This is a genomic window from Gammaproteobacteria bacterium (assembly GCA_028819075.1).
GTDB lineage: Bacteria > Gemmatimonadota > Gemmatimonadetes > Longimicrobiales > Gaopeijiaceae > BD2-11.
On sequence record JAPPMM010000065.1, the window covers coordinates 1 to 57,671 of the forward strand.

Annotated in this window: 49 protein-coding genes, 2 tRNA genes and 3 rRNA genes (1 of these 54 running past the window's edge); 47 read left to right on the forward strand and 7 right to left on the reverse strand. The window is 67.7% G+C overall.

What is annotated here, in order from left to right; translation table 11 throughout:
* The 40 genes from OXU32_16800 to OXU32_16995 all read left to right on the forward strand — a co-directional run.
* Positions 1–49: ribosomal RNA gene (locus OXU32_16800) — 16S ribosomal RNA — on the forward strand; the annotation flags it as partial.
* Between the two features lie 270 nt (positions 50–319).
* Positions 320–3,308 (forward strand): 23S ribosomal RNA (locus OXU32_16805).
* A 175-nt stretch (positions 3,309–3,483) separates the two neighbouring features.
* A 5S ribosomal RNA gene (gene rrf, locus OXU32_16810) occupies positions 3,484–3,600 on the forward strand.
* Positions 3,601–3,663: 63 nt separating this feature from the next.
* On the forward strand, positions 3,664–4,581 hold the full coding sequence (era, locus tag OXU32_16815) for a GTPase Era (GenBank protein MDE0075616.1): 918 nt from the start codon (positions 3,664–3,666) through the stop codon (positions 4,579–4,581).
* Positions 4,541–5,596, forward strand: coding sequence for a PorV/PorQ family protein (locus OXU32_16820; GenBank protein MDE0075617.1), 1,056 nt, complete (start codon positions 4,541–4,543; stop codon positions 5,594–5,596). Before era ends, OXU32_16820 begins: the two co-directional genes overlap by 41 nt.
* The gene (locus OXU32_16825) at positions 5,596–6,612 is read left to right on the forward strand and encodes a hypothetical protein (protein MDE0075618.1); all 1,017 of its coding nucleotides are present in this window, start codon (positions 5,596–5,598) and stop codon (positions 6,610–6,612) included. The genes OXU32_16820 and OXU32_16825 overlap by 1 nt, the downstream gene beginning before the upstream one ends.
* A 109-nt stretch (positions 6,613–6,721) precedes the next feature.
* On the forward strand, positions 6,722–7,186 hold the full coding sequence (locus tag OXU32_16830; GenBank protein ID MDE0075619.1) for a zinc-ribbon domain-containing protein: 465 nt from the start codon (positions 6,722–6,724) through the stop codon (positions 7,184–7,186).
* Between the two features lie 44 nt (positions 7,187–7,230).
* A protein-coding gene (prfB, locus tag OXU32_16835) for a peptide chain release factor 2 (GenBank protein MDE0075620.1) occupies positions 7,231–8,341 on the forward strand; the annotation gives its coding sequence in 2 pieces (ribosomal slippage) (positions 7,231–7,299 and positions 7,301–8,341; 1,110 coding nt in all).
* Positions 8,342–8,365: 24 nt separating this feature from the next.
* On the forward strand, positions 8,366–9,934 hold the full coding sequence (lysS, locus tag OXU32_16840; GenBank protein MDE0075621.1) for a lysine--tRNA ligase: 1,569 nt from the start codon (positions 8,366–8,368) through the stop codon (positions 9,932–9,934).
* 16 nt (positions 9,935–9,950) lie between these two features.
* Complete coding sequence (locus tag OXU32_16845; GenBank protein MDE0075622.1) at positions 9,951–11,198, forward strand: ABC transporter permease; 1,248 nt, start codon at positions 9,951–9,953, stop codon at positions 11,196–11,198.
* Complete coding sequence (locus OXU32_16850) at positions 11,191–11,961, forward strand: ABC transporter ATP-binding protein (GenBank protein MDE0075623.1); 771 nt, start codon at positions 11,191–11,193, stop codon at positions 11,959–11,961. The genes OXU32_16845 and OXU32_16850 overlap by 8 nt, the downstream gene beginning before the upstream one ends.
* The gene (locus OXU32_16855; protein MDE0075624.1) at positions 11,958–12,476 is read left to right on the forward strand and encodes a UvrB/UvrC motif-containing protein; all 519 of its coding nucleotides are present in this window, start codon (positions 11,958–11,960) and stop codon (positions 12,474–12,476) included. Before OXU32_16850 ends, OXU32_16855 begins: the two co-directional genes overlap by 4 nt.
* Before the next feature lie 7 nt (positions 12,477–12,483).
* The gene (locus tag OXU32_16860) at positions 12,484–13,620 is read left to right on the forward strand and encodes a protein arginine kinase (protein ID MDE0075625.1); all 1,137 of its coding nucleotides are present in this window, start codon (positions 12,484–12,486) and stop codon (positions 13,618–13,620) included.
* Between the two features lie 23 nt (positions 13,621–13,643).
* A complete protein-coding gene (locus tag OXU32_16865) occupies positions 13,644–16,112 on the forward strand; it encodes an ATP-dependent Clp protease ATP-binding subunit (protein ID MDE0075626.1) in 2,469 nt (822 codons plus the stop codon).
* Entirely contained in the window at positions 16,109–18,535 is a 2,427-nt protein-coding gene (gene bamA / locus OXU32_16870; GenBank protein MDE0075627.1) for an outer membrane protein assembly factor BamA, read from the forward strand. The genes OXU32_16865 and bamA overlap by 4 nt, the downstream gene beginning before the upstream one ends.
* Before the next feature lie 132 nt (positions 18,536–18,667).
* The gene (locus OXU32_16875; protein MDE0075628.1) at positions 18,668–19,201 is read left to right on the forward strand and encodes an OmpH family outer membrane protein; all 534 of its coding nucleotides are present in this window, start codon (positions 18,668–18,670) and stop codon (positions 19,199–19,201) included.
* A 56-nt stretch (positions 19,202–19,257) separates the two neighbouring features.
* Positions 19,258–20,292 carry a UDP-3-O-(3-hydroxymyristoyl)glucosamine N-acyltransferase gene (gene lpxD / locus OXU32_16880; protein MDE0075629.1) on the forward strand — a complete coding sequence of 345 codons (1,035 nt, stop codon included), beginning with the start codon at positions 19,258–19,260 and terminating at the stop codon, positions 20,290–20,292.
* A gap of 22 nt (positions 20,293–20,314) precedes the next feature.
* Positions 20,315–21,598 (forward strand): UDP-3-O-acyl-N-acetylglucosamine deacetylase, encoded by a 1,284-nt coding sequence (gene lpxC / locus OXU32_16885; protein MDE0075630.1) that lies wholly within the window; start codon positions 20,315–20,317, stop codon positions 21,596–21,598.
* Positions 21,599–22,411 carry an acyl-ACP--UDP-N-acetylglucosamine O-acyltransferase gene (gene lpxA / locus OXU32_16890; GenBank protein MDE0075631.1) on the forward strand — a complete coding sequence of 271 codons (813 nt, stop codon included), beginning with the start codon at positions 21,599–21,601 and terminating at the stop codon, positions 22,409–22,411.
* On the forward strand, positions 22,408–23,445 hold the full coding sequence (locus tag OXU32_16895; GenBank protein MDE0075632.1) for a Gfo/Idh/MocA family oxidoreductase: 1,038 nt from the start codon (positions 22,408–22,410) through the stop codon (positions 23,443–23,445). The genes lpxA and OXU32_16895 overlap by 4 nt, the downstream gene beginning before the upstream one ends.
* Complete coding sequence (locus OXU32_16900; GenBank protein MDE0075633.1) at positions 23,420–23,554, forward strand: hypothetical protein; 135 nt, start codon at positions 23,420–23,422, stop codon at positions 23,552–23,554. The genes OXU32_16895 and OXU32_16900 overlap by 26 nt, the downstream gene beginning before the upstream one ends.
* A 3-nt stretch (positions 23,555–23,557) precedes the next feature.
* Positions 23,558–24,700: a lipid-A-disaccharide synthase gene (gene lpxB / locus OXU32_16905; GenBank protein MDE0075634.1), complete on the forward strand. Its 1,143-nt coding sequence runs from the start codon at positions 23,558–23,560 to the stop codon at positions 24,698–24,700.
* A complete protein-coding gene (locus OXU32_16910; protein MDE0075635.1) occupies positions 24,697–25,737 on the forward strand; it encodes a tetraacyldisaccharide 4'-kinase in 1,041 nt (346 codons plus the stop codon). The genes lpxB and OXU32_16910 overlap by 4 nt, the downstream gene beginning before the upstream one ends.
* Positions 25,734–27,377, forward strand: a complete 1,644-nt coding sequence (bshC, locus tag OXU32_16915) for a bacillithiol biosynthesis cysteine-adding enzyme BshC (protein ID MDE0075636.1) — start codon at positions 25,734–25,736, stop codon at positions 27,375–27,377. The genes OXU32_16910 and bshC overlap by 4 nt, the downstream gene beginning before the upstream one ends.
* Positions 27,378–27,425: 48 nt before the next feature.
* On the forward strand, positions 27,426–27,701 hold the full coding sequence (locus OXU32_16920; protein MDE0075637.1) for a hypothetical protein: 276 nt from the start codon (positions 27,426–27,428) through the stop codon (positions 27,699–27,701).
* On the forward strand, positions 27,685–29,253 hold the full coding sequence (murJ, locus tag OXU32_16925) for a murein biosynthesis integral membrane protein MurJ (GenBank protein ID MDE0075638.1): 1,569 nt from the start codon (positions 27,685–27,687) through the stop codon (positions 29,251–29,253). The genes OXU32_16920 and murJ overlap by 17 nt, the downstream gene beginning before the upstream one ends.
* A complete protein-coding gene (gene uvrC, locus OXU32_16930; protein MDE0075639.1) occupies positions 29,250–31,076 on the forward strand; it encodes an excinuclease ABC subunit UvrC in 1,827 nt (608 codons plus the stop codon). Before murJ ends, uvrC begins: the two co-directional genes overlap by 4 nt.
* 32 nt (positions 31,077–31,108) lie before the next feature.
* A complete protein-coding gene (gltX, locus tag OXU32_16935; protein MDE0075640.1) occupies positions 31,109–32,527 on the forward strand; it encodes a glutamate--tRNA ligase in 1,419 nt (472 codons plus the stop codon).
* Between the two features lie 175 nt (positions 32,528–32,702).
* Positions 32,703–34,124 (forward strand): tetratricopeptide repeat protein, encoded by a 1,422-nt coding sequence (locus tag OXU32_16940; protein MDE0075641.1) that lies wholly within the window; start codon positions 32,703–32,705, stop codon positions 34,122–34,124.
* Between the two features lie 78 nt (positions 34,125–34,202).
* A tRNA-Gly gene (locus tag OXU32_16945) sits at positions 34,203–34,275 on the forward strand.
* Positions 34,276–34,354: 79 nt separating this feature from the next.
* Positions 34,355–34,762, forward strand: coding sequence for a hypothetical protein (locus OXU32_16950; protein MDE0075642.1), 408 nt, complete (start codon positions 34,355–34,357; stop codon positions 34,760–34,762).
* A gap of 31 nt (positions 34,763–34,793) precedes the next feature.
* On the forward strand, positions 34,794–36,065 hold the full coding sequence (locus OXU32_16955) for a DUF512 domain-containing protein (GenBank protein MDE0075643.1): 1,272 nt from the start codon (positions 34,794–34,796) through the stop codon (positions 36,063–36,065).
* Positions 36,062–37,399: a ribosome biogenesis GTPase Der gene (der, locus tag OXU32_16960; protein MDE0075644.1), complete on the forward strand. Its 1,338-nt coding sequence runs from the start codon at positions 36,062–36,064 to the stop codon at positions 37,397–37,399. The genes OXU32_16955 and der overlap by 4 nt, the downstream gene beginning before the upstream one ends.
* On the forward strand, positions 37,396–38,031 hold the full coding sequence (gene plsY, locus OXU32_16965; protein MDE0075645.1) for a glycerol-3-phosphate 1-O-acyltransferase PlsY: 636 nt from the start codon (positions 37,396–37,398) through the stop codon (positions 38,029–38,031). Before der ends, plsY begins: the two co-directional genes overlap by 4 nt.
* The gene (locus OXU32_16970) at positions 38,024–39,043 is read left to right on the forward strand and encodes an NAD(P)-dependent glycerol-3-phosphate dehydrogenase (GenBank protein ID MDE0075646.1); all 1,020 of its coding nucleotides are present in this window, start codon (positions 38,024–38,026) and stop codon (positions 39,041–39,043) included. Before plsY ends, OXU32_16970 begins: the two co-directional genes overlap by 8 nt.
* Positions 39,044–39,077: 34 nt before the next feature.
* Positions 39,078–39,449: a MerR family transcriptional regulator gene (locus tag OXU32_16975; GenBank protein MDE0075647.1), complete on the forward strand. Its 372-nt coding sequence runs from the start codon at positions 39,078–39,080 to the stop codon at positions 39,447–39,449.
* A gap of 10 nt (positions 39,450–39,459) precedes the next feature.
* A complete protein-coding gene (gene surE, locus OXU32_16980; protein ID MDE0075648.1) occupies positions 39,460–40,218 on the forward strand; it encodes a 5'/3'-nucleotidase SurE in 759 nt (252 codons plus the stop codon).
* Positions 40,188–40,802 (forward strand): VTT domain-containing protein, encoded by a 615-nt coding sequence (locus OXU32_16985; protein MDE0075649.1) that lies wholly within the window; start codon positions 40,188–40,190, stop codon positions 40,800–40,802. The genes surE and OXU32_16985 overlap by 31 nt, the downstream gene beginning before the upstream one ends.
* Positions 40,803–40,831: 29 nt before the next feature.
* A tRNA-Arg gene (locus OXU32_16990) sits at positions 40,832–40,905 on the forward strand.
* 65 nt (positions 40,906–40,970) lie between these two features.
* Positions 40,971–42,878, forward strand: a complete 1,908-nt coding sequence (locus OXU32_16995) for an Ig-like domain-containing protein (protein ID MDE0075650.1) — start codon at positions 40,971–40,973, stop codon at positions 42,876–42,878.
* Between the two features lie 61 nt (positions 42,879–42,939).
* Here the strand turns inward: OXU32_16995 and OXU32_17000 are convergent, their stop codons facing one another.
* Both OXU32_17000 and ggt read right to left on the reverse strand, forming a co-directional pair.
* Positions 42,940–43,323, reverse strand: coding sequence for a DUF423 domain-containing protein (locus tag OXU32_17000; GenBank protein MDE0075651.1), 384 nt, complete (start codon positions 43,321–43,323; stop codon positions 42,940–42,942).
* A 12-nt stretch (positions 43,324–43,335) separates the two neighbouring features.
* Positions 43,336–45,114, reverse strand: a complete 1,779-nt coding sequence (ggt, locus tag OXU32_17005; protein ID MDE0075652.1) for a gamma-glutamyltransferase — start codon at positions 45,112–45,114, stop codon at positions 43,336–43,338.
* A gap of 250 nt (positions 45,115–45,364) precedes the next feature.
* On the opposite strand from ggt, the gene OXU32_17010 reads away from it, so the two are divergent.
* The 3 genes from OXU32_17010 to OXU32_17020 all read left to right on the forward strand — a co-directional run bounded on the left by OXU32_17010 (position 45,365) and on the right by OXU32_17020 (position 48,135).
* A complete protein-coding gene (locus OXU32_17010) occupies positions 45,365–46,732 on the forward strand; it encodes an amino acid permease (protein MDE0075653.1) in 1,368 nt (455 codons plus the stop codon).
* Between the two features lie 94 nt (positions 46,733–46,826).
* A complete protein-coding gene (locus tag OXU32_17015; GenBank protein ID MDE0075654.1) occupies positions 46,827–47,729 on the forward strand; it encodes an arginine deiminase family protein in 903 nt (300 codons plus the stop codon).
* Between the two features lie 115 nt (positions 47,730–47,844).
* The gene (locus OXU32_17020; GenBank protein ID MDE0075655.1) at positions 47,845–48,135 is read left to right on the forward strand and encodes a hypothetical protein; all 291 of its coding nucleotides are present in this window, start codon (positions 47,845–47,847) and stop codon (positions 48,133–48,135) included.
* A gap of 111 nt (positions 48,136–48,246) precedes the next feature.
* On the opposite strand, the gene ppk2 is transcribed toward OXU32_17020, so the two are convergent.
* Together ppk2 and OXU32_17030 are read right to left on the reverse strand one after the other, a co-directional pair.
* Positions 48,247–49,170 (reverse strand): polyphosphate kinase 2, encoded by a 924-nt coding sequence (ppk2, locus tag OXU32_17025; GenBank protein ID MDE0075656.1) that lies wholly within the window; start codon positions 49,168–49,170, stop codon positions 48,247–48,249.
* A gap of 35 nt (positions 49,171–49,205) precedes the next feature.
* On the reverse strand, positions 49,206–50,780 hold the full coding sequence (locus OXU32_17030) for a hypothetical protein (GenBank protein ID MDE0075657.1): 1,575 nt from the start codon (positions 50,778–50,780) through the stop codon (positions 49,206–49,208).
* Between the two features lie 201 nt (positions 50,781–50,981).
* Here OXU32_17030 and OXU32_17035 point away from each other — a divergent pair, with 201 nt between their 5' ends.
* From OXU32_17035 to OXU32_17050, 4 genes are all read left to right on the forward strand, one after another.
* Positions 50,982–51,500 (forward strand): GNAT family N-acetyltransferase, encoded by a 519-nt coding sequence (locus OXU32_17035; GenBank protein ID MDE0075658.1) that lies wholly within the window; start codon positions 50,982–50,984, stop codon positions 51,498–51,500.
* An 8-nt stretch (positions 51,501–51,508) separates the two neighbouring features.
* Complete coding sequence (locus tag OXU32_17040) at positions 51,509–52,735, forward strand: MFS transporter (protein ID MDE0075659.1); 1,227 nt, start codon at positions 51,509–51,511, stop codon at positions 52,733–52,735.
* Positions 52,736–52,826: 91 nt separating this feature from the next.
* Complete coding sequence (locus OXU32_17045; GenBank protein MDE0075660.1) at positions 52,827–53,762, forward strand: creatininase family protein; 936 nt, start codon at positions 52,827–52,829, stop codon at positions 53,760–53,762.
* 128 nt (positions 53,763–53,890) lie between these two features.
* Positions 53,891–54,601, forward strand: a complete 711-nt coding sequence (locus tag OXU32_17050; protein MDE0075661.1) for a tetratricopeptide repeat protein — start codon at positions 53,891–53,893, stop codon at positions 54,599–54,601.
* Here OXU32_17050 and OXU32_17055 read toward each other — a convergent pair.
* The 3 genes from OXU32_17055 to OXU32_17065 form a co-directional block, all read right to left on the reverse strand.
* Positions 54,546–56,042, reverse strand: a complete 1,497-nt coding sequence (locus tag OXU32_17055; GenBank protein MDE0075662.1) for a M23 family metallopeptidase — start codon at positions 56,040–56,042, stop codon at positions 54,546–54,548. The two genes, OXU32_17050 and OXU32_17055, sit on opposite strands and share 56 nt — an antisense overlap.
* 325 nt (positions 56,043–56,367) lie before the next feature.
* Positions 56,368–57,093 carry a polyprenol monophosphomannose synthase gene (locus tag OXU32_17060; GenBank protein MDE0075663.1) on the reverse strand — a complete coding sequence of 242 codons (726 nt, stop codon included), beginning with the start codon at positions 57,091–57,093 and terminating at the stop codon, positions 56,368–56,370.
* Positions 57,086–57,671: the 3' portion of a glycosyltransferase family 4 protein gene (locus OXU32_17065; protein ID MDE0075664.1), read on the reverse strand. Its footprint extends 539 nt past the window's final position; only the last 586 of its 1,125 coding nucleotides appear in the window; its start codon lies off the right edge, out of view; its stop codon occupies positions 57,086–57,088. Before OXU32_17065 ends, OXU32_17060 begins: the two co-directional genes overlap by 8 nt.

Here is a 57,671-nt window from a genome sequence, read left to right on the forward strand (position 1 = left end):
GTCGTAACAAGGTAGCCGTAGGGGAACCTGCGGCTGGATCACCTCCTTTCTGGAGACGCCGAGTAAGTTGGCCGCACGCGGCCGACCGAAAAGCTCTCGAGAGTCTACCCGCCTGCTTCCTCGAAACCCTGATTGCAATACAGCAAACGCGGCCCGCCTTTCGGTCGGTGCCGCTGCTTCTTGACAACATGGGTTTGTGAGAGAAGGTCTTGGGCACCTCGTATGGCAGCAAATGCACACGAGGAAGTCCGGGGCTTTGGGTGAAACGCGCATCGTTTTTTTGTGCATGTTTCTTGATGCGAGACCAACGATTTGTGCTGGTCAAGTGAAGAAGCGCACACGGGGGATGCCTTGGCACGAGTCGGCGATGAAGGACGTGGCAAGCTGCGATAAGCCTCGGGGAGCTGCAAGCAAGCATCGATCCGGGGATGTCCGAATGGGGAAACCTGGCGGGGGAAACCCCGTCGCTCGTTGAGAGCGCCAACCCGGGGAACTGAAACATCTAAGTACCCGGAGGAAAAGAAATCAAAAGAGATTCCCGGAGTAGCGGCGAGCGAAATGGGAAGAGCCCAAACCGGCGGAGTTTAACTTCTGCCGGGGTTGCGGGGCTCCAGCAATGTGTTGCCGGAAAGCATAGCAGAACGCGCCTGGAACGGCGGACCAGAGAGGGTGACAGTCCTGTACGCGAAATGCGAGTAAGGTGGCCGCTGGAGTACCCAAGTAGGCCGGGACACGAGGAATCCCGGTTGAATCTGGGGGGACCATCCTCCAAGGCTAAATACGAACTCGTGACCGATAGTGAAGAGTACCGTGAGGGAAAGGTGAAAAGAACGCCTGGCGGCGAGTGAAATAGAATCTGAAACCGTGTGCGTACAAGCGGTCGGAGCCCGCATCCCCGTCTTCGGACGAGGGAGGGGGTGACGGCGTGCCTTTTGGATTATGATCCGGCGAGTTGCTCCTCACGTGCGAGGTTAAGGTCTTCTGGACCGAAGCCGAAGCGAAAGCGAGTCTGAAATGGGCGTCAGAGTACGTGGGGGCAGACCCGAAACCGAGCGATCTATCCATGGCCAGGGTGAAGCCGGGGTAATGCCTGGTGGAGGCCCGAACCGTTGTAGGTTGAAAACTGCTCGGATGAGCTGTGGATAGGGGTGAAAGGCCAATCAAGCTCGGAGATAGCTGGTTCTCCCCGAAATATATTTAGGTATAGCCTCAGGGGTTATCTCCAGGGGGTAGAGCACTGCATGGGTAAGGGGCCTTACCAGGCTACCGATCCCAAGTAAACTCCGAATACCTGCGAGAGGGATCCTGGGAGTCAGTGGACGGGCGATAATGTCCGTTCGCGAGAGGGAAAGAGCCCAGATCGTCAGCTAAGGTCCCCAAGTACAAGCTAAGTGAGAAAGGATGTGGGTTTGCAGAGACAACTAGGAGGTTGGCTTAGAAGCAGCCATTCCTTTAAAGAGTGCGTAATAGCTCACTAGTCAAGTGCATCTGCGCCGATAATGGTCGGGACTCAAGCTTGTCACCGAAGCTACGAATGGATCAGATCCTTCGCGAGAAGGATCGAACATGGTAGGGGAGCGTTCCCTGGGCGCTGAAGCCTTCCCGGAAGGGTCAAGGTGGAGCGCAGGGAAGTGAGTATGCCGGAATGAGTACGCGAGAAACAGGGTGAGAATCCCTGTCACCGAAAGCCTAAGGTTTCCGGAGCCAGGTTCATCCGCTCCGGGTTAGTCGGTACCTAAGCCGAGGCCGAAAGGCGTAGGCGATGGACAACAGGTTAATATTCCTGTACCGTGCGTAGAGCGTTTGACCTCAAGGGGGGACGCGGAAGTGAAAGGACCGTCGGGTGGTGGAATTCCGATGCAAGGTGGTAGGCGTTTCCGGGGGAGAAAAGACCCGGATAGCCGAGCGCCGATGCCGAAGGGGACCTCGGTCCCCGCCAAGGGTCCGTAATCATACCGCCAGGAAAAGCCTCGTGAGGGAGTTCTGGGCGCGACCGTACCGTAAACGGACACACGTAGGCGAGGCGAGGAGCCTAAGGTGCGCGAGTGATCCGCGGAGAAGGAACTCGGCAAAATGTCCCCGTAACTTCGGGAGAAGGGGAGCCCGTGGTAGGTGAAGCATGGTTGCGTGCGGAGCCGAAGCGGGCCGCAGAGAATCGGTCCAAGCGACTGTTTAGTAAAAACACAGGTGTCTGCAAAGTCGTATAGACGACGTATAGGCACTGACGCCTGCCCGGTGCCGGAAGGTTAAAGGGATGGGTCAGGGTCCTTCGGGACTCGAAGCTCCTAACTGAAGCCCCGGTAAACGGCGGCCGTAACTATAACGGTCCTAAGGTAGCGAAATTCCTTGTCGGGTAAGTTCCGACCTGCACGAATGGCGTAACGACTTGGGCACTGTCTCCTCCGCGAGCTCGGCGAAATTGGAGTATCGGTGAGGATACCGATTACCCGCGACAGGACAAAAAGACCCCGTGCACCTTTACTACAACCTGCTATTGGGTCTTGGCATTGCATGTGTAGGATAGGTGGGAGGCTGAGAACCATCTTCGCCAGGAGATGGGGAGCCATTGGTGAAATACCACCCTTACACTGTCGAGGCTCTAACCCAGGGGAGTGAATCCTCCTCGGGGACAGTTGCAGGCGGGTAGTTTGACTGGGGCGGTCGCCTCCCAAAAGGTAACGGAGGCGCGCAAAGGTTCCCTCAGCGCGGTCGGCAATCGCGCGAAGAGTGCAAAGGCATAAGGGAGCTTGACTGCGAGACCGACGGGTCGAGCAGGAACGAAAGTTGGCCTTAGTGATCCGGCGGTTCCGAATGGAAGGGCCGTCGCTCAACGGATAAAAGGTACGCCGGGGATAACAGGCTTATCGCCCCCGAGAGTTCACATCGACGGGGCGGTTTGGCACCTCGATGTCGGCTTATCGCATCCTGGGGCCGGAGAAGGTCCCAAGGGTCGGGCTGTTCGCCCGTTAAAGCGGTACATGAGCTGGGTTTAGAACGTCGTGAGACAGTTCGGTCTGTATCCGTCGTGGGCGTTGGAGTGTTGCGAGGATCTGTCCCTAGTACGAGAGGACCGGGATGGACTGACCTCTCGTGTACCGGTTGTCCCGCCAGGGGCATCGCCGGGTAGCGACGTCGGGAAGGGATAACCGCTGAAAGCATCTAAGTGGGAAGCCCACCTCAAGATGAGCACTCCCAGGGCGTGAAGCCCTCGGAAGGGCCGTGCGAGACGAGCACGTTGATAGGCGGCAGGTGGAAGCATGGCGACATGTGCAGCCGAGCCGTACTAAGTGCCCGAGAGGCTTGACCAGCATGACTCGCATCAAACTGAACTCCCGTGATGGGGAGTTCACTGGAAGGATCCGGCACCCGCGTGGCGGGATGTGCCGGAAACGCGTCGAACCATCGAACATTGCGCCTCCCGGTCAGTGGGAGGCCAACCCCGGACGCCCGGGACCTTCTCTCATCAACCCATGGACTCTTGTTGCTGGTGACCAGAGCGCGGGGGAAACACCCGTTCCCATCCCGAACACGGCCGTTAAGCCCCGCTGCGCGGATGGTACTGCCGGGGCGACCTGGTGGGAGAGTACGTCGTCGCCAGCTTCTTTCAGCAACCCCCCGGAGCGTACCTCCGGGGGGTTCTTTTTCACTCCTGGACACTCCCTGATGAACGACACCCGGGCCGGCACCGTGACGCTCGCGGGTCCTCCCAACGTCGGCAAATCGACGCTGCTCAACGCCCTTGTGGGCGAAGAGCTGAGCATCGTCACGCCCAGGCCACAGACTACCTGGCAACAGGTGGCCGGGATCTACTCGGGCTCGGCGCATCAGATCATCTTCATCGACACCCCGGGCCTGTTTGCCGCGCGCGACCTGTTTCACAGGGGCATGGTGGAAACCGCATACCGGGCGATCGAGGACGCGGATGTCGTGCTGGCGGTGCTGGACGCGGTCGCGTTATCCAGGCGCGGCCGGTGGGGCGTGCCGCGCGCTCTGCTGGAGCGGGCGCCGGCCCGGCAGATGGCGACGCTGAACAAGATCGACGCGATTTCGGGAAAGGCGGTCGAAGCGCTGGTGCTGGAAGCGGAGCGGGAACTTCGTGCCCGGGTCTTCCCGATCTCGGCGCTCGACGGCACCGGCGTAAAGGAGCTGCGCGAGGTCCTGCAGGCCGAGCTGCCGCGGTCGCCCTTCCTGTTCCCAACTGATTTCATCGCCTCCGAGCCGGTACGCTTCTTCGTAGCGGAACTGGTTCGCGAGAGTGTGTTCGAGTTGTACCAACAGGAGATACCGTATTCCGTCTCTTGCCGGCTCGAGCAGTTCCGCGAAGACGACGATCCCGTCTATATTCAGGCCATCCTGTACGTGGAGAGGTCGTCTCAGAAGGGGATTCTGATCGGAGACGGCGGGCGCGCGATCCGCAGACTCGGTTCTCGAGCCCGGACCAAAATCGAACGTTTCGTCGACCGGCGGGTGTACCTTGACCTGCGGGTGAAGGTGCTGGCCGGATGGCGGCGCAAGCGTGGACACCTTCGGAGATTGGGCTTTGCCGTTCCCCGCGATCACGAGACGCAGCGGCCTCGCTAGTCCTCGTTCGTTCGTCCTGTGGCTGCTGCTCGCGGGGTTCTGGCCTGCGCCGGCGACCACACAGGACGGGGAGTTGGCGGCGGCGGCCGACGCCTCCGCCATCTTCGCGCGCAGAATGCCATCCACGGAGGGGGCTCTCTTTCTGATCCTTCCGGTGGGCGCCCAGGGCATCGCGATGGGGCGGGCGATGACCGCGCTGCCGTCCCAGGAGAGCGCGTTCTGGAATCCGGCCGGGCTCGCCCACGTCCGCGATCGCCGGTTCTTCCTGTATCGGGGCGATCAGCTCGCGGGCAGAGCGACCGCCTTCTCCTTTCTCATGGGCCGGGAATCGGTGGGCACGCTGGGAATCTCCTACCAGGAGTTGGACGTCGGGGATCAGCAGATGACCGGCATCGGGGGCGAGGTGCTCGGTTCACTGAGCGTACGCGGCTACCAGGCGGTCGTGTCGTTCGCGACCGAGTTGGTCGACCGGGTGAGCGTGGGGACCAACTTCAAGATGGTGCAGTTCCGCATCGGTTGCCGCGGGCAGTGCCTGGACCAGGGTGTGACCGCGACCACCTACGCGGTGGACGCCGGCGTCCAGGCGACCTTCTCGGACGCTGTGCCGCTCCGGCTCGGGCTGATGATCGCGCACCTGGGCCCGGACCTTCAGGTCGTCAACGCCGAACAGGCGGATCCGCTGCCGGCGCGGGCGCGCCTGGCGGCCGCATACGACATTCTGGACCACTTCGACGAGCAGCCGGCGTTCGATCTTCGGTTCACGGCGGAACTGGAGGAGCGGTGGCGCCATCCGGGGTCGCCCTCGGTGCATGTCGGCACCGAAGTCGCCACCACCGGAAGCGAGACCCTGTCCGTCCGCCTGGGCTACGCCTGGCGCGACGGAGAGGGCGAGGCGGCACTCGGGCTGGGTCTTCGCGTCGGCCGTTTCGATCTGGGCGTTGCCCGGTCCCTCACCCGGACGTCGCTCGCAACCGGTTCCGAGCCCGTGCACGTGAGCCTGGGCGTGGTCTTCTGATGACCCCCACGGGGCCGGCGGAGGTCATCCGGTCCGCGCGCCGCCGGGTTGCGTGGCCGGCGCTCGTGTTTCTGGTGGTCGCTCCCTCGGGCCTTGCGGGTCAGAGCCCCATCGAGGTGCAGCGGTCGTCTTCCCCGGTCTGGGACGCGGTGCTGGCAGGCTCGCTACCCGGCTGGCCTCCCGACGGAGCGCAGAGTGCGGCGACACATGCTCTTCCCTGGACGGCCAGCCGCGTCCGCGCCGCCGTCGGCCCCGCAGCATCCCGTCTGCTCGGGGATGACGCCGTCCTGACAGGGCAAGTCGTCCCGGAGACGATCTCCCCGACTCGAGCCCTCCTCTACTCGGGTGTGCTTCCGGGATGGGGACAGCGACGCCTGGACAGGGGCCGCTGGTGGGGGTTTCTGGCCGTGGAAGTCGTCGGATGGGGCCTGCTGTTCGACAGGCAGCGAACGGGGCACGACTTCCGCACCCGCTACCGCGACCTCGCGTGGTTCGTCGCGCGGCGCGGAACGCTGGGGGAACGCATGGACGGAGACTTCGAGTACTACGAGGCGCTCGGCAAGTACCGCGCTTCGGGAGCCTTCGACGCGGACCCCTACATGGGCGGCGTTCAACCGGAAACCGACACCACCACCTTCAACGGCGCCATCTGGTCGCTGGCCAACGAGATCTTTCTGGTGTCCGGAGAGCAGGGGCCGTTCGGCCCGGGTTCGCCGGAGTACGAACACGCCATGGAATACTACGCCAGCCGGAGCATCGGCCCGGAGTTCCATTGGGACTGGAACGGTGACGATGTCAGTCGCGCGGAATACGACAGATTGATCCAGAGAAGCGACGCTGCGCTGCGCCAGGTCACGACCGTCGTCGGCGTCATCCTGGCGAATCACCTGGCCGCCGCCTTCGACGCCTTCATCACGGCTCGGCTGCGCACCGTGGACTCCACGGCCGAGTTCCGCCTGGTCGTGGTACCGGAGGCGCACGGTCGGTGGTGGGTGGGCGGACAACTGCTTCCGTGATGCATCCGAAGCGTGCGGTGCCGCCCATTCGGCGGATGCATGGCGCGCGTGCCGAGCTGAGCCTAGTCTGTTGCGAGATGTCGCCGCTTGAGCCCGGAGGTGGCCTCCCTTGACATCCCATGCCGTATTCACCGTCCAATGCCCCGCCTGTTCGGCACGGTATCCGGTTGATCCGGGCAAGGTGCCGGCGGGAGGCGTCCGGGCCCGCTGTGGCAAGTGCGCGAACATCTTCCCGGTGGACCTGCCCGGTGCGCGCACGCGCGGGAGGACGGCGCCCGCCGTGCCTTCGGGCAAGTCGCGGGACAACGAGGCGCCGAGACCCTTCGCCGTAACCGATGCCGCAGACCGCGCCGCGCGCCTTGCACGGGTGCTCGTCTCCGACATGATCCGGTACCATCGGGATCGGTACGATCGCGCGCTCGAGCGAGGGACGCTCCGGGAGGACTTCGCCGAAGAGGTTCGACGTTCGTGGTCGGAATACGTCCGGCGGGTGGGAGAGGACCTCGCCCACGACAGTCGTTATTTTCAGGACGAACTCAACTCGACTCTGGCCTGCGGAGAGGAACTCTTCTGAGAGCGGGGACGCTCTCCGAGCCGGGCAGTTCAACGATCGGATCCATGCACAACGAAGCCATCGAACGCTTGCGTGACCTCGAAGCCAGGATCTCCGAACTTCGGAGGTATCTTTGACATCGACGCACGGGAACGGAAACTGGATGAACTGGAGCAGGCGCGTTCCAGCGAGAGGTTCTGGGCCAATCCGGAGGAGGCGCGGAGGCTCATCGCCGATGCCAATCGGCTGAAGAACTGGGTGGCGCCGTGGCGTGAGCTTGCAGCCACCGCGGAAGAGCTGAGCGAGTGGGTGGAGGTGCTGGCCGCGGAGGAAGACGAGGAGATCGAGGCCGAGTGGGCGTCCAACGTCGAGTCGCTGGCCGGAGACGTGAGCGGCCTCGAACTCCGGACCATGCTTCAGGGGGAGGACGATCACCGCGGGGCGCTTCTCACAGTCCATCCCGGAGCGGGCGGCCTGGAGTCCCAGGATTGGGCCGAGATGCTCCTGCGCATGTATACCCGCTGGGCTGAGCGGCGCGGATGCAGCCTCAAGGTGCTCGACCTCCAGCCCGCCGAGGAGGCCGGCATCAAGAGCGCCGCGCTCGAAATCGAAGGCGACCATGCCTACGGGTATCTGAAGGCGGAGAACGGCGTACACCGCCTGGTGCGCATTTCACCCTTCGATTCCCAGTCGCGGCGGCACACCTCGTTCGCCAGCGTCTTCGTGTATCCGGTGGTCGACGATGAGATCGAGGTCGACATCGACGAAGCCGACCTGCGCGTGGACACCTTCCGTGCATCCGGGGCAGGGGGTCAGCACGTGAACAAGACGGATTCCGCCATCCGCATCACGCACCTGCCTACCGGCATCGTGGTGTCGTGCCAGCAGGAGCGCTCACAGCACAAGAACCGGGCGACGGCCATGAAGATGTTGCGGGCCGCGCTCCACCGGAGGGCGATGGAGGAGCGCGAGCGGGAACGCGAGGCGCTGGAAGCCACGAAGTCCGACAACGCCTGGGCCAACCAGATCCGCTCGTACGTGTTCCAACCCTATACGATGGTCAACGACCACCGGACGAGCGTAAAGGTCGGGGACGTCCAGAAGGTGATGGACGGAAGGATCGATCCCTTCATCGAAGCCTACCTGAAACAGTTCGGAGCGGCCGGGGTCGGATAACCGGTCTTTCCACCCGGACCCGCAATGACGCAATCCACCAGAGCCAGGCCCGACCGCGCGCACTCCCCGGTCAGCGACCTCGAGCGGAGCATGCGCTCCCGCAGGGAAAAGCTGGAGCGCCTGCGAGAACGCGGGATCGAGGCGTTCGACTACGGCTACGCACGTACCCACAGGGCTCGGGACGCCGCAGCGGCCTTCGAGGCCGCGGAAGCGGCGGGAACGCTGTCGGAGCGGGGGCAGGGGGCGGATGTGCGCGTCGGCGGCCGCATGATCGCCTTTCGGAGTCACGGGAAGAGCGCGTTCGCCGATCTGGAAGACGGATCGGGACGCATTCAGGTGTACTTCCGCAGGAACCAGGTGGGAGAGCAGGCGTTCGAGGATCTCGATCTCCTCGATCTGGGCGACTGGATCGGCGCGCGCGGCCGGCTCTTCCGGACGCGCATGGGCGAAGTGACGGTGCAGGTTGCCGACTGGACGCTGCTGACCAAGGCCCTGAGGCCGCTGCCGCTGGGGAAGACCGAGGTGGACGCCGCGACCGGAAAGCGGGTTACGCACAGCGGCTTCGCCGATACGGAAGCCCGCTACCGCCAGCGCTACGCCGACCTGGCGGTCAACCCCGAGGTTCGCGAGGTCTTCCGCGCGCGGTCTCGCGTCGTGGCCACGGCACGCAGCGTCCTGGACGCCCACGGCTTCCTGGAGGTGGAGACGCCGGTGCTCCAGCCCCTCTACGGCGGGGCCACGGCCCGTCCTTTCGTGACCCACCACCACGCGCTCGACAGCCGCCTCTACCTGCGCATCGCGGACGAACTCTACCTGAAGCGGCTGATCGTGGGGGGCTTCGAACGTGTGTACGAAGTCTCCAAGGACTTTCGCAACGAGGGCCTGAGCCGGTTTCACAATCCCGAGTTCACCATGCTCGAGTTCTACCAGGCCTTCGCGGACTATCACGACATGATGGATCTGGTGGAGGAGCTCGTTTCGAAGATCGCGGCGTCGGTCGCGGGGGCGCGCACCGTCACCTACCAGGGGGAACGCATCTCGCTGGCTCCGCCCTTCAAGCGCATCCGGCTCGTCGAAGCCCTGGGCGAGGCATTGGGCGACGACCCCCTGGAGCTGGAGGACGACAAACTGCGGGCCCGCGCCAGGGCGCTTCGCCTGCCGGACATCGAGAAGGCGGGGCGGGGCAAGCTGATCGACAAGCTCTTCGACGTGCTGGTGCAGAAGGACCTGCGTTCGCCGACCTTCGTCCTGGATCATCCACGGGAACTCTCCCCGCTGGCCAAGGCCAAGCGCGGTGACGCACGTCTCACGGAGCGCTTCGAGCTGTTCGTGCTGGGCACCGAGATCGCCAACGCGTTCTCGGAACTCAACGATCCCCTCGACCAGCGGGCGCGCTTCGATGACCAGGCCCGCCTGGCGGCTGGTGGAGACGAAGAAGCCCACCGGGTCGACGAGGACTATATCCGCGCGCTCGAATACGGGATGCCGCCCACCGGCGGCGTCGGCGTCGGCATCGACCGCCTCACGATGCTGCTGACCGACCAGCCGTCCATTCGGGACGTGATTCTCTTCCCCATCCTGAGGCCCGAATGAGCGGAGGAGAAGAGGGTTGAGGCGTCTGGACTGGTACATCGCGCGGCGATACCTGGCGGCGCGCAAGCGGGGACGCTTCCTGTCTCTCATCACCTGGATCGCGCTCGGCGGCGTGACCCTCGGGGTCATGGCGCTGGTGATCGTGATCTCGGTCATGAACGGGATGCAGGAGGAGCTGCGGGCGAAGATCCTCGGGTCCAACCCCCATGTGCTCGTGCTGCAGACGGGCACCTCGCTGCGCATGGACGGCTGGGAGCAGGTGCTCGAGCGTGTGCGCACCGTCGATGCCGTCGTGGGAGCCGCTCCCTTCGTGGTCACCAGCGTCGGCATCCAGCGCGCCGGGTACGCACAGACGGCCGACCTCTACGGGGTCCTGCCGGAGCCGGAAGGCGTGCCCGTCACCGACTTCGAGCGCGATCTGCAGGACGGCGTCTATTCTCTCGGGCCCACCGGGTCGGGATACCCTCCGGTGCTGGTGGGGAGTCTGCTGGCGCAGCGCATGCAGCTCTTCAAGGGCGACACGCTGGTGCTGGTGTCGCTCGAGAACGTCAACGAGAGTCCCTTCGGCGGCCTGTACCCCACGGTTCGCCAGTTCGAGATGGCGGGGTCGTTCACGACCGGCATGTACGAGTACGACCTGCGCAACATCTACACGACGCTCGCGGCGGCCCAGGACCTGCTCGGCATCGCGGGGGAAAACCAGGTCGGCGGCATCGCCGTGCGGGTGGAGGATCTGTGGGAAGCCGATGCCGCGGGCCGGGAAATCCGCGCCGCGGTCGGGCCGGGCCATTTCATCGAGAGCTGGATGACGACCAACCGGTCGTTCTTCTCCGCCCTCAAGCTCGAGGAACTGGCGATGGGAGTCATCCTCGGCCTGATCATCGTGGTGGCTGCCTTCAACGTCGTGAGCACGCTGGTCATGGTCGTGGTGGACCGGACCCGGGAGATCGGGATCCTCAAGTCCATGGGCATGACCGACCGCGCGATTCTGCGCGTCTTCCGGCTGCAGGGGCTCTGGATCGGCATGATCGGGACTTCGCTGGGAGTGGCACTGGGCCTGGTGATGGCCTGGGCGCTCGACCGCTACCAGTTCATCTCGATTCCGGCCGATCTCTACTACCTGGATCATCTGCCCGTGGCGGTGGACCTGCTGGACGTCGCGACCATCATCGTGGTGAGCATGGGCATCACCTTCCTGGCCACCCTCTATCCGGCGTCCCGCGCGGCCGGTCTCCGGCCCGTGGAGGCGATTCGCCATGAATGAGGAGGGCCGGTCCACAGGCCCGGCGCCCGGCAATGGAGCGGCCCCGGATCCTCACGGGGTCCACGACCCCGTCCTGCTACCCCTCCAGGCCCGTTCGCTGGTGCGCACGTTCGTGGGGGGCAACGGAAGTGAACTCCGTGTTCTGCGGGGGGTAGACCTGCGAGTTCGCGTGGGCGAGGCGGTCTCGGTCACCGGCGCGAGCGGCGCGGGCAAGAGCACGCTGCTCCACCTGCTGGGAGCGCTCGACCGGCCGACATCGGGGGAAGTCCTCGTCGACGGGACGCCGTTGTCCGGGCTGGACGACGAGACCATCTGCAGGATCCGAAACCATCACGTGGGTTTCGTGTTTCAGTTCCACCACCTGCTGCGCGACTTCACCGCACTCGAGAACGTGATGATGCCCCGACTCATTGCCGGCCGGACCCGACCGGACGCCGAGGATCGCGCGCGCCGCCTCCTCGATTCGGTCGGCCTCGGCGAACGTCTCGAGCACAGGCCCCGGCAGCTCTCGGGGGGAGAGCAGCAGCGGGTCGCCGTGGCCCGGGCGCTCGCCAACGACCCGGTGGTGCTTCTGGCGGACGAACCCAGCGGCAACCTCGATCGCCGGACCAGCGACCAGCTGCACGATCTTCTCTTCCGGCTGAAGGACGACCACGACCTTGCCATGGTGCTGGTAACCCACAACGCCGCGCTGGCCGCGCGCGCGGACCGTGTCCTGCAACTGGACAACGGCATACTGGGAGCGGGAGACGGAAACCCGTGAGCGAAGATCCCCGGGTATGCAGCGAGTGCGGCGCGGCGGAGGCCGTGGTTCATCTGACTCAGATCGTGGACGACGTGGCCAGCGTGCTGCACCTGTGCGAGAAGTGCGCCGCTTCCCGCGGGGTCAACCAGCCCTCGCCGCCCGCACACTCTCCGCTTACCGACTTTCTGTCGCAGATGACCGGCCCGGAGGAGGGCGCGGAGGCCGGAGAGGAAGACAGGACCTGTACCTTCTGCAGCCTTTCGTTTGCGGGGTTCCGGGAGAACGGACGCCTGGGGTGTCCACACTGCTACACCACGTTCGACTTCTACCTGAAGAATCTGCTGAGGCGCATTCACGGGGGCGTGCAGCACGTGGGCAAGGTGTATCTGCCTCCGGATCCCACCGTCTCCGAGCGCGAGCAGCGCCTTGAGGGCCTGCGCCGAAAACTCCGCTACGCCATCAGCACGGAGGATTTCGAGCGGGCGGCGCAGTTGAGAGACCAGATTCGTTCCCTCGAGCCCGTGACCCGGTAGGGAACCGATGGATCACCTGTCCACGATCTTCGATCGGGGTCTCGGGTGGCTCGACGCGAGCGGTCCGGACTCGGATATCGTCCTCTCCACCCGCGTCCGCCTCGCCCGCAACCTGCAGGGGTACGCGTTCGGCCCGCAGTCACGGGTCAACGATCGCCGGGCCGTGCTGGCGCGCGTGCGGCGAACGGCGGAGAAGGTCGACCTGCTCGCCGAGGCGAGCGTCCATCCGCTTGCCGAACTGGACGGCGGTACCCGGCGCATTCTTCTGGAACGGCGGCTCATCTCCCAGGACCTGCTTGGCGAGAAGTCGGACTCCGACCTTCCGCGGCGTGCGGCCGCAGTGGTGCTCTCGGCCAGCGATCCGGTGAGCGTGATGGTGAACGAGGAAGACCACCTGCGCCTGCAGGTGCTGGTCTCCGGCCTCGCGCTGGAAGGGGCGTGGGGCATGGTGGACGGGCTGGACGAGGATCTGGGCCGGGAGCTCCCCTACGCCTACGACCACGAGCTCGGGTATCTCACCAGTTGCCCCACGAATGTCGGCACCGGGCTGCGGGCCTCGGTTCTCATCCATCTGCCGGGGCTCGTGCTTACCAAGGAGATCGGACGCGTACTTCAGGGGTTGAGCCAGGTCGGGCTGACGTTTCGCGGACTCTACGGAGAGGGTTCCGAGGTGGTCGGCAACTTCTTCCAGGTTTCGAACCAGACCACGCTGGGCAAGACCGAGGAGGACCTGGTCGACCATCTCGACCGCATCGTGCGCCAGGTCATCGAATACGAGCGGCGGGCACGCCGCGTACTGATTCGTGACGCATATCAAGTCACAGAAGATAAGATATGGCGCGCCTACGGGTTACTGCGCTATGCCCGATCTCTTACTTTCGAGGAAATGATGAACCTCCTGTCGGGGGTTCGCCTCGGCGCGGCGCTGAAACTTCTCCCTGGACTCCGTGTATACTCGCTCAACAAGATCATGATCTTCACGCAGTCCGCCCACCTGGAGGATGCAGCAGGGCGGAAGCTTCCTCCCGGCGAGCGCGACGCGCACCGAGCCACCTATGTGCGCCGCATCTTGGCTACCGAGGGTGTGGTGATTCCGGACACGGAACCTCCGGAGAGCAGTTCGGGCTCCGGCCGCGACTCCTGACGACCCGCGGGCACAAAAGGCAGATGAACTACAATTTCACGGATCGGGTTCGCAAGGTGCTCGCGATGGCCAGGGACGAGGCCATCAGGCTGCAACACGACTATGTGGGCACCGAGCATGTGCTGCTCGGCCTGATCCGTGAGCGGGAGGGGGTGGCCGCCACTGTGCTGATGAACCTGGGCGCGGATCTGAGCCAGGTTCACCAACGGGTGGAAGAGGCCGTTCGCAAGGGCAAGGCGACCATCGCCCTGGGTGAATTGCCCTATACCTCGCGCGCGAAGAAGGTGCTTGAGTTCGCGCTGGCGGAAGCCCGCGAACTCAACCACTCCTACGTCGGCACGGAGCATCTGCTGCTCGGACTCCTGCGGGAGGAGAAGGGCATCGCCGCGCAGGTGCTGAACTCGATGAACGTGCGGCTGGACAGGGCGCGCGCGGAGTGCCTGCGGGTGCTTGGCTCCGAGATGAGTTCGGATGTCGGCGGGGGACAGGCGGTGCCGGCGGGTGGCAAGCCGGACAAGAAGTCCAAGACTCCCGCGCTCGACCATTTCTGCCGCGACCTCACAAACCTGGCCCGTGGCGGCAAGCTCGATCCGACCATCGGCCGCCGCGTCGAGATCGAGCGGATCGTGGAGATTCTCTGCCGGCGCAAGAAGAACAACCCGGTGCTGATCGGCGAACCGGGTGTCGGGAAGACGGCCATCGTCGAAGGACTGGCTCAGATCATCGCGGCGGGGGAGATCACCGAAGCGCTCAAGGACCATCGGCTGCTGGCGCTGGACATGGCCGCGGTCATCGCCGGGACCAAGTATCGGGGCCAGTTCGAGGAGCGCCTGAAAGCGGTCATGAACGAGATCTCCCAGGGCGGCAACGTCATCCTGTTCATCGACGAGCTGCATACCCTGGTGGGCGCCGGGGCAGCCGAGGGCGCCATCGACGCGTCCAACATGTTCAAGCCGGCGCTCGCTCGCGGAGAACTCCAGTGCATCGGCGCTTCGACGCTGAACGAGTATCGCAAGTACATCGAGAAGGACGGTGCCCTGGAGCGCCGTTTCCAGCCCGTGATCGTGGACCAGCCGACCCTTCCCGAAACCGTGGACATCCTCAAGGGCCTGCGCGGCCACTACGAGGACCACCACAGGGTGAACCTGCCGGACGACTCGCTGGCGGCGGCGGCGAAGCTCTCCGACCGCTACATCACCGACCGGTTCCTGCCCGACAAGGCCATCGACGTCATCGACGAAGCCGGGTCTCGGGCGCGCATCGCCAGCCAGGTGCCGTCGCCGGAGGTCGAGGAACTGAAGGAGGAGCTCGCAGGGCTGGCGGGGCAGAAGGAACTGGCGATCCGCAATCAGGATTTCGAGCGGGCGGCGGAGCTGAGGGACGAAGAGCGCGAGCTGCAGCGGCGCATTCGCGAGCGCCAGAAGGAGTGGCAGGAAGCGCGCAGGCATCATCGCCCGGAGGTGACCGCCGACGACGTCGCCTTCATCGTCAGCCGCTGGACGGGGATCCCCGTCACCCGGATGAAGCAGGCCGAGACCCGGCGGCTCATCAACATGGAAGATGAACTGCACAAGCGGGTGGTCGGTCAGGACCCCGCGATTCAGGCGATTTCGCGCGCCATCCGGCGCAGCCGCGCCGGGCTCAAGGATCCGCGGCGGCCGATCGGGTCGTTCATCTTCTCGGGCCCGACCGGGGTGGGGAAGACCGAGCTGGCCCGCGCGCTGGCCGAGTTCATGTTCGCCGACCGGGATGCGCTGATTCGCGTGGACATGAGCGAGTACATGGAGCGGTTCTCGGTTTCGCGTCTTATCGGCGCGCCGCCGGGGTACGTGGGCTACCACGAATCCGGCGCCCTCACCAAGGCGGTACGGCGCCGGCCGTATTCCGTGGTCCTTCTGGACGAAATCGAGAAGGCGCACCCCGACGTCTTCAACATCCTGCTGCAGGTGCTGGATGAAGGACACCTCACGGACAACTACGGCAGGACCATCGATTTCAAGAACACCGTCATCGTGATGACCTGCAATCTCGGGGCGCGGGACATCTCCAAGGGCGGCACCCTGGGGTTCCACGAAGAGGATGCCCGCTCCGGCTACGAACTCATGCGCGGCAAGGTGCAGGCGGCGATCGATCGCACCTTCAACCCGGAGTTCCTCAACCGCGTCGACGACACGATCGTCTTCCACGCGCTGAGCCGGGAGGATATCGGGCAGATCGTGCACATCCTGCTCCAGGAGATCCACGAGCGCCTGGACGAGGAGAGCCTGACCCTCACCCTCAGCGACGCGGCGGTCGGTTTCCTCGCGGAGCAGGGCTACAGCGAGAAATTCGGCGCGCGGCCGCTCCGGCGCGCGATCCAGCGCTACCTGGAGGATCCGCTCTCGGAGATGATCCTCACGGCGGAATTCGGCGCCGGGGACGAGATCCAGGCCGACCTCAACGAGGCGGGGGACGGTCTTTCCCTGGGGGCCACGTCCGCGACCAAGACGTGAACGGACGCGCCGGCGCACCTGCTTCCGTGCGCATCGGAAGGTTTGCGGCGACGCTCGTCGGCGCCTGCCTCCTGCCCGCTTTCCTGACGGCGCAGCAGGCGGATCCGGCGGCGGGCACCTTCGTCGATTCCATCACCGTGGAAGGCAACGTGCGCCTGACCGACGAGGAGATTCTCGCGGTTCTGACCCTGCAGCCGCGCACCACGATTTCCTTCCGCGACATCCAGGAGGCCCTCAAGGCGCTCTGGAATACCGGCCAATACCGGGACTTTACGATCAGCGCCGCGGGAGGCCAGGGCGAACCGGTGCTGCTGGTGCTCGACGTCGAAGAGCAGGACATCATGGACGTCGTCGACATCGTGGGACTGGAGCGGTTGAGCCAGGGATCCGTCAGGGACACCGCCGACCTCCGCACCGGCGAGCCCTATTCGCCACAGAAACTCGCGGTCGCGCGCGACTTCATCCGCAACGAACTCGCCGACGACGGCATCCCCTTCGCGCGCATCGACGAGCGGGTGGATGAGGTCCCCGACAAGCCGGGACACGTGCGCCTGACTCTCGAAGTGACCGAGGGCCAGCGCGTCACCATCGCCGAGGTCGAATTCGAGGGCAACGAAAACCTGGCCTCCGACCAGCTTCGCGGAGCTCTCGACACCAAGCCGGAGGCGTTCTGGTGGTTCCGTCAGGGCTCATACCAGGAAAGCACGCTCGAGGAGGATCTGTTCGCCCACCTGCCCGAGCTGTACCGCTCGCAGGGCTATCTCGACTTCGAGGTTCTGGGGGACACCTTGGTCATCGACCCCGAAACGGGGAAATCGCGGCTCGAGGTTTCGGTCGACGAGGGTCCCCGCTACCGGGTGCGCGACTTCGTGGTGGAGGGGAACAGCCGTTTCCCGACCGATCAGATCGAGCAGTTCTATCAGCCGGAACAGGGAGGACTGCTCAGCAGCTTCGGAATCGGCGGCGATGACGAGCAGGACCCCGTGTTCGACGCCAGCGCCTTCGACGCGGCCGCGACGGCTGTGGGAACGCTCTACCGCAACAACGGATACCTGGGGGCCAGCGTCGAGCCGTTCTACGAGTTCGACGAGACGAACGGCGACGGCGACCCTACCCTCATGGTGGGCTGGCGCATTCAGGAAGGCCCTCCCGCGTATATCCGGCGGGTCGAGGTGGAGGGCAACGACTACACCCACGAGCGCGTCATCCGCGACCAGCTGTTTACGCTGCCCGGAGACATCTACTCCGAAGAGCGGCTGATCCAGAGCTATCAGGCGGTCTCCGCCCTCGGGTACTTCGAGACCCCGATGGAGCTCCCCAGTCTCCAGCCGGCCGACGACGGAAGCGGCAACGTGGACATCGTGTACCGGGTCGCGGAGCGGCAGACCGGCACCGTGAACTTCGGCACCGCGATGGGTGGGGGCTACGGGCTTTCCGGGTTCCTGGGGTACGACCAGCCCAACCTCTTCGGGCAGGCCAAGGCTGGAAGCGTGCGCTGGGACTTCGGGCGTTACATCAACAATTTCACCCTGTCGTACACCGACCCGTCGCTCAGGCGCTCGCGCGTGAGCGGCACGATATCCGCGTTCTACACGCGCGACCGGTTCTTCCAGTTCACCACCGGCCAGCGCCGCCTGCAGGGCGGTTCTCTCCGCTTCGGGCTCCCGATGCCCGGTTCTCTGCGTACCAGACTGTTTCTGGGATACTCGCTGTCGCGCACCAAGTACGAGCTGTTCTCGAGGTCCGACGACCGCTCCCTGTTCGGCAGGGATCCCGGCATTCTGAGTACGCTCTCCGTAAGCCTCCAGCGGCAGACCCTCAACCACAATCTCTTCCCCACCCAGGGATCGAGGCAGGTGGTGTCCGCGGAGATGAACGGGGGCATCCTGGGCGGGGACGGCGACTTCATGAAGTACGGGGTCGAGGGAACCTGGTTCACCCCGGTGGGGCAGATCGGGAGCGGTGCGCGTCCGATCCGGACGACCCTCGGGCTCAGTGTCCGCGCGGGGGCGATCATCGGCAACGCGGACCGCTTTCCCTTCGACCGGTACTGGATGGGTGGGGTTCAGTTCGGTGAAAGGCTGCGCGGGTACGACGAGACCACCATCACCCCGGCCGGTTTCTTCGACCGCGGATCCGGGTCGGGGATCCTGGAAGGCGAGAGGCTCGGGAACGCGTTCCTGTCGATGACCGTGGAGTACGCGATCCGGTTCAACGACAACCTTTCGCTCGGGTTCTTCTACGACGCCGGCAACGTCTGGGTGAGCGCGGCCGAATTCACGCCCACGCGCCTGTTCCGGGGGGCGGGCGTCGGCGCTCAGCTGGTCACGCCCTTCGGGCCGCTGGGCCTCGACTATGCATACGGTTTCGACAAGACCAATCCGGGATGGCAGCTCCATTTCAGGATGGGACCGGGCTTCTGATCCCGGAAGCGATCCGTCGTACCACGGGGGACTTGCGGTTGCGCGGCCATCGCAGACATCCTTTCAGGCTGTTGGTTTTCGGGAAAAACGAGACGATTCCATCATGACCGCGCGTTCGGGGAGGCTCGGAATATGCGTGCAATAGCAGTTGTTCTCGCGGCTGGCTCCTTCTTCATGCCGGCCGATGACGCGGCCGCCCAGGGACCGCTGAGACTGGGCTACATCGATTCGCAGGCGATCCTGGCGCAGGCCCCGGGAGCGACCGAGGCACAGGATCAGTTCGAGCGCGACATGGCCCGCTACCGGGCGGAGCTGGATCAGATCGGGGAAGAACTGCAGACCATGATCCAGCAGTTCGAGCAGCAGCAGCTCACGCTCTCGCCCCAGGCGCGCGACACCCAGACCCAGGCCATCCAGGCGAAGCAGGAGGAGTACAACCAGCGCGCCGCGGAGCTGGAGGGGGAGGCCGGCAGGCGACAGGCGGAACTCGTGCAGCCCATCATGGATCAGGTCACCGAAGCGATCGACCAGATCCGGACCGAGGGCGGATACTCCATCATCTTCGACCTTTCCGGCCAGGCGATCGTCTCCGCGGATCCCGAACTCAACCTGACCCAGCAGGTCATCGACCGGCTGATGCAGAATACGCCGCCCGGCAACCGGTGAGCCCGCCGTCCTCGACGACGGAGCCCGCCACAAGAGCAGCAGGACAGGAGACGACCATGGACCTTGCAGGAGCCGCCGCTCTCACCGGCGCGCGCCTGGAGGGGCAGTCCGGCTGGACCTTCGATCGAGTCGTGCCGGTGGACCAGGCCGGGCGCGGCAGGCTCGGTTTCCTCGGCGACCGGCGCTACCTCAAGCACCTGGACTCGTCCTCGGCCGAGGCCCTGCTGGTGTCGGAGAGCCTCTCCGCCTCCGTTCGCGACCGCGTGCCGAACCTGTTGATCGCCGGTCGGCCGCGCCTCGCCCTGGCCCGGTTGCTGGATCGGCTCCATCCCCCGGAGGAAGCGCTTCCGGGGATCCATCCCACGGCCGTGCTGGGCAGGGGCGCCAGGCTCGGCCGGGACGTGCGCATCGATGCCTGCGCGGTGCTGGAGGAGGATGTCGAGGTCGGTGACCGCGCGCACATCGGCGCCCACGTATCGGTGGGCGCGGGATCGCGCATCGGCGCCGACTCGCGCCTGCACCCGCATGTCGTGCTGTATCCGGGAACCCGGCTGGGTCGGCGCGTCGTCCTGCATGCCGGGACCGTCGTGGGCTCCGACGGCTTCGGCTTCGTGATGAGCGAGGGCGGCCATGAGAAGATCCGCCAGGTAGGCGGCTGCATCATCGGCGACGACGTGGAGATGGGCGCCCATTGCTGCGTCGACCGGGGATCCATCGGGGACACCGTGATCGGCCCGGGCACCAAGACCGACAACCTGGTCCACGTCGCCCACAACGTGAACGTGGGCGACCACTCCCTCCTGATCGCCCAGGTGGGCATCTCCGGTTCCACGACCCTGGGAAAGGGCGTGGTGATGGCGGGGCAGTCGGGCGCGACCGGGCACCTCGAGATCGGCGACGGGGCACGCGTGGCCGTGCAGACCGGAGTGATCAGGGATGTCCCCGCCGGGACCAGCGTGGTCGGATTTCCCGGGCGCCCGCGCGCGGAGTTCTGGAAGTCCATGGCGGCGATGCGCAGGCTCCCGGCGCTGAGGGAGCGGGTGAAGGAGCTGGAGGAACGCCTGTCCGCGCTGGAGGGGAAGGACGAGTGATGACCGGCAGGGAGGAGCGTTCATGAGCGGGAGCCGGCAGCGCACGATCGGCCGGGAGGTGAGCCTCGAGGGCATCGGCATTCACCTGGGAGAGCATGCGGCCGTGTCGTTCCATCCGGCCGAACCCGGCGCCGGCATCGTCTTCCGGCGCATCGATCTGCCCGGCAAGCCCGAGATTCCCGCGACCCTGGATCACGTCGTGGACACCGAGCTGGGAACGAGCATCGGCCGGGGCGAAGCCCGGGTGCGCACCGTGGAGCACCTGATGGCGGCGTTGGGCGCCAGCGGGACTACCAACGTGCGGGTGGACGTTTCCGGACCCGAGATCCCCATCCGGGACGGGAGCTTCCTGGACTTCCTGGATGCCCTGGACGCAGCGGGAGTGGTGGAACAGAAAGCGGCCGCACGGGTGGCCGAACTCGATGAGCCGGTCGTGTTGCGCGCTACCGGCGGCCAATCGTACATCCTCGCGCCCGGCGCGGGACTGCGCATCACCGCGACCATCGACTTCGAACACCCCGCGATCGGCCGCCAGACCGGATCGTTCGACAGCTTCGGCGCCGGTTTTCGGGCCGACATCGCTCCGGCGCGCACCTTCGGCTTCCTCGCCGACGCGGAGGAGCTGCATGCACGCGGCCTCGCGCAGGGGGCATCGCTGGCCAACACCATCGTTCTGGACGACGAGGGCGTGGCCAACGACGGACTGCGGTTCCCCGACGAATTCCTGCGCCACAAGATCGGGGACGTGCTGGGCGATCTGACGCTGCTGGGCAGCCGGCTGCAGGGCCATCTGGTGGTGGAGCGGCCGAGTCACAGCGGTAACATCGAACTCGGCCGGCTGGTCGCGGAGCAGCTCGACCGCGCGCCTGCCGCGCCCGCGTTCGATGTCGAGCGGATTCGCAGCTACCTGCCGCACCGCTATCCGATGCTGCTCGTGGACCGGATCGCGGCTGTGGAAGGCGGTCGCCACATCACGGGCATCAAGAACGTCACCATCAACGAACCCTTCTTTCAGGGACACTTTCCCGGACGGGCCATCATGCCGGGCGTGCTCATCGTGGAGGCGATGGCCCAGATCGGCGGGCTTCTGCTCATCGATTCCGTGGGCAACCCCCGCGACAAGCAGGTCTATCTCATGTCCATACAGAAGGCGCGCTTCCGGCGGCCGGTGGTGCCCGGCGACCAACTGGTGTGCGAGGTGGAGCTGCTGCGCTTCCGGCGCGGGACCTGCAAGATGAGAGGCAAGGGATACGTGGACGGGATGCTGGCCGCGGAGGCCGAATTCATGGCGAGGGTTGTGGACTGAATGGGGGATTCGCTGCTGGACCCTTCGCGAACCGTTCAGCCCGATGTCCACCCGACGGCGATCGTGGACGACGGGGCCGTGCTGGGAGCGGAGGTGGTCGTAGGGCCCTATGCGATCGTTGGCCCGGGCGTGCGCGTCGGCGCGAGAACCCGAATCGGCCCACACGTCCTGATTGAACGGGATACCTCCGTGGGCGAGGGGTGCCGCCTTGGCCAGGGCGCGGTGCTGGGCACCGATCCGCAGGACCTCAAGTACAAGGGCGAGCGTTCCGAGCTGATCGTCGGCGACCGCACCGTCGTCCGCGAATACGCGACCCTCAACCGGGGCTCGGCCGCGTCCGGGCGCACGGTGGTGGGCAGCGACTGTCTACTCATGGCGTATGTCCACGTGGCCCACGACTGCCGCCTGGGGAACCACGTCGTACTGTCCAACTCGGTCAACATGGCCGGCCACGTCACAATCGAGGATTGGGTCATCGTCGGGGGCCTCGTGGGGATCCACCAGTACGTGCGCATCGGTGCCCATGTCTTCGTTGGCGGCGGCGCACGCGTCTCGAAGGACGTTCCGCCCTACTGCCGGGCCGCGGGGGGACGTCCAAGACTGTACGGGCTCAACACGGTCGGGCTGGAGAGGCGCGGGTTTCCGGAGGGTACCCGCCGGCATCTCAGGCAGGCATACCGCATCCTGTTCCAGTCCGGGCTGAACGTGTCCCAGGCCATGACCCGCGTCGAGGCCGACGTCGAGCAGATTCCGGAGGTTCGCCACCTTCTCGACTTCATCCGCAACAGCGCACGCGGATTAACCCTCGGATGAATCCGCCCACCCCGATCCGCATGGGGGTGGCCGGCGTCGGGAGCCTGGGGTTCCATCACGCGCGGATTCTCGGCGATCTGCCGGAAGTCCGGATGGCGGGATTCTTCGATGTGGACGCGCGCCGGGCCGCGTTCGTGTCAAGGGAGCTCGGGCTTGCGCCGGCCCGCAGTCTGCCGGAGCTGCTGTCGGAGGTAGATGCGCTGGTGGTGGCGGTTCCCACCTACTCTCACGAGGAGGTGGCGCTCGCGGCGGCCGGGCGCGGTGTTCACCTTCTCATCGAGAAGCCCATCGCGCCTTCGCTCGAGGCCGCGGATCGCATCCTGGCCGCGGCCCGCCGGGCGGGCATCGTGGTGCAGACCGGGCATGTGGAGCGGTTCAACGGCGCGCTCCGGGCGGCGGCTCCGTACATCGACGCTCCGCTCTTCATCGAGTCGCAGCGCCTGGCGCCCTTTCGCCCCCGGGGCACGGACGTGGCCGTCGTGCTCGATCTGATGATTCACGACGTGGACCTGGTGCGCATGCTCGTGCAGGCGCCGCTGGCGGACATCGCCGCCGCCGGCATCCCGGTGCTGACTCCGTCGGTGGACATCGCCAACGCGCGCCTCACCTTCCGGAACGGGGCCGTGGCGAACCTGACCGCGAGCCGGGTGTCGAGCGAAGGGCAGCGCATGCTGCGGGTGTTCCAGCGGTCGGGATACCTGCGCGTCGATCTGGCGCGCGGGAGGGGAGAGTTCCTGCGGCTCCGGCGGGACCTGCCCGCCTTGCTTGAAGGCGTGCGGGAAGCCAGCGTGGAGGAAGGGAAGGGGGGACCGGACCCGAAGGCGGCTCCGGGGCTGGAGGACATCGTCGAGCGCATTCCCTTCGAGGGTTTCCCTGAGGAACCGCTGCGGGTCGAACTCGAGGGGTTCAGGGATGCGGCGCTCGGGCGTTCGGATCCGGCCGTCTCCGGTGATGAAGGCCGGGCGGCTCTGGAGATCACGCTGTGCATCGAGAAGAGGATTCTGGACCATGTCGCTCATTCGCGTACGTCGTAACCGCAAGAAGGACTGGATCGACGCCAAGCGGGGCAAGCCCCCCACGAAGCTCATCGCCCTGCTGGTGGCGGTGCTGCTCGTCATCTGGTATCTGGGGTTCCGGTTCTGAGCGATGGCGCGCGACCCGGTGATCCTCATGCTCGCCGGGGAGCCCTCCGGTGACCTCCACGGGGCCGCCCTCGCCCGCTCGCTGCTCGACAAGTGGCCGTCCGCCCGGCTGCTGGGGCTGGGAGGCGAACGCATGGCCGCAGAGGGGGTCGAATGCATGGCGGGTCTCGATCGGCTTGCGGTCATGGGCTTCGCGGAAGTCGTGCGCCACCTCGGCTTCTTCCGGCGGCTCATGGGCCGGGTTCGCGCCGCGATGCATCGCCACGGTGTGAACCTCGTCATCCCGATCGACTATCCGGGGTTCAACCTGCGTGTCGCGAAATACGCCCGCGAGGTTGGCATCCGGGTGTTGTATTACATCGCTCCCCAGGTCTGGGCGTGGAGGCCGGCGCGCGCCCGGCGGCTGGCCCGCGACACCGATCACGTCGCCGTGATTCTCCCCTTCGAGGCCGGATTTCTGCAGAGGGCAGGCGCGCGCGCGACCTTCGTGGGGCACCCGTTGCTCGAGCTCGAGCACGAGGTGCCGGCCCGGGCCGACTTCTGCCGCGCCCACGGTCTCGATGCGCGGCGGCCGCTGCTGGCGCTCTTTCCCGGATCCAGGCGCCAGGAACTCGACCGCCACCTGGAAGTGTTCCTGGGCACCGCCCGCCGGCTCGCGCGAGCGCGCCCCCAACTGCAGGCTGTGGTGGCGCGCGCTCCCGGTCTGCCCGCTCGCGCGTACTCAGGGGTGGCCGCCACCGTCGTCGACGATGGCCGGAGCCTGCTCCGTCATGCGCGCGCGGCGGTGCTGAAGTCGGGCACCTCCACCGTGGAGGCCGCGCTCGCGGGCGTACCCTTCGCCACCGCATACCGGACGCACCCGCTCACCTTCGCCCTTGCCCGCCGCCTGGTGCGCGTGGACCACATCGCCATGGCCAACCTCATCGCCGGCCGGCGGGTGGTGCCCGAACTGATTCAGCACGAAGCGACCCCGGCGAGGCTCGAGCGCGAGCTGCTCCCGCTCGTCGACGACACGGAGGAGCGACGCGCCGTGGTCGCGGGGCTGGGCGAAGTCCGCCGAGCGCTCGGTTCGGCGGGCGCGGCCCGCAGGGTGGCCGCGATCGCGGAGTCCCTGCTGTTCCCGTCACAGCGGGCGGCGGCGGGATGAGACAGGCCGTGGAGGCGGGACTGGGCTGGGTGTGGGGGGCGTCCACCCGGCCGGCGGCGGCGGCCGGGCTGGCTCTGCTGCCGCTGGAAATGGCCTTCGCGGCGGGGGTGGCGGTCCGCAACCACCGCTACGACGCCGGACGGTTGCCGATCCGGTCGGCCGAGGTGCCGGTGGTGTCGGTCGGAAACCTGGCGGTGGGGGGGAGCGGCAAGACGCCTGTGGCGGCCTGGCTGGCCGCCTGGTTCCTGCGGCGCGGCGTGACCCCCGGCATCGTGACCAACGGGTACGGGCTCGACGAGATGCTGCTGCACCGGCAATGGAATCCCGAGGCGCCGGTCGCCGCCGATGGCCATCGGGCGCGTGCCGCCGCCGTTGTCGTGGAACGGGGCGCGCAGGTGGTGATCCTCGACGACGGCTTTCAGCACCGGGCCCTGGCGCGTGATCTGGATCTGGTGCTGGTCGCGGCGGAGCACCCTGTACCGCTGCGGCTTCTGCCGCGGGGGCCTTACCGGGAACCGGAGAAGGCCCTGGCGCGCGCGGGGGGTGTGATCGTAACCCGCCGAGTCGCTAGTTTTGGCGCGGCCCGGCGCCGAGCCCGGGCGCTGGAAGCGATGCACCGGCGGCGCTGTGCCCTTGTGAGCCTCGCGTTCTCGCGATGGAGCGATGTCGCGGGGGCTCCGGCCTCCGCTCCGACGGGCTCGGCGCTGGTCTTGTCAGGCATTGCGCGCCCGTGGGAGTTTCACGGGTTGCTGCAGCGGGAAATCCCCGGCATGGAGTTGGAGCCGATGATCTTCAGCGACCACCACTGCTACTCCGCGGCGGACATGGCCGCCATCGCGCGCCGCGCGCGCGGGCGCCCCGTCGTGACCACCGCCAAGGATGCGGTGAAGCTGCCGCAGTTGGGCGAGCACGGGGTGGACGCGCGCGTCCTGCACCTTGAAGTCGTGGTCGAGAGGGGCCGGCGATGGCTGGAAGACGCACTCGGTGAGCTGCCGGGGATCGTGCCGCCCAGCCTCGCGGGAAGGAGCGCCCGGTGAACCTGGAGCTGCTCGTCGGCCATCCCTCCGGCTCCCGCCTGGTGGCCGACTACCTGACGCGGCGCCCCTCCGCCCTTGCCTTCTTCCAGGGCGACCCGACGCTTGCGGCCAGCTACACGGCCGCGGCCGAGGCGGTGGCGGCGCGCTTCGACCGCGCCGCCCGGGCCCGCGCCGTGGAGTGCGTCCACGCCCCCACGCCTGCGGTGCGGGCACGGCTGGATCGCCTGGTCGAGGAGGGTGGCTTCTTCGTCACCACCGGGCAGCAGCCCGGTCTCTTCACCGGCCCCCTGTACAGCGTCTACAAGGCGCTCACCGCGGTGCGACTGGCGGGCGCGCTGGAGGATGTCCTGGGAAGGCCCGTGATTCCCCTGTTCTGGGTGGCGTCCGAGGATCACGACTGGCGGGAGGTCGATCACACCTGGACCGTGAGCGTCTCCAACGAGCTGCGGCGCGTTGCACTCGCCGACGGTTCGGAGCGCGGGGACCGTCCCGTCCACCGCGTGCCGATGGGCGAAGCGATCGGGCCGGTGCTGGAGGAGTTTCTCTCGCTCTTTCCGGACAACGACTTCAAGCCCGCCTGCGCACGGCGTCTGCGTTCGGCGTACGCGCCCGGGAACTCGCTCGGCGAGGCCTTTACCCAGGTGCTCGCCGATTGGCTGGGGCCGCTGGGGATGGCCTTCGTCGACGCCTCTTCGCTCCCGCTCAAGCGCGCCTCGCGGAGGCTGTTCACGGCGGTGCTGGACGGCGCGACCGAGCAGGAGGCGCTGCTGGGCAGAACCGCGGACCGGCTGAGGGCGGCCGGGTACCACGTACAGGTTCCCATTCTCGACGGCGGGGTCAACCTGTTCTTCGAGGGAAGCTCGGGACGGGAGCGCGTGTACCGGAGCGGGGGCAACTTCCGGCTCAGGCACTCGCGCGAACTTCTTGCCCGCCGCCGGATCCTCGCCGAGTCGGATGCCGATCCCCGTGTGCTGAGCCCCAACGTTCTGCTCCGCCCCGTGGTCGAGGGCGCAGTGTTCCCGGTGGTATCCTACGTCGCCGGACCGGGAGAAATCGCCTACTTCGCACAGCTCCGGGACCTGTTCGACCTCTGCGGGATCCGCATGCCGGTAGTCCACCCCCGGTTCTCGGTTACGGTCATCGAACCCAAGATCCGCAAGGTCCTCGACAAGCTGGACCTGTCCCTTCAGGACCTGGCTCGACCCTTCGGCGAACTCGCCGGACGCGTCGTGCAGGACGACGTACCCGAGGGCGTCCGTCAGGCACTTGCGGACTTGCGCGGGGGTATCGGCAGGGGCGTGGAGGAGCTGAGTCGCGCGGCGGCCACGCTGGATCCCACTCTGAAGGGACCCGCGAAGCACGTGCGCACGGTGGCCTTCGACGCACTCGAACAAATGCGGAAGAAGATCATCCACAGCCTTAAGCGGGAGAAGCAGACGAAGCTCCGCCAGCTCGAGAAGGCTCAGGTGCACCTGTATCCCCGGGGAGGTCCGCAGGAACGATCGTTGAACGCCTGCTACTACCTGATACGCTACGGACGGGAATTCCTGGACGCGCTTCACGATCGTTTCTCAGTCCGGCTGGCCGGCGACGAGTCCCGCGCCGCGAACATCGCAGGTGTCGGGTCGCTCCGGGCCTGAGGCGGCGAATCGTTGTCAGGCTGGCTCCCCCAAACCTAGTTTCGGACCATGTTGCTCTGGCTACTCCTCCTCGTCCTGCTGATCCCGATCCTCTCCATCGTACTGGATTCGCAGGTCGGCAAGGCGCTCGCGACACGCCTGGAACGGCGCGGGCTAGGCGACGGGGACCGTATCGCCGACGAGCGCATCGCCCTTCTGGAAAGCGAGACCGAGCGGCTCAGTTCGGAGGTCGACAGGCTGTCGGAGGAGAGCAGGTTCCTCCACCGGCTTCTCACCGAGCGCACTCCGGACAGGGATCTTCCTTCCGGTGACCGGCAACGCTGAGTCGGGAGCGTCAGCCAGGAGAGACGGACGCCGCTCCGCGGCCTGGGTGGCGGCGGGCATTCTGGCGAGCCGCGTGGCCGGACTCGTCCGCGATGTGCTGTTCGCGTTCTTCTTCGGCAGCAGCGTGTTCGCCGAAGCGTGGCGAGCGGCGCTCCGAATCCCCAACGTGGTGCAGAACCTGCTGGGCGAAGGCACGCTCACGGCGTCCTTCGTGCCCATCTACGCCGAGATGCTGGAGCGCGGCGAGACCGAGCGCGCAGGACGCTTTGCCGGGGCCGCCTTCGGGATCCTGACCGCAGTCGCCGGGCTGCTCGCCCTGCTCGGCGCTTCTCTGGCGCCGCTGGTCGTCACGGTGTTTGCGCCGGGCTTCGAAGGACAGACCCGGGAAGTCACCGTGCAACTGGTGCGCATTCTCTTTCCCATGACCGGCGTGCTGGTGCTCTCCGCGTGGGCCCTCGGGATCCTGAACAGCCATCGGCGCTTCTTCGTATCGTACGTGGCTCCCGTGCTCTGGAACGCGGCCATGATCGCGACAATGGTCGCGCTGGGCTGGATGTGGGCCTTCGAAGCGGACGATCTGATCGTGGCGCTGGGATGGGGCGCCCTTGCCGGAGGGGTGCTTCAGTTCGGTGTCCAGCTGCCGTTCCTGGCGGGGAAGCTGCAGCACTTCCGGCCCTCGCTCGACGTGCGGGCGCCCGGCATCCGCGAAGCAATCCGCAACTTCGTTCCGGTGGTGTCGGCGCGGGGGGTGGTCAGCCTCAGCGCGCTGGTGGAACTCCAGCTGGCCAGCTTCCTCGCCGCCGGGGCGGTCGCGATCCTCGGCTACGCGCAGAGGCTCTACCTCCTGCCCATCTCGCTCTTCGGTCTCGCGGTCGCGGCTGCCGAACTCCCGGAACTCTCGCGTCAGCGGGGCCAGGCCAGGGAGGTGATTGCGGGACGGGTGTCCGAGGCGCTGGAGCGGGTGGCGTACTTCGTGATTCCGTCGACGTTGGCCTACCTGCTCTTCGGCGATCTCGTCACGGCGGCCATCTACCAGCGCGGCGAATTCGGCCCCATGGACACCACGGCAACCTATGCCGTCCTGGCCGCCTACAGCCTCGGGCTGTTTGCCTCGGCCAACTCGCGCATGCTCTCTTCGGCGTTCTACGCGGTACGCGACCCGCGGTCGCCGGCCCGCGTGGCCGGGGTGCGCGTGGCTGTGTCGCTGCTGGTGGGCGGGGCGCTCATGTTTCCCTTCGACGCCTTCGAGGTGGGTCCCCTGCGTCTTGGCGCGGTTGGGCTCGGCCTGGGCACTTCGCTGGCGGCTTGGCTGGAGTACGTGCTGCTCCGCAGGAAGCTCGGACGCGCGCTGGGACCGCATGGGATGGCACGAGGGCGGCTGCCCCGTCTGCTCGCGGCGGGACTGCTCGCAACCGCCGCCGGATATGGAGGAGAGCTGCTCTTCGGAGACCTCAACCCGGTTCTCGCGGCTGCGGGCACGCTCCTGTCCTTCGGGGCCGTGTATCTCGCCGCTACGCGACTGTTCGGACTCCGTCTGGGAGGCGGCGCATGACGATCGCACCCCGGAATCTCGACCACCTCCCGGTCCTCCCGGGGGTGTACATGCTGAAGGACGGCGACGGCGAGGTGCTCTATATCGGCAAGGCCAACGCTCTGCGCGCGCGCGTGCGCAGCTATTTCCGCCCGGATCGCGCGCAGTCGCTCCGAACGCGCGAGCTGGCCCGCCGCAGCGCCGCCGTGGAAACCATCGTGGTGGGCTCGGGCGCCGAAGCGCTCATCCTGGAGGCGAACCTCATCAAGGAATACCGTCCGCGGTTCAACATTCAGCTGCGCGACGACAAGAGCTATCCGCATATCAAGGTCACCGTGGCCGAGCCCTTCCCGCGCGTATTCGTCACACGCCGGCTGCGCCAGGACGGATCGCGCTACTTCGGGCCCTATACTTCGGTGGGCCTGATGCGCCAGTCGCTCGAGGTCGTCAAGCGGCTTTACACGGTACGCTCCTGCCGCTACCGGCTGCCGAAGGAGGCTCCGGCGCGTCCCTGCCTGGACTACCATATCGGGCGTTGCCAGGCGCCGTGCGTGGGGTTGCAGAGCCGGCGCGCCTACCGCGAGATGATCGATGAGATACTGCGGGTGCTGGGGGGCGATACCGAGTCCGTGCGGACGCGCGTGGAGACGCGCATGCAGTCCGCCGCCGAGGCGCTGAACTTCGAGGCCGCCGCAAGGCACCGGAACGTGCTCCAGGGGCTGGATGCGCTGAGCCGCCACCAGCGGGCCTACCGCCTGGGAGGCGGCGATCAGGACGTGATCGGGCTGGCCCGGGACGGTGAACTCGGTACCGCAGTGGTTCTCCGCATCCGGGGCGGGATTCTGCTCGGCCGGGAGACCCGGCGGCTCTCGGGCCTATCCGACGAGGACGACGGCGCGCTACTGAGCGCGGTGGCCTCCCGGTTCTACCTCGGCTCGGGACGGGAGGGGCAGGCCGAGCTTCCCAGGGAGGTGCTCATTCCCGCCGAATTCGAGGATCGCCCCCTGATTGAGGGCATCCTCAGCCGGGCGGCCGGGCGCAAGGTGGTGTTCCACCGGCCTCAGCGGGGTGACAAGGTGCGGCTGATCGAGCTCGCCAGCGCCAATGCGCGCCACACCATGGAGGACCGGGTGACCGCGCTCGAGTACGCCGCAGACCGCGCCGACGAGGTGCTGTACGATCTGCAGAACCGGCTCGGGCTCAAGGTGGTTCCGCGGCTGATGGCCTGCTTCGACGTTTCCCACACCCAGGGAACGGATGTAGTTGCGAGCGTCGTGGTCTTCCGCAACGGCGAGCCCCGCAAGGCCGGGTATCGGCGCATGCGCATCCGGGGTGGCTGGGGCAACGACGACTACCGCTCCATGGGCGAAGCCGTTTCCCGTTACGCGAACAGGCTTGTCAAGGAAGGAGCCCCGGTGCCGGACCTCGTGCTGGTGGACGGCGGGAGGGGCCAGCTTTCGGTTGCGCGCGGGGCGCTCGGTTCGGCGGGACTGCGCGAGACGGCGGTGGCGTCGCTCGCGAAGCGCGAGGAGGAGGTGTTCCTGCCCGGCAGGCGCCGGCCGGTGCGCATGGGGCGCGCGGACCGGGCGCTCCATCTGCTGCAGCGCATGCGCGACGAAGCCCACCGCTTCGCAGTATCCTACACCCGCAAGCTCAGACGCAGACGCACGCTCACGAGCGAACTCGAGCGGATTCCCGGGATCGGCGACAAGCGGCGGCAAGCTCTGCTGGCGCGCTTCGGGTCGGTGCGCGGTGTACGTTCCGCGAGCCGGGCCGAGATCGCGAGGCTGCCCGGCTTCAGCGACGTGCTCGCGACGCGGGTGCTCACCTACCTGGGGAGTTGACCGTGTCCAGGCCAACGGAGGACCAGCCCGGTATGACCGTCCGCACCCGTTTCGCCCCCAGTCCCACAGGCCGCCTGCACGCGGGAAACGCGCGCGTGGCCGTCTTCAACTGGGCGTTCGCGCGCCACCACCGCGGAACCTTCATCCTGCGCGTGGAGGACACCGACGTCGAGCGCAACGTGGAGAACTCGCTCGAGACCATCCTGGAAGACCTGCGCTGGCTCGGGACTCTCTGGGACGAAGGCCCTGAGGTGGGCGGCGGTTTCGGCCCGTACCGACAGAGCGAGCGGAAGCGCGGGTACGGCGAAGCCGCGGGTCGCCTGGTGGAGGCGGGGCTGGCCTACCCCTGCTATTGCGGTGTCGAGGGCGCGGGGGAACCGGGCTTCCGCTACCCCGGGACCTGTCGGACCCTGACCCGGGACGAGCGGGGCCGGCGCGAGCGCGAAGGGACCCGCCCGGTGACGCGCTTTCACGTCCCCGCCGGCGAGATCGTGGTGCGCGACGAGGTCTACGGAACGGTCTCGTTTCCGCCGGCCGAGTTCGGCGATTTCGTGATCGTCCGCGCGGACGGGCGCCCGACCTACAACTTCGCGGTGGTGGTGGATGACATCGCCATGCGGATCACGCACGTCATTCGCGGGGTGGGCCACCTGTCCAATACCCCCAGACAGGCAGTGCTCTTCGATGCGCTGGATGCCCCGCGGCCGGTCTTTGCCCACCTCCCGATGGTGCTGGGCACGGACCGCCGCAAGCTGTCGAAGCGCGAGGGCGCGTCCTCGCTGGCGCTGTTGCGCGAGGCGGGATACCCGGCTTCCGCGGTCATGAACTATCTCTCGCTGCTGGGGTGGTCCGCCCCCGATGGGAAAGAGATCCTTACGCCCGTTGAACTGGTCCGGGAGGTGGGACTCGAGCGCATCGGTGCCAGCAACACCGTGTACGACCCCGACAAGCTGCGCTGGGTGTCGGGGAGGCACATCGCCGACATGCCGCTCACGGAGCTGGCTCGCGCGGTCGCGCCTTTCGTCGATCCGGCGCGCGTTCCCGTGGACCGCTACGACCTGACCCGCGCCGTTGACGTGATCCGCGGGCGCATGACCACGTTCGCGGAGATCAACGACCATCTCTCGCTGTTCCTGGTGGCCCGTGGGCCGGAGCTGGACCGCCTTCAGACGGCTCTGCGGAACGACGCGGGTGCGGGCGCGGTGTTGCGCGCGGTGGCCGGCGGGCTTGCCGCCCTGCCCGAGTGGGAGCCTCGCGCCATCGGGGGGGCGATCCGCGCCGCGGGCAAGGAGGCGGGCGCCCGGGGCCCCGCGCTGTTCCATCCCGTGCGAGAGGCGGTGACCGGGCGGAAGAGCGGCCCGGATCTGGGACAGGTGCTGGGCGTCTACGGTCGCGACGAGACGCTGGAGCGCATCTCCGCGGCGCTTCCGGACGGGTTGGCGCAGGACTGAGGCAACGATCGCCACAGGCCCGTCCCGAGCGGATCGTGAGGTCCGCCTCCGGGTTTGACGAGAGTCCCCCTTCATGTGATACTGTCAGGTTCTACGGGTGCGATTATCTGGTACTCGGGAACCACGCGCGCAAGCGGGCAGTTCGGGCGCGCATCAATCGAGAGGAGGAAGCCGGATGAAGTTCCTGCGTCGTGTCGTGCTGGCGGCGAGTATGGTGATCGTGGCGGGCGCATGCGCCGCCGGTTCAGGGGGTGGCGGAGGCGACACGCCCATGCCGCCGGGCATGGAAGAGGGAGTCCCGCCGCGCGACAACATGTTTACGCGCACGGCCGCGCTGGCATTGTCCCAGGCAATGCAGAACGCCGACCCCGGGGAGCGCCAGTCGCGGTACCAGGAAGCGCTTCAGGCGGCCCTCGACGGCATCGAAAACGATCCTGGCAATCCTCAGTCGTACCGTCAGGCCGGAGAAGCCTTCGTCGGGCTGAACGACCTCGCCGGGGCCGACTCGATGTGGACCACGGCCGAAGATCTCTACCCGCTCTATTCGTTCGACCTGGATCCCCTCCGCGAGCAACAGTGGGTGAATCAGTACAACCTGGCGGTGAACCAGATCCAGACGGGCGACATGGAAGGGGCGATTCCCCAGCTGGAGTCGGCCCACACGATCTACAAGGGACGCCCGGAGGCGATGCTCAATCTGGGCTCGCTTCACGCGCAGCTCGGGAACGACGGAGATGCGGTGGAGTGGTACAGGACCGCACTCGAACTGCTTCGAAGCGACGAATTCGACGCGCAGCCGGCAGACGTCCAGGCGACATGGTCGGAGAACGAGGAGATCGCGGCCTTCAATCTGGCCCAGATCCTCGCCAACGCCGGCCGCAACGAGGAGGCCGAGGTCGCCTACCGCACCTATCTCGAGCGAAGCCCGGACAACGTCACCGCGCTCAGCAACCTCGCCGTGGTCCTGATGGCCATGGACCGCAACGAGGAGGCTGCAGAGATCTACCAGGGGCTTCTGGCGCGCACCGACCTGGATGCGCGCGACTACTACGTTACCGGCATCGGCCTCTACAACGCCGAGAACTATTCGATGGCGGCGCAGGCCTTCGGCCGGTCGTACGAGCTCATTCCCGAGAGCCGGGACGCGCTCTACAACTACGCCCAGGCCCTCTACCTCGCCGGTGAGCTGGACGAGCTGTACCCGGCCGCGGTATCGCTCGCGGAGATGGACCCGTACAACAACAACGTCTACCGGCTGCTCGCGCAGGGTCTCATGGCCCAGGGCGACACGGCTGAGGCGGCGCGGGTGCTGGAAGAGGAGATGGCGACCCTGGAGTTCGAGATCGACGGCACCATCCTGCAGCCCTTCGGCGGCGGCGGTGGGGTCGTCAACGGGGAGCTCCTCAACCACTCTCTGGAAGGCGGCTCCGTCGACATCCGCGTGTTCTTCTACGGCGTGGACGGACTCGAAATCGGAACCCAGGATGTCTCGGTGCCGGTGCCTGCGGCGGATATGAGGGAGGTGTTCCGAGTCGAACTCGACACCGACCAGGATGTGGTCGCCTATCGATACGAGGTCATTTCGCCGGAGCCATAATTCCCAGGGCCTGCGGGAGCCCCGGGCGACGAGGCGGACGACGCGTCGCCCCGGGCCGCTGCCCGGTCAGGTCCGCCCGCGGGCGTAGCTCAGTTGGTAGAGCATCAGCTTCCCAAGCTGAGGGTCGCCGGTTCGAGCCCGGTCGCCCGCTTCCTTCCCGGGTGACGAATCCGCCACCCGTTCCTCGCCGGCGCGAGGCCCGCCTGCCCCCAGACCTGGAGACGAGCATCATGAAGGCCATGCTGACCGCGACCTCCGCCATCGCCCTGCTGGTTGCCGCCTGCGGGCCCGGAGCCGGGCCCCCGGGAGAGCCGGAGCAGACGACCGGACGCACGCCCCAGTTCGAGAACGAGTATGTCGAGGTCTGGAAGAGCGTGATCGTGCCCAACCAGCCGCTGGAGATGCACCGTCACGACAATCCCCGCGCCATCATCGCGCTCAGGGGTGGAACCCTGACGGTCGTGAACGACGCGGGCGAGCGGCGCGACATGACCTGGGAGACCGGCAGCGCCTACTGGCTGGAGGCGGACCCGCCGGGCGAACTGCATGGGGACGTGAACGAGGGACCCGAGCCGGTGGAAGTGATCGTCGTGCAGCTCAAGCGTCCGGCGATGGAGGGGGCGCCGGGCGGCCGCTGACCGACGGCGGAGCGGCCGGAGGACGACAGGGATGGTTCGGATAGCCGGGGTCGAGAGCGGGAGCATCGCCGACGAGCTCCGGCTGGAGATCGGTACCCGCATCGTGCGCATCAACGGACAGCGCGTGCGCGACGGCATCGACCTCGCCTTCCTGCTCGGAGACCCGGACCTGGCCGTCGAGACGGTCTCTCCCGCGGGCGACCGCTTCGTGTACGAGATCGAACGGGATCCGGGGACGCCGGTCGGGCTGGTCCCGGAACCCGACAAGATCCGCGAATGCGCCAACAAGTGCGTCTTCTGCTTCATCGACGGGAACCCGAAGGACGCCCGCCAGAGCCTGTGGCTGCGGGATGACGACTTCCGGCTCTCCTTCACCTACGGCAGCTACGTCACCCTGACCAACCTGGGACCGCGCGGCCTTCAGCGGCTCGTGGACCAGCGCATCTCGCCACTTTACGTGAGCGTGCACGCCACCGAACCGGCGGTCCGCGAACGTCTGCTGGTCAACCGGCGAGCGGGGCTCATCATGGAACAGCTCTCCTTCCTGCTCGATGGGGGGCTGGAGGTGCACACCCAGGTGGTGCTCTGCCCGGAATGGAACGACGGCGCGCACCTCGACCGGACCATCGACGACCTCTGGTCGCTGGGGCCGGGGGTGCGGTCTCTGTCGGTGGTTCCGGTGGGGCTGACCAGGTACAACGAGAACCGGCCGGTGCGACGCCTCACCGCGGCCGGGGCCGCGTCCGCGATCGAGCAGGTCGAGCGGGCCCGGCAGCGGACGCCCGGGCGGCGCGAGACGCGGTGGGCCTACGCCGCCGACGAGATGTTCCTGATCGCGGGGATGGGGGTTCCAGGTGTTGCCTACTACGACGACTTGTCGCTCATGGAAAACGGGGTCGGCGCGGTGCGCCGCTTCCTGGACGACCTGGACGCCGGGATGGGCACGCTTCCCGATTTCTCCGGGCACCGCATCCGGATAGTGACGGGCCGGTCGATGGCGCCCTGGATCGAAGCCCGCGCCGGGCAGCTGGAATCCGCCACGCGGGCGGAAGTCGAGGTGCTGGCCGTGACCAACCGCTACTTCGGAGACGGGGTCACGGTGGCGGGCCTGCTTGCGGGGCGCGACATGCGCGCGGCGCTGGGGGAGGGAAGGCGGGAGGACGTCGTCCTGCTTCCGGCGGAGGCCGTCAACGCCGACGGAATGTTTGTCGACGACTATCCCCTCGCGCGCCTGGAGCGCGAACTGGCGCCGGCGAAGGTGCTCGCAGGCCACGAGATCACGCGCCTGCTGTCGGAAACATGATCGGCACCCGGCTCCCGGTGGTCGCGGTCGTCGGCCGTCCCAACGTGGGCAAATCCACCCTCTTCAATCGTGTTCTGGGACAGCGCAAGGCGATCGTTGACGACACCCCGGGCGTGACGCGGGACCGGCACTTCGCCCGCGCCGACTGGGCGGGAAGGGATTTCTTCCTCGTCGACACGGGCGGGGTGGTGGAGGGCAGCGACAGCCCGCTCGACCGGGCGGTGCGCGCCCAGGCGCTGGCGGCGGTCGAGGAAGCCGACCTGATTCTCTTCGTTGTCGACGCCAGGGACGGCATCCATCCGCTGGACGAGAAGCTCGCCACGCTGCTGCGGCTGAGCGAGCGCCCGGTCCTGCTGGTGGCGAACAAGGTGGACAACCTTCCGCGCGAGACCTCCCACCACGAGTTCTGGGCGCTGGGCGTCGGCGAGCCGGTCCCGGTGAGCGCGATCTCCGGGAAGGGAAGCGGCGACCTGCTGGACGTGGTGCTCGAGGCGCTGCCCGACCCCGAAGCCGCCCCTGCGGAACCGGACACGGTGCGGGTGGCGGTGATCGGCAAGCCCAACGTGGGCAAGTCGAGCTTCGTCAACCGGCTCTTCGGCGAGGAGCGCATGGTGGTCAGCGAGACGGCCGGCACCACGCGCGACGCCGTGGACTCGACGATGCGCTACCACGGCCGCAACCTGGTCTTCGTGGACACCGCCGGGCTCCGCCGCCAGGCCCGCATCCACGACTCCATCGAGTACTACGCGTGGCTGCGGGCGACCCGGGTGATCCGCGAGGCGGACGTCTGCCTGGTTCTGACGGACGCCGCCTCCGGCATCCACATGCAGGACGTGAAGGTCGCCGAGGCCGCGTGGGACTCGGGCTGCGGGGTCATCCTGGTCGTAAACAAGTGGGATCTGGTCGAGAGAAACGGCTCTACGGCGCCCGGAATAGAGAAGGTCGTGCGCGCGCGAACCCCCTTTCTTCGCTGGGTGCCCTTCGTCTTCACCTCGGCGCTCACCGGCCAGCGGGTGCGCAGGACCCTCGATCTCGTGCTCCGGGTCCAGGCCGAGCGGGAGCGGCGCATCCCGACCGCCGAGTTGAACCGGGAGCTGGGGCGGCTCGTGGCACGGCATCCGCCGGCGCACTCGCGCGGGCGCGCGGTGAAGGTTCGCTACGGCACGCAGGTGGGCGTCGCCCCTCCGGCCTTCGTCCTCTTCAGCAATCTGCCGAGGGAGATTCAGCCGGCCTACGTTCGCTATCTTGAGAACGGGTTCCGCAGCCGGTGGCCGTTGGCCGGCTCCCCGCTGCGGATGCGCTTCAAGGCGGATGGAGGCTCGGGCAGACGATGACCCCGCTGATCTGGGTGCTGGCCGCCTATCTTGCGGGATCGCTCCCCACCAGCTTCGTGGTGGGGAAGATGATCGGCGGAATGGACCTGCGGCGCGAGGGGAGCGGCAACCTGGGCGCGACCAACGTCTACCGCGCGATGGGATTGCGCGTGGCAGTGCCGGTGGGACTGGTGGACGTCGCCAAGGGCTGGCTGCCGGCCTGGCTGTTTCCGATGCTTGACGGCGGCGCCGCGGACGGATGGGCCGCAGCCTACGGGGCGGCCGCGATCCTCGGCCACACCTTCTCCTGCTGGGTGCGCTTCCGGGGCGGGAAGGGCGTGGCCACCGCCGCCGGAGCCTTTCTCGCGCTGTCGCCGCTCGCCGTGTTGGCCGCCGCGCTGGTCTGGGCGATGGTCCTGGCGATGCGGGGCATCGTCTCGCTGGCATCGATCGCGGCGGCGGTCGCGCTTCCGGCGACGGTGCTGGCTGGGAATGCAGCGGGTCGCGCGGCGGATCCCTGGGTCACGGGGTTTGCGATCCTGGCCGGCGCCTTCGTCATCTGGGCGCACCGGTCCAACATCGGCCGGCTGCTGCGGGGGGAGGAAAAGCGCATACACGCCGATCGCCGGGCCCGGCGAGACGAAGGTGGCTGATTCGGCCTGCAGGATCGGCGTGCTGGGGGCCGGCAGCTGGGGGACGGCGCTGGCGGCGCTTGCCGCCGACAGGGGGCACGATGTCTGCCTGTGGGCGCGCGAGCCGGAGGTCGTGCAGCAGATCCGGGAGGGCGGCGAGAACCAGTGCTTCCTGCCCGGCATCGAACTTCCGCGCGAACTGGACGCGACCGGCAAGATGGAACGGGCCGTCGCCGGCGCGGAGATCGTCATGTCGGTGAGCCCGGCCCAGTACGCCGGGGCTGTGGTGGGTGGCGCCGCCCGCTTCCTGGAACCCGATGCCGTGGTCGTGTCCGCCTCCAAGGGGATCGAGATCGCGACCTTGCGGCGCATGGACGAGGTGATGGCCGAGCTGCTCACGCCGCGACAGAGCGAGCGCCTGACCGTGCTCTCGGGTCCGAGCTTCGCGGCGGAGGTGGTGCGCGGCCAGCCCACCGCGGTGGTGGCGGCGAGCCGGTCGGAGGAAGCCCGCCTGCTGGTCCAGGCCGCCCTGCAGGGGCCCAGCTTTCGCGTCTACACCAACGACGACGTGATCGGCGTCGAACTGGGCGGCGCGCTCAAGAACGTGATCGCGCTCGCCGCCGGGGTGGTGGCTGGCCACGGCTTCGGGCACAACACGCTCTGTGCGCTGATCACCCGCGGCTTGGCCGAAATAACCCGGCTCGGGGTTGCCATGGGCGCCCGTCCACCCACCTTTTTCGGACTGGCGGGAATGGGCGATCTGGTCCTTACCTGCACCGGCCACGTGAGCCGCAACCGCACCGTGGGCTACGAGCTCGGACGGGGGCGCACCCTGGACGACATCCTGGGCGGGATGACGGCGGTGGCGGAGGGGGTGAAGACGGCCGAAGCCGTGCACGAGCTGGCCGCCAGGTATCGGGTGGAGATGCCGATCTGCGACCAGGTTTACGATATCCTGATGGGGAGAACAGACCCTGCCGAGGCGGCGAACAACCTCATGATGCGGGATCCCAAGCCGGAGCACTGGTCGTGACCGCGTCTCCGGTCCCGGGGCCCGGGAGGAGCCATTGAACGAACCGATCGCGCAACGCGCGTACTATTCCATCGGCGAAGTATGCGACCTCACCGGCATCCAGGCGCATGTGCTGCGCTACTGGGAAACACGATTCGAGCTGCTTCGACCCGTGAAGAACCAGGCCGGCAACCGGGTCTATCGGCCGCGGGAGGTCGAACTGGTGCTCCTGCTCAAGCGTCTGCTCTACGAAGACAAGTACACCGTGGAGGGTGCCCGCCAGGAACTGGCCCGGATGCGCAGGACGGGAGGCCTCCAGGAGGCCCGCAAGGCGGCGCTCGCTCCCGAACTTCGCGGCCAGCTCAAGAGCGACCTGGCGGAGTTGATGGACATCCTCTCCGTCCCCGGCCAGACCGGCGATTCCTGACCGGACGCGCATGCACATCCTGTGCACGAACGATGACGGCTACATGGCTCCGGGCCTGGCCATTCTTCAGAGCGCCGCACGACGGCTCGGCTCGGTGCATGTTGTGGCGCCCGACCGCGAGCAGAGCGCGACCAGCCACTCGCTCACGCTGCACCTTCCGCTACGCGCCCGAACGGGCCCCGGGGGCGTTTCCGTAGTCGACGGCACGCCCACGGACTGCGTCATCCTGGCGCTGAGCGCGCTGCTGGAGGAGCGTCCCACGGTCTGCTTCTCCGGCGTCAACCACGGGTCGAACATGGGAGAGGATGTCCTCTATTCGGGAACGGTGGCGGCCGCAATGGAAGCGACCGTGCTCGGCATTCCGTCGGTCGCGGTGTCGTACGCCGGACGCGACCTGACGGAGGGACTGGGCTGGTCCGAGCCTCTGTCCGACCTCCTGAAGCAGGTGCTTGACAGACCTTTCCCCACCGACACGCTCTTCAACGTCAACCTCCCCCCGATTCCGCCGGCGGAGGCGAAGGGGGTGCGGGTCACCCGGCTGGGCCGCCGCAGGTACAGCGATTCGCTGATGCGCGGCCACGATCCGATGGGAAAGGAGTACTACTGGATCGGGGCGTCCACGCCGGCGTGGAGCGGCTCCGCCGATTCGGATTTCCGTGCCGTGGAGGAGGGCTACGTTTCGGTGACCCCCCTCCATCTCGACCTCACCAACTACAGGCTTCTCGAGGAGGTGCGGGCGTGGGACCTGACGATGGATCCCGCTCCCTGATACGCCGTCTCTACGACTGGGTGCTGAGCTGGGCCGGGACGCCGTACGGCGCCTGGGCGCTTGCGGTGCTCGCGCTGGCCGAGTCGTCGGTGTTCCCGATTCCGCCCGATCCGCTGCTGCTGGCGCTCTGCCTGGGCGCTCCGGCGGCGTCCATGCGCTTTGCGGCGCTGACCACGGCGGCGTCGGTCATTGGTGGCGTGATCGGCTACGGCATCGGGGCGGGCGCGTGGCACCTCTTCGACCAGTTCTTCTTCGACCATGTCCCGGGAGTGTCGCCGGAGAGCTTCGCGCGCGTCCAGGAACTCTACGGGCGCTACGACTTCTGGGTGATCTTCCTGGCGGGCCTGACTCCGCTTCCGTACAAGGTGTTCACGCTCTCGGCCGGGGTCTTCGCCATCGATTTCCCGGTGTTCGTGCTGGCCAGTTGCGTCTCGCGGGGACTGCGCTTCTTCGTGCTCGGAGGTCTGGTCTACCGATGGGGCTCCGCGTTGCGGGGCGCGATCGATCGCCATTTCAACACCTTCACCTGGCTCTTCGGCATTCTGCTGGTGGCGGGCTTCGCGGTGGTGGCGTTGCTCCGCTGAAGCGGACGGCGGTAGAATGGGGTTCGCGCGCCTCCGTAGCTCAGGTGGACAGAGCACCGGATTCCTAATCCGGGGGCCGCAGGTTCGAGTCCTGCCGGGGGCACTTCGAGAGGTCGCGGGCCGCAAGAGGCAGCCTGCCATCACGTTCCGTCATCCGAGGTAAACCAGATGATGTCCTTCGCTCATGTGTTCGCATTGGCCGTCGCGGTTCAGGCCGCGCCGGATCGCGTGGAAGTGCTCCCCGCCAGCGCGGAAGTCGGCGTCGACGCGGTGCTGCCGCTCACCGCCCGGGTCCTGGACGCCGAAGGGGCGGTCATCGAGGGCGCCGCCGTCACCTGGGTGGCCGTCACCCCCGAGCTGGTGTCGGTGGATGCGTCCGGCCAGGTGACCGGCCTCAGGCCGGGGAAGGCCCAGGTGGCCGCCATGGTCGGGGGCACGGTGGTGGGGTTCGCCGACCTGACGGTGCCGCAGCTGGGGGCCGCCACCCTGGAGGTGGCCGCGCCCGGGGCGATCGTCGTGGGCACCAGCGCGCCCATATCGCTCGCGGCCACCACCCGGCTGGGGGAGGCGCTGACCGCGCCGGTGGCATCCTTCACCTCCGACGCGCCCGCGGTGGCCAGCGTGGACGCGCTCGGGCGCGTGTACGGCCTCGCCCCCGGAAGCGCGACCATCACGGTCCGGTCGGGCGTCGCGGAGGAGGAAGTGGAAGTCAGCGTGGAGGCGGACCCGGGATTCTCGTACTCGCTCGAGCCCGCGGCCTCCACGGTGCGCACCGGCGACGTGGTGCGCTTCCGGGCCGGTGCGAACCTGCCTTCGGGCGCGGGCGGCCCCGAGCTGCTGCCCGCGTGGACGGTGGCGGGGGTGGGGGCCCAGATCGACGCCGACGGAGCCGAGGGCGTGTTCGTGGCCGAGGACCCGGGACGCTACGTCGTCTACGCGGTTATCGGGGAAGGCGTGGTGCGCACCGCCAACGTCGAGGTGACCGAGCGCATCTCGGATTCGGAGCTGATCCAGGTGGGGAGGGGACCGATCTCCTCGCACCACTCGGGTGACATGTGGGTGTTCGAGGGCGTGGACGGGCGCGACTACGTCTACGTGGGTACCTACATGCACGACTGGATGAAGGTGTGGGACGTCACCGACAGCGGCGCGCCCGTCCTCACGGACTCGATCCAGCTGGACGCGCGCCGCATCAACGACGTGAAGATCCATCCCGACAACCACATCGGGATCGTCACCCGCGAGGGCGCCTCCAATCGCCGCAACGGCATGGTGCTCCTCGACCTCGCCGACCCGGCCCACCCGGAGATCATCTCCCGCTACGACGAGACCCTGACCGGAGGGGTGCACAACGTCTGGATCCTGGGCGACGAGAACCTCGTCTACGCCTGCCACAACGGCACCTCCGAGATGCACATCATCGACATCTCCGACCCGGCCAACCCGGTCGAGGTGGGCCGCTGGGGGCTCGACAAGCAGGGCAAGACGCTGCACGACGTCATCGTGCAGGACGGCTACGCCTACCTCTCGTACTGGAACGACGGCGTGATCATGCTGGACGTGGGGGCGGGCACCCATCAGGGCACCGCGCGCGAGCCCGCCTTCGTGAGCCAGTTCAAGTACCCGATCGGCAACACCCACGTGGCCTGGCGCCACGGCCGCTATCTGTATCTCGGCGACGAGATCTTCCCGCCGGGATGGGACCCGGAGCGGCCCATCGAGGCGCGCGGCTTCATCCACGTGGTGGACTACTCCGACATCGAGAACCCGGTCGAGGTGGCCTGGTACGAGGTGCCGGAGGCGGGAGTGCACAACGTCTGGGCCGAGGGTGATCGCCTTTACCTTGGCTACTACCAGGCGGGGCTGCGCGTCCTGGACATCTCCGGGGAGCTGCGCGGCAACCTCTACGAGCAGGGCAGGGAGGTCGCAGCGTTCGTGCCCCGGGACGGTGACATGGTGGTGCCCAACTGGCCCATGACCTGGGGAGCTCAGATCTACAAGGGCCGCATCTACTCGTCGGATCTCAACTCGGGAATCTGGATCACGGAGCTGAGGCCGAAACGGGTCGTGTTCTAGCTTGGCTTAGCTTAGCTAGAACACTCGACATCCTGGAGCAGGGAAGGGCAAGCCGCCGGGGTCAGACGCTGCTGCGCAGGATCGCTACCACCAGCAGCAGCCAGCCGGCGATGAGCAGCACGCCGCCGATGGGCGTGACGGCGCCGAGCCAGCGGGGTCCGGTCAGTACGAGCAGGTAGAGGCTGCCCGAGAAGACCGCCGTCCCGGCCACCATCAGCCATCCCGCCCAGCCTGTCAGAGGACCTGTCAGGCGCGTCGACAGCCACGCGACTCCCAGCAGCGCGAGCGCGTGGTACATCTGGTAGCGCACGGCGGTCTCGAAGATCTCGAGGTCGCGCGCCTCCAGGCGTTCGCGCAGGGCATGGGCTCCGAATGCCCCCAGCGCCACCGCGAGGAGCGCCAGCGTGGCCCCGCTCGCGGCCAGGGTGCGCGCCAGGGCGGTCATGGGCTGTTCTCCTCAGTACGCAATGGCGTAGGCCTCCCTCCTCGGGTCGGACGCGGCGGTAAGGGTGCCGTCCCGGTCCCGGAGGATCATGTGGGCGCCCCCGAAGGTGGCCGTCCACCCATGCACGATCTCGACCTGGTGGCCCAGGGCGCCGAGTTCCCCCAGAACGGACGCGCCGACGCGATCCTCGAAGGCCACCCCGAGCCCGTTGTAGCTGCGGAAGCGGGGCGCTTCGATGGCTGCCTGGGGCGTCATCCCGAAGAGCACCATGTTGTTGACGATCTGGATCAGGCTCTGCGGCTGGCTGTCGCCTCCGGGCGTGCCCAGGGTGAAAGCGAAGCTGCCGTCGCCGTGGAGCGCCATCATGGGCGAGAGCGTGTGATAGGGGCGCTTGCCGGGCGCTATGATGTTGGGATGGCCCGCCTGCAGGTTGAACAGGGCGCCCCGGTTGTGGAGCACGATCCCCGTTTCGGGCTCGAGCAGACCCGAGCCGAAGCCGGCGAACAGGCTCTGGATCCAGCTTACCGCGTTGCCCCACTGGTCCACGGCGGTGAGATAGACGGTGTCGCCGGAGTCGTCCGCCGACGCGCCGCCGCCCGCGGCCATCTCCGCGCCCACGCCCGCCGCGCGCGACTCGGCCGCGGAGCCCGCGTCGACCATGCCCGCACGGCGGGCCAGGTAGTCGGGGTCGAGCAGGCGATCGAGCGGGATGTCGCTGAATTCCGGGTCGGCGGCCCACTGGTCGCGGTCGGCGAAGGCCAGCTTCTTCATCTCGATGAGGGTGTGGAGATACCCCGCCGAGTTGTGGCCCAGCTCCTTCATGTCGAACGATTTCGCCATCTCGAAAAGCTGCAGCTGGGCGATGCCCTGGGTGTTCGGCGGCATCACCAGCATGGTGTGGTCCTCGTAGTCGCCGCGCAGGGGCTCCACCCAGGTGGTAGTGTGTGCCGCCAGATCGGGAGCGCGCACGTAGCCTCCCTCCGCCTCCAGAAAGGCGCCGATGCGGTCGGCCACGAAGCCCTGGTAGAACCCGTCTCTTCCGTCGCGGGCGATGCGCTCCAGGGTGGTGGCCAGCGCCGGGTTCCGCAGCAGGCTGCCCACCGGCGGGGGTGCCCCACCCGGCAGATAGAGCGCCCGTGCGTGGTCGTTCAGCGACCGCGAAGAGCCCGCGATGTCGCGGGCCAGCCGGGTGGACACGGGGAAGCCGTCGCGGGCATAGCCGATGGCGGGCTCCAGCAGCTCCGCCATTGGCCGGGTGCCGAAGCGGTCAAGTGCGTCCACCCAGGCGGCCACGGCGCCGGGCACCGACACCGAGAGAGGGCCGTTGCCGGGCATCCGGTCGAGCTCGCGTTCGGCGAAGAGGGCCGGCGTGGCCAGCGCGCCGGCGCGCCCGCTGCCGTTCATCGCATACACGCGCCCACTCTCGGCCTCGTAGTAGATCATGAACGCGTCACCCCCGACGCCGTTCATGTGCGGACGCACCACGGCCAGCACCCCCGCCATGGCGATCGTCGCATCGATGGCGTTGCCGCCCCGGCGCAGCACCTCGTGACCCGCCGCCGCCGCCAGCGGATGGCCGGCCGACACGGCCGCGGTCACGCCGCGCACGTCGGGGCGGTTGGTGGCGGGGAAGACCACCTCCCCGGAGCTCTGTCCGGCCGTGCTGGCCTGCGCCGGCGCCTCCGCGGTTTCGCACGCGGTCACGGCAAGGGAGACGCAGGTGATCGCGAGGGTGGCGGCCATTGCGGCGCCCGCAGTGCGACGTCGAGCTGTTGCGGGAATTTCGCGCATGGGTGGAACTCCTGGATTCCTGTTAATCGGTGGCTTGCCGGGAGCGGGAACGCCCGTATGATCTCCGCGTGCACGATGCCACCGCGAGGCGGTCCCGCGCCAGCCCCGCCGCCATCAGGTGCCACGCCACGTCCCGGCCCCGCAGCAATCGGCCCGGTCCGCCACCAGGGCTATGGGCGGAGGGAACCGCACATCCACCGAGTGGTACGCGCGGCTGGTGCGGACGCCCGGCCGCGGACAGGTTCAGACCATGACGGGCAAGAGAAAACTCGGGCTTTGGATGTGCACCTCCCTGGTGGCGGGGAGCATGATCGGTTCAGGCGTCTTCCTCCTCCCGGCCTCGCTGGCCCCGTTCGGGGGCATCAGCATCCTGGGGTGGCTGGTGAGCGCCGGAGGCGCGATGTGCCTGGCGCTGGTGCTCGCGCGGCTCGGAGCGACGCTGCCCAGGGTCGGGGGACCGTATGCGTACGGCCGGGAGGGGTTCGGGGACTTCGTGGGCTTCTGGATCGCGTGGTCCTACTGGATCTCGCTGCTCACCGGAAACGCCGCCCTCGCCGTCGCCACCGCAAGCTACGCTACCGTCTTCTGGCCGGTGCTGGGGGTTTCGCCGGCGGCAGGCCTGGCCACGGCGCTGGCCGCCCTCTGGACCCTCGCGCTCGTCAACGCCCACGGCGTGCGCACGGCGGGACTGGTCCAGCTCGTCACCACCGTCCTGAAGCTGTTGCCGCTGGCGGCGGTCGGGACGGTCGGGTTCCTCTACTTCCAGGCCGACCACTTTCAGCCCTTCAATCCCGCGGGCGAGAGCGCCTTCAGCGCCGTAACGGCTACGGTCGCGCTCACTCTGTGGGCGTTTCTCGGACTCGAAGCGGGAACCGTCCCCGCCGGCGACGTGCGCGACCCCGCCCGCACCATTCCGAAGGCGACGATCCTGGGGACGTCCATCGCCGCCGTCGTCTACATTGCGTGCACGGCCGCGGTGATGGGCATCATCGCGCCGGGGGAGCTGGCGCTGTCCACGGCGCCGTTCGCCGACGCGGCGGGCTCCATCTGGGGCACCTGGGGCCGCTGGATCATCGGGGCGGGCGCCACCATTTCCTGCTTCGGGGCTCTCAACGGCTGGGTTCTGCTCACCGGCCAGATCCCGCGCGCCGCCGCCCTCGACGGGCTGCTCCCGGCGCGCTTCGCGCACCTGAGCCCGCGAGGCACGCCCGTCGTGGGGATCTTTCTGTCGGCCGTCCTCGCGACGATCCTGATCGCGATGAACTACACCAGGGGCCTGGTGCAGGCCTTCACCTTCCTCATCCTGCTGGCCACCCTGGCGACGCTGCTGCCCTACGTCTTCACGAGCATGACCGGGCTCATGATGGCCCTCCGCGAGCGCTCCAGGTCACGAGCGGGGGACCGTGCGGCTGCAAGGTCCCTCGCGCGGGCGGTCGTGAGCGTGTTGGCGTTCGGGTTTTCGCTCTGGGCGGTTGTGGGCGCGGGCGCGGAGACGGTCTTCTGGGGATTCCTGATGCTCCTGGCCGGCGTACCGGTGTTCGTTGCGATGCGGTGGCGGGCGGGCGATTCCACCCGGGAGGGGTCGGCCGCCGGCGATGGAACCGGCGCTGCTGCATGAGCGAAGGGCCGGGAAGCGCGCGGTGAGCCCGGCACAGCAGGCGGCCGGGCCGGGAAGCGGGTCCACGTCGACGGACGGCTTCGGCGTGGCGAGCATGACGGATCCTCTCCGGCGCGTCGCGATGCGCCGTCCCGGCCGGGCTACCCGCGAAGCCGATCCCGCGCTCTGGCACTACGCGGGTCCCCTCGACGCGGGTCGCCTGGTGCGCCAGTACGACGCGTTCGCCGCGTGCGTCGCCGAGTCGGGGGCGGAGATCGAGTGGATGGATGACACGGACGATGGCCTCTCCGACTCGATCTTCGTCTTCGACCCCTCCTTCATGACCCCCGCGGGCGCGATCCTGCTTCGTCCCGGCAAATCGCTCCGGCGCCCCGAAGTGGCCCTTCACGATACACTCTACCAGCGGCTGGGCGTGCCGGTCATCGGGGGAGTCGAGCCACCTGGCCTGGCCGAAGGCGGAGACCTGCTCTGGATCGACGAAACAACGCTCGCGGCGGCACGCTCGTTCCGCACCAACCAGGCCGGTATCGATCAGTTGCGGGACATCCTCGCGCCCCTCGGCACCAGGGTTGTGACGTTCGATCTTCCCGTATGGAACGGCAGCGCCGCCTGCCTGCACCTCCTGTCGGTGATCAGCCCGCTGGATCGCGATCTGGCGCTGGTCTACCCCCGTCTGCTGCCGGTCGCGCTGCGCCAACTGCTGCGGGACCGGGGCATCCGGTGCCTGGAGGCGAGCGACGAGGAGTTCGAGGCCTCCAACGGACTGAACCTCAACGTGCTCGCGACGGCGCCCCGGAGGTGCATCGCGGTCGACGGGTTCGCGCACACGGCGAGATTGATGCGTGATGCCGGGTGCGCGGTGACATGCTTCGCAGCGGATGCGCTCTGCATGCCGTGCGAAGGCGGGCCGACATGCCTTACGCTGCCTCTGTGGCGGACCAGGAGAACACCGCCCGCCCACGCCACCAGGAGAACACCGCCTGCCCACGCCGGCTGATTCCCTCGGGCTCGGGCGGCCCCGTGCAACACCTCTGGTCCGATTCCGTATTCGATTGCCGGACGGGCGGTTGATTCCGCTACCCGCGACACCACCAACCACGGAGGCTCAGCCAATGGACTGGGAAGCCCTCGTCGCCCTCGTCGTTCCTTCCCTGTTCATCGTCACGGCGGGGGGCGTACTCATCCTGCGTCCCATTGCAGCCAAACTCGGCACCCTCCTCGACGCGATGGCCCGCGAGAAATCCAGTTCAGCGCTGGAAGAGACCCGGCGCCTGCGCGAGACGGTCGAGTCGATGAACGAAAGACTCTCGCTGCTGGAAGAGCGTCAGGACTTCACCGAACGGCTCATCGAGCCTCGCACGTCCGGCGGCACCGGCCCCGCCGAGGGCGACAAGAACCGATAGCCTAAGACTCCAGAGAGTCTTCCATGGCTTCCCTGGCAGCCGCTTCAATCGACTCGCCCCTCGTGAACGGCCCGGTGATTGCCGGATGCGAATCCCGGGGCAACCGACAGCCTACCGGCCGATCACGGCGCCGGGCGCGCCCGGGTCGGCAGTCATCGGTTCGTCGCGGCTCACCACGACCGTGGCCGATTCCGCGATCAGCGGGTCGGGACCGGTCACGACGTCGTGGTCCTTGTCCGGATAGTCGAGCCGGGAGAGGAAAAACTGCATCGCGGCGACGCGCGCGCGCTTCTTGTCATCCGACTTGATCACCGTCCAGGGCGCGTCCGCCGTGTCGGTATAGAAGAACATCGCCTCCTTGGCCTGGGTGTAGCTGTCCCATTTGTTCAGCGACGCCAGGTCGACCGGAGAGATCTTCCATTGTTTGAGGGGGTCGGTGCTGCGGCGCTCGAAGCGGTACGCCTGTTCGTCCTGCGACACCGAGAAATAGAACTTGAAGAGCAGGATGCCGCTGTTGACCAGCATGCGCTCCATCTCCGGGCACTGGCGCAGGAACTCGAGGTATTCCTGGCCGGTGCAGAATCCCATGACCCGCTCGACCCCGGCGCGGTTGTACCACGACCGGTCGAAGAGCACCATTTCCCCCGCGGTCGGCAGGTGCCGGATGTAGCGCTGGAAGTACCACTGCCCACGCTCCACATCGCTTGGCTTGTCGAGTGCGACGACGCGCGCGCCACGCGGATTCAGATGCTCCATGAACCGCTTGATGGTCCCGCCCTTGCCCGCAGCGTCCCTGCCCTCGAACAGGATGACCACTTTCCTCCCGGAGCGTCTCACCCAGCGCTGGACCTTCAGCAGCTCGACCTGGAGACCGGCCTTGAGCCGCTCGTATTCCTTCCGCTTCATCTTGTCGCGGTAGGGATAGACGCCATCGCGGAAGATGCGCTCGGTGGTGACCCGACCCCGCAGGTCGCCGGTACGTGCATCGGACGCGCGAGCATTGTCGCTGTTTGCTCCGATCATGTTGTCTGCCATGATGCTTTCTCCCGTGTCCTGAACGGGCCCCACTGCTACCGTGAACCGCCGGCGCGCGCTTCCACCAGCCCGGGGACCTCTTCGTCGGCTGTGGACCACGCCTGCGCCAGGGCGGCGTAGGTCTCGCGCGCGGCGGCGTTATCTCCGAGGGCCGTCGCCGTGCGCGCCAGCCCCAGCAGCGACTGCGTGCGCTGGGGCGTGCGGGCAAGCTGGTCGCGCCACGCCGGGAACGCCTCCTGATGGCGGCCGAGAGCCGCGAGCTCCACTGCAAGCAGTTCGTGGGGCGGCATGAACGTGGCCGGAGGGCCGAACTCATAGGGAAGGGTTTCTTCCCGCCGGGCCGCCTCCCTGAGGAGCGCGATGCCCGCCTCCGAATCGCCCGCGGCCAGCGCGAGGACGGCGTCCAGTGCCATCAGGAGGATGGCGTGCCGCGGGTTGCCCTCGTCGCCGGGTTCTCCGTGGCGCGCCCGCAGCTGCCGCGCGCGCTCGGCGTCCCCCGCGCGCAGCGCGGCGAGGGCGTCGACGAAGTCGTTGGGGAGGGCCAGCGCGGGGAACGCCGTCAGGTCGGCCGAAATCTCTCCGGCCCGCGCCCAGTGGCCGGGGTCGATCACCGCGCGCGCCTTCATCTGCACGAAGTACGCGGCTTCGTCCGGGGCCGGCCCGTCCGCCATGCGCGCCATGCACGCCGCCATCCCGGCGGCGGCGTCATCGAGGCGTCCCAGCTGCAGATATCCGTAGTGCAACCACGAAGTATAGTGACCGCACACGTTGCCGCGCTGTCCCCGGCGCGCCCGCGCCGCATTCTGCACGTCGCGGGCGCGCACGTTCGCCGAGACCACGTCTTCCCACAGGCCCATGGCCACGAAGATGTGGGACGTCATGTGCTGCGCGTGGCCGGCATCCGGCGCGATCTGCGAGTACGCCCGTGCGGCGGGGAGGCCCAGGGGAGCGTGGATGGGGTCGTCGAAGGCGTGGATGACGTAGTGCGCGGCGCCCGGGTGCAACGGGTTCTCCTCGAGCACCGGCTGGGCCACGGCGGCCGCCTTCATGTAGATGGCGAAGTCGCGCCCGCCATGCGCCGTGCCGAGCAGCGAAAGCGCGTAGAAGGTGCGCGCGTCCTCGTCCTCGGGGTACTTCTCGGCCAGCCGTCTCATCGCGTCGCGATACCGGAAATCCCGCTCCTCCTTGGAGCCTTCGCCGTAGAGCACCTCCACCGTCTCCAGCCAGTCCCTCTCGCGCTGGGTGGGAACGCGGGCAAGCCGGTCGGCGGCGGTCGGCGCGAAGGCGGCGAGCACGGCCAGCGCCGCCTCCCGGTCCTGCTCCATCCAGATCGGATGGTTGAAGGTCTGGGCTTCGCCCCAGTACGCCATCGCGAAATCGGGATCGACCTCGCGTGCCCGCCTGAAGCGGGCCGCGGCATCCTCGTATTCGAAGTTGTGCAGGAGCAGCAGCCCGGCTTCGAAGTGCGGCTGCGCCTCGGGGGACCCCGACGTGGGGAAGTTCACGGTTCCGAGTTCCTGCGCGCGTGCCGGCGCCGGGGCGAGGAGGCAACACAGGGCACCGAGGACCAGGATGGTCTTCCCGGAAACCGTCCAGGCACGAGCGTTCATCTGGCTGATTCCTTCGGGTGGTTTGAGGATCGGGCTTAATCTAATGTCTGCCGACCTCGGGAGAGGCGCCAGAGCGCGTGGTTGCGCAGGTTTGGTCGATTCCGCCGGCAGGCTTAGGTTCCTGACGCTCGCGATGGACGCAGCCGGCGCTGGTCAACCTGCGGAGAGCCCGATGTCCGAAGTATCTCTGGGTTGTTTCCCGTGACGCGTCCCGCATTCGCGCGGGTCACCTTTCGTCCCCTGGTTCCGGCGGACTGGCCGGAGGTGGCCGAGATCTACCGGCAGGGAATCGAATCCGGCGACGCCACCTTCGAGACCGAGGTCCCGACCTGGGATTCCTGGAACGCGGGCCGCAGCCCCGATTGCCGGATCGTCGCCGAGATGGACGGCCGGACCGTTGGGTTCGCCGCGCTCAGTCCGCTATCGGGCCGCTGCGTCTACGGCGGCGTGCGCGAGGTGACGATCTACATTGCGGAATCGGCCCAGGGCCGGGGCGTGGGCAGCGCACTGCTGCGCGAGCTCGTCGCCGACACCGAGGCATCGGGCATCTGGACCCTCGAGGCGGGCATCTTCCCGGAGAACGGGGCCTCGATCCGGATTTTCGAGCGGTGCGGATTCCGCATTCTCGGCACGCACGAGCGCCTGGGCCGGTTTCATGACGGCCGCTGGCGCGATGTCGTGCTCATGGAGCGGCGAAGCCGGGTCGCGGGAGTGGACTGACGATTCCGATGGCAGCCTCCCCCCCGGCGTCGTCCCGGTCGCCTGCGAGCGGCCGGAGCGCGCTCACGGTCGCGGTCACGCTGACCGTGGCCCACTTGGCGAACGACGCCTACGTCGCCTTCCTGCACCCGCTCCTGCCGCGTCTGATGGACAAGCTGGGTCTGTCCATCGCAGCCGCGGCCTTGCTGAGCGTGATCCTCTCCTTGGCGTCGTCCCTCCCTCAGCCGCTCATGGGATACCTCGCCGACCGCGTGGGCCGGCGCTGGCTGGTGGCGCTCGGGCCCATCGTCTCCGGCATCTTCCTCAGCCTCATCGGACTCGCGCCAACTTTCGGCGTGCTGGTTGCGCTATTGACGCTGGGTGGGCTCGGGAGCGCCTTCTTCCATCCGCCGGCGGTGTCCCTTGCAGGCCGAGTATCGGAGGGGAAGGGGAGCGGTCTGCGCGTGTCCATCTTTTCGTTTGGCGGACACCTGGGCTTTGCGATCGGACCGGTCACCGCAGTGGCCATCGTCGGTGCCTTCACCCTGGAGGGCCTCTGGGTGGCGATGTTCCCCGGCATCCTGATCGGGCTCGCGACCCTGGCGTTTCTTCCTCGCCCGGTGCGAGGCCGCGTGCCGGTGCCGCCGCCCTCGCCGCGACAGGTCCTGCGCGCGCTCGCCGGCCCCCTCGGCCTGGTCTTCGGCATCAGCGCGCTGGGCGCCTTCGTCCAGCGCACCCTCCTGACCCTGTACCCCATCGTCGTCGACCAGACCGGCGGCTCGGAAGCTCTCGGGGCGGCTTCGCTCAGCGTCTACCTGGCACTTCAGGCGGGCGGGACCATCTTCGCCGGCCTGCTGACCGACCGGATCGACCGTACCCGCCTGCTGGCGGGGATTTGCATGCTTGCCGCCCCCGCGCACTTCCTGGCGGTCTACCTTCCTCCAGGGGGTGTCGCGGCCTTCATGGCTCTGGGTTTCGCGGGGCTGCTCAACATGGCCGTACTCCCGCCGACGGTGGTCATCGCCCAGGAGATCCTTCCCACCGGGGCCAGCATCGGCTCCGGAATCGTCATGGGACTGGCGTGGGGCGCGGGCGCGCTGGGGGTGGCGTTCGTGGGCGCCCTCGGAGACGTGGTGGGGCCGCGGGAGGCGGCGCTCACCGTCATGCCGATGTTCCTGTTGGGCGCGGTGCTGGCCCTCCACCCGGCGCTTCGCCCACACGCCCGCTCGGGTGCGTCGGCGGCATCGAGGCGCTGACGCGTGCGGGTGTGGTAGGTTGCCCTGGCGGCCGTCTCGCCGGTCCACCACTCACACGCGAATGTCCCCAGCTCTCAGGAGGGAATCCCCCATGCGCCGTGCCGTCCCGATCCTCGCCCTCTGGTTCGCGCTCCCGGCCAGCTTCGCCGTCGCGCAGGAACCCGAACTGCCGCCGATTCTCAAGGTCCGCAACTATCTTCCCCACATGACCCGGCCCGAGGTCGAAGACCTCCTCACCCGGACGGACATGGTCATCTTTCCGGTGGGCGCGCTCGAGCAGCACGGCACCCACCTGCCGATCGGCACCGACTACCTGAACGGAGTGGAGCGCGCCAAGAGGATAGCCCAGCGGGCCGACGTGCTGGTGGCGCCCATCCTGCTGCCCGGGCAGTCACCCTACCACATGGAATTCGCGGGCACCGTGACCTTGTCTTCGACGCTGATTCAGGAGGTTTATGTTGAATCTGCAAAAAGTCTTATGCGTCATGGTTTCAAGCGCTTTCTCGTCCTCAATGCCCATGGTGGCAACCGAGCCATTACGACCTTCATCGTTGATCGCATCAATCAGGAGACCGAGGGAATCGCGGTCGATCTGGGTGCCGTTTCCGGCCCGTTCAGGGTTCGCGATCCGGATCCGCAGCCGACTCTGGCGCCTGCCGTGCTCGACCGCCATGGAGGCACCGGAGAGACCTCCAGATCGCTCTACCTGATCCCCGAGCTGGTGGATATGGACGCCGTCGAGGTCGCGCAGGTGAACATGCCTGCGCACCTGGAAGCCATACTGCCCGAGGTGATCGCCGGAGATCCGACCGCGCTCGCGGTGTTCCTGGCGGAGGGACTCAAGGACGAATCCACGGGGAAGGGGACGTCGGCCGCGCAGATGTCGACAACGGGCGTCTGGGGGGAGCGCGACCCCGCCGAGGCGACCGCCGAACGGGGGCGGAACATGACCGAAGCCTCCGTGGACGCGGCTGTGGCGTTCATCGAGCGATGGAACGAGCTGAGGCCCCCGGGCACGGGGCGGTAACGTCCGGCGTTGACCCGAACGGAGCCCAAGGATTAGGTTTTGCGCGGCGTTCCCGGGCTTGCCTGCGAATCCGTGCCAGCCATGGATGAACGCGACGGAGTCCCGCACCATCCCCACACACGCGCTTCATGTCCAAGTATTCCCGACGTCCTGGCCCGGGAGGGCCGGCCCCCAGCGCCCCCGACGAGGACGATCTTTTTACCAGCCGGGTCCTCGAACTCACGGTCTGGGCGCAGAACAACGCCCAGACCCTGATCTTCGCGGGCATCGTGGTCGCCCTCGCCATAGGCGCCACCGTCTACTACTTCAATTTCAGCGAGACGCGCGAAGACCAGAGCGCTCTCGAGCTTGAGCAGATCCACCAGGTCGTGGGAGTGGTCAGCACCGAAGAAACTCTCGCCGAGCTGAACCGGTTCCTGGAACGCTTCGAAGACGCCGCCAGTACGGCCGAAGCCCGGCTTCTCCTGGGTCAGGTCCAGCTCGAGAACGGCAATGTCCAGGGCGCCATCGACGCGCTGCAGCCGCTCCGCGGCCGTCTCGGGGAACCGGTGGCGCTGCAGGCCGGCTTCCTTCTGGGCGCCGCCTACGAGCAGCAGGGCCTGCAGGACGAAGCCGTGGCAACCTATCTCGATATCGCCGACGAGACCGACCTGGGCTTCCAGTTGCGCAACGCCCTCTCCGACGCGGCCCGCGTGCGCGCGGCGCAGGGTCGCTACGCCGAGGCCGAGGATCTGCTGGGCACTCTCCTGGACGAACTGGACGCAGCCGACCCCGGCCGCGGCGTCATCGAGATGCGCCTGGCTGAGATGCGCGCTCGCCGGACGTCGTCCGGGGGTTGAACTCCCGGGGCGCCTCGGCGAGCGACTGCCCAGGCCCGAGCCAACCCGTCTCTCCGCTCGCCGTCCGCACGTACAGGTAGTCGCCGAAGCGGCCAATCACCGGCACTTCGGTTCCCGCGTCCAGTCGAGCCAGCCAGGCCGAGTCGTCCGTGGGCGCGGCAAGCACCGAGCGCGCCGCCGCCACGGTTTCCCGCGCGAAGGGAGCCGCGACTGGTTCGATCAGGCGTGCGGCCACGTAACCTGTTGTGCCGTCGGGCAGACGGGCCCGGAAGAAGCTCCCCGTGCCGGCGAGAACCCGGAGCGGCGTGTACCGGTCCAGTTCACGCATCACCTCGCCCCGCGGGCCGGGCGCCGCCCGCAGCCGGACCCCTCCGTTGCGCACCCGGTTCCATGTGCCCAGCCGCTCCGTGTCGACGGTGAGTTCCGGAACGGTGACGCGCACGGGATCGATGAACGGGAAGGGATCGACGGCGCCCTCGCCGCGCCGATAGAGGCCCAGGTGCAGGTGGGGCGGGGTGGTGCGGGCGTTTCCGGTGTTTCCCACGAAGCCGACGGTGTCGCCGGCTTCGACGAACTGTCCGTCGCGGACATACTGGCTGTCCAGATGGGCGTAGTAGAGGCTGGCGTTGCGCACCGGGTCGCGAACCCATACCACCTTGCCGCCGATAGCCGTATCCCGCACGCGGCTGACCCGTCCTGCCGATGCCGCGAGCACGGGAGTTCCACGGCGCGCGAAGATGTCGACGCCGCGGTGGCTCCGCCGGCCGCCGTCCCGCGCGGCGCCAAACCAGCTGTAGATGTACTGCGGGCCATGTCCCTCGACGGGAAACGCCAGCTGCGCCTCGAGATCCAGAGTGACGGAGTAGCTGCCTCCGCGCAGCAGCTCGGGCTGGAGCCGCAGGATGAATTCGCCACCGCGCCAGGGCTCGTGCGAGAACGTCTCCACGGGCGATTCCGACGAGAACACCGGCCTCATCGGGTCGGCGGGATCCGCGGGCACGCGAAACAGGTCCACGAATACCCGCGCCGGCTCGCCGGAGTCGACCGCAACTTCGACCGTCAGCCTTCTACCTCGTTCGAGGCGAAAACCGTACCCGGCGGCCTCCGGAGCGTCGGGGCTGATGTAGCTTTCCTCCGCGTAGGGCAGCGATACCGGAAGCGGCGCGGCGAGCGCCACGCGTCCGGCCGCCTCCCAGTCCCTCGCGAGCGCCGATTCTCCGAGTCCGGCGACGTTCAGCCGAGCCTGGTAGGCTTCGTGTGGCGTCAGGTCCCGGAAATGGTCCCGGGCCTGCTCGATCTGCTCGCATCCGGAGACAACCAGGAGCCCGGCCAACACGGAAGGGAGGACGACAGTTTTTCGGCGTAGATCCCTCCAGGCGTCCAGCTCCGGCGCGACGCCCGAGCAGAACCCGGTGATGTTCGAGCGCAATCGTTCCGACATCAATCCACCTCTCCCGCATCCCAAACACGCCTCCGTCATCCCATCCCGCAGCCATTCTAGCGAGCCTGAGCCGAAGAGGAAAACCGCGTGGCCGCGCAATCGTGCAACGCGCCATCTTCGCCGGGGGCTGGCTGAGGGCTTGAAGGCGCCCCAAACCTGCGCATAATATGTATTATGTATAGTTACGGAATCTCGCCGTCCCCTCTCAGAAATCCGTGGCGGCCAAAACCCGCCGATGACACATCAGAATTCCGTGGATTCCAGCAGTCGGAATTCTGATGCGAGGGGATTTGGGGCTCTCGGTCAGGATCCTGACGGGAGGTCGTTACAGCCGGCCGATCACGTCGAGGATTCGGAGCATCCACACGCGCCACACTGCCTCTCGAACGATCTTCCCCGACATCTTCGACTCACCGGAATCGCGCTCGGTGAAGACGATCGGGACTTCGACCAGGCGAAAGCCCTTCCGTGCCGCGCGGAACTTCAGCTCGATCTGGAAGGCGTATCCGTTGGAGACGATGCGATCGAGGTCGAGGGCCTCGAGGACTTCCCTGCGCCAGCAGTTGAAGCCACCCGTGGCATCGGCGACCGGCAGACCGGTGATGGTTCGCGCGTACCAGCAGCCGAAATAGCTGATCAGCAGCCGGCTCATGGGCCAGTCGACCACGGTGACCCGGCCGTGGAGGTAGCGGGAACCGATGACGACATCCGCGTGCCGCGTCTGTTCGATGAACGCCGGCAGCATCTCCGGCGAATGCGACAGGTCGGCGTCCATCTCGCAGAGCAGCGGATAGCCGCGGGCGAGGCCCCATTTGAACCCTGCTAGGTACGCGGGGCCGAGACCGAGCTTTTCGGTTCGATGAAGGACGTGGATACGGGGTTCGCCGGCGGCCATCTCATCGGCCAGCTGCCCCGTGCCGTCCGGTGATCCGTCGTCGATGACCAGGATCTCGATGCCTGGATGCTGCTCCAGCACCAAGGGTACGATCCGCGGGAGATTCTCCCGCTCGTTGTAGGTGGGAATCAGGACGAGGAGTCGCGGGTCAGGCATGGGGCGCTCTCTTCCCCGCTCGCAGGGCTTCGTAGACCTCCAGGTGCCGTTCCACGAGCCGGTCGTTGCTCCAGCGGGTGGCGACGCGCTCGCGCGCTCGGCGTCCGGCCTCCTGCAGCAGATCGGTTCGGCGCAGGAGGGCGACAAGCCGCCTGGCCAGATCGGCGGGATCCCCGGGCTCGAAAAGGGTTCCCACCGATTCGTCCACGATTTCAGGCAGTCCTCCTACCCGGGAAGCGGCCACCGGAAGCTCGCACGCCATGGCCTCCAGCGCCGCGATCGAGGTTGCCTCCATGAGCGAGGGAACGACCGCAACGGCGGCGGAAGAGAGAATGCCCGGCATCTCGGCATTGGGCCGTGCGCCGAGGAAGCGGACTCGTTCGGCCAGGCCCAACTGCGCGCTCAGGCTCTCCAGCTCCCCCCGCTCCGGTCCGTCGCCTACCAGAATCGCCTCCACCCCGGGAACCGCCGCGGCGATTTCGGGCATCGCCTGCACGAAAAACCGCACTCCGTTCTTGGGAAACAGACGGCGCGGAACGACCAGCAGAGGTCCGGACACGGGCGGGAGCGATGGTTCG

What these genes read in the sequence shown, in the direction of transcription:
- OXU32_16920 (MDE0075637.1), top strand. Translation starts at nt 27,426, where the DNA reads ATGTTGCTCTGGCTACTCCTCCTCGTCCTGCTGATCCCGATCCTCTCC.
- OXU32_17010 (MDE0075653.1), top strand. Translation starts at nt 45,365, where the DNA reads ATGACGGGCAAGAGAAAACTCGGGCTTTGGATGTGCACCTCCCTGGTG.
- der (MDE0075644.1), top strand. Translation starts at nt 36,062, where the DNA reads ATGATCGGCACCCGGCTCCCGGTGGTCGCGGTCGTCGGCCGTCCCAAC.
- OXU32_16825 (MDE0075618.1), top strand. Translation starts at nt 5,596, where the DNA reads ATGACCCCCACGGGGCCGGCGGAGGTCATCCGGTCCGCGCGCCGCCGG.
- OXU32_17030 (MDE0075657.1), bottom strand. Translation starts at nt 50,780, where the DNA reads ATGAACGCTCGTGCCTGGACGGTTTCCGGGAAGACCATCCTGGTCCTC.
- OXU32_16860 (MDE0075625.1), top strand. Translation starts at nt 12,484, where the DNA reads ATGGATCACCTGTCCACGATCTTCGATCGGGGTCTCGGGTGGCTCGAC.
- OXU32_17060 (MDE0075663.1), bottom strand. Translation starts at nt 57,093, where the DNA reads ATGCCTGACCCGCGACTCCTCGTCCTGATTCCCACCTACAACGAGCGG.
- OXU32_17000 (MDE0075651.1), bottom strand. Translation starts at nt 43,323, where the DNA reads ATGACCGCCCTGGCGCGCACCCTGGCCGCGAGCGGGGCCACGCTGGCG.
- OXU32_16955 (MDE0075643.1), top strand. Translation starts at nt 34,794, where the DNA reads ATGGTTCGGATAGCCGGGGTCGAGAGCGGGAGCATCGCCGACGAGCTC.
- OXU32_16850 (MDE0075623.1), top strand. Translation starts at nt 11,191, where the DNA reads ATGAATGAGGAGGGCCGGTCCACAGGCCCGGCGCCCGGCAATGGAGCG.
- lysS (MDE0075621.1), top strand. Translation starts at nt 8,366, where the DNA reads ATGACGCAATCCACCAGAGCCAGGCCCGACCGCGCGCACTCCCCGGTC.
- surE (MDE0075648.1), top strand. Translation starts at nt 39,460, where the DNA reads ATGCACATCCTGTGCACGAACGATGACGGCTACATGGCTCCGGGCCTG.
- lpxA (MDE0075631.1), top strand. Translation starts at nt 21,599, where the DNA reads ATGGGGGATTCGCTGCTGGACCCTTCGCGAACCGTTCAGCCCGATGTC.
- OXU32_17055 (MDE0075662.1), bottom strand. Translation starts at nt 56,042, where the DNA reads ATGTCGGAACGATTGCGCTCGAACATCACCGGGTTCTGCTCGGGCGTC.
- OXU32_16865 (MDE0075626.1), top strand. Translation starts at nt 13,644, where the DNA reads ATGAACTACAATTTCACGGATCGGGTTCGCAAGGTGCTCGCGATGGCC.
- plsY (MDE0075645.1), top strand. Translation starts at nt 37,396, where the DNA reads ATGACCCCGCTGATCTGGGTGCTGGCCGCCTATCTTGCGGGATCGCTC.
- ppk2 (MDE0075656.1), bottom strand. Translation starts at nt 49,170, where the DNA reads ATGGCAGACAACATGATCGGAGCAAACAGCGACAATGCTCGCGCGTCC.
- OXU32_16950 (MDE0075642.1), top strand. Translation starts at nt 34,355, where the DNA reads ATGAAGGCCATGCTGACCGCGACCTCCGCCATCGCCCTGCTGGTTGCC.
- OXU32_16940 (MDE0075641.1), top strand. Translation starts at nt 32,703, where the DNA reads ATGAAGTTCCTGCGTCGTGTCGTGCTGGCGGCGAGTATGGTGATCGTG.
- OXU32_17045 (MDE0075660.1), top strand. Translation starts at nt 52,827, where the DNA reads ATGCGCCGTGCCGTCCCGATCCTCGCCCTCTGGTTCGCGCTCCCGGCC.
- OXU32_17040 (MDE0075659.1), top strand. Translation starts at nt 51,509, where the DNA reads ATGGCAGCCTCCCCCCCGGCGTCGTCCCGGTCGCCTGCGAGCGGCCGG.
- era (MDE0075616.1), top strand. Translation starts at nt 3,664, where the DNA reads ATGAACGACACCCGGGCCGGCACCGTGACGCTCGCGGGTCCTCCCAAC.
- OXU32_16895 (MDE0075632.1), top strand. Translation starts at nt 22,408, where the DNA reads ATGAATCCGCCCACCCCGATCCGCATGGGGGTGGCCGGCGTCGGGAGC.
- OXU32_16875 (MDE0075628.1), top strand. Translation starts at nt 18,668, where the DNA reads ATGCGTGCAATAGCAGTTGTTCTCGCGGCTGGCTCCTTCTTCATGCCG.
- OXU32_17015 (MDE0075654.1), top strand. Translation starts at nt 46,827, where the DNA reads ATGACGGATCCTCTCCGGCGCGTCGCGATGCGCCGTCCCGGCCGGGCT.
- lpxC (MDE0075630.1), top strand. Translation starts at nt 20,315, where the DNA reads ATGAGCGGGAGCCGGCAGCGCACGATCGGCCGGGAGGTGAGCCTCGAG.
- lpxD (MDE0075629.1), top strand. Translation starts at nt 19,258, where the DNA reads ATGGACCTTGCAGGAGCCGCCGCTCTCACCGGCGCGCGCCTGGAGGGG.
- uvrC (MDE0075639.1), top strand. Translation starts at nt 29,250, where the DNA reads ATGACGATCGCACCCCGGAATCTCGACCACCTCCCGGTCCTCCCGGGG.
- ggt (MDE0075652.1), bottom strand. Translation starts at nt 45,114, where the DNA reads ATGCGCGAAATTCCCGCAACAGCTCGACGTCGCACTGCGGGCGCCGCA.
- OXU32_16995 (MDE0075650.1), top strand. Translation starts at nt 40,971, where the DNA reads ATGATGTCCTTCGCTCATGTGTTCGCATTGGCCGTCGCGGTTCAGGCC.
- OXU32_16900 (MDE0075633.1), top strand. Translation starts at nt 23,420, where the DNA reads ATGTCGCTCATTCGCGTACGTCGTAACCGCAAGAAGGACTGGATCGAC.
- OXU32_17050 (MDE0075661.1), top strand. Translation starts at nt 53,891, where the DNA reads ATGTCCAAGTATTCCCGACGTCCTGGCCCGGGAGGGCCGGCCCCCAGC.
- OXU32_16910 (MDE0075635.1), top strand. Translation starts at nt 24,697, where the DNA reads ATGAGACAGGCCGTGGAGGCGGGACTGGGCTGGGTGTGGGGGGCGTCC.
- gltX (MDE0075640.1), top strand. Translation starts at nt 31,109, where the DNA reads ATGACCGTCCGCACCCGTTTCGCCCCCAGTCCCACAGGCCGCCTGCAC.
- OXU32_17020 (MDE0075655.1), top strand. Translation starts at nt 47,845, where the DNA reads ATGGACTGGGAAGCCCTCGTCGCCCTCGTCGTTCCTTCCCTGTTCATC.
- lpxB (MDE0075634.1), top strand. Translation starts at nt 23,558, where the DNA reads ATGGCGCGCGACCCGGTGATCCTCATGCTCGCCGGGGAGCCCTCCGGT.